This window comes from Pseudooceanicola marinus (assembly GCF_020177265.1).
GTDB classification, from domain to species: domain Bacteria; phylum Pseudomonadota; class Alphaproteobacteria; order Rhodobacterales; family Rhodobacteraceae; genus Pseudooceanicola; species Pseudooceanicola marinus_A.
In genome coordinates this window covers 1-57,671 of sequence record NZ_JAIVMC010000016.1, presented here as the reverse complement: position 1 = coordinate 57,671, position 57,671 = coordinate 1, and the positions used below count along the sequence as shown (strand labels likewise).

Genomic DNA, 57,671 nt, shown 5'->3' with positions numbered 1-57,671 from the left:
GATCCACACCCTGCGCGGCCATGCGGGCCAGGTGGAGGTGGCGGCCTCCCTGCGCGCCCTGCTGGCGGGATCGAAGATCCGCGAGAGCCACCGTGATGACGACGAGCGGGTGCAGGACCCCTATTGCCTGCGCTGCCATCCCCAGGTCGGCGGCGCTTGCCTGGACCTGCTGCGCCAGGCCGCCCGCACGCTGGAGGTGGAGGCCAACGCCGCCACCGACAACCCGCTGGTGCTGTCGGATGGATCGGTCGTCTCTGGCGGCAACTTCCACGCCGAGCCGGTGGCCTTTGCCGCCGACCAGATCGCCCTGGCCGTCTCCGAGATCGGCGCCATCGCGCAGCGCCGCATCGCCCTGCTGGTGGACCCGGCGCTGAGCTTCGGCCTGCCGGCCTTCCTGTCGCCGAAGCCGGGGCTGAATTCGGGGCTGATGATCGCCGAGGTGACCTCTGCCGCCTTGATGAGCGAGAACAAGCAGCTGGCGCATCCGGCGTCCATCGACTCGACGCCCACCTCGGCCAACCAGGAGGACCACGTGTCCATGGCTTGTCACGGCGCGCGGCGGTTGGGTCTGATGACCCGCAACCTTTTCAACATCCTGGGCATCGAGGCGGTGACGGCGGCGCAGGGGGTGGCCCTGCGCGGGCCGCTGGAAACCTCCGTGCCGCTGACGGCCGCCATCGCCGCGCTGCGGAGCCGCGTGGCGGAACTGGGCGATGACCGCTACATGGCGCCCGACCTGGCCGCCGCCCATGACCTGGTGGCGGAAGGCGCGCTGATCTTCGATCTGGGCGTGGCCCTGCCGGAGGTGGCGTGATGGATCCGGTTCAGATCGTTCAGGGCGACAGCCCGCTGGTGCTCGGCCTGCCGCATACCGGCACCTGGGTGCCCGAGGACATCAAGGCGTGCCTCAACGACGAGGGCCAGCTGCTGCGCGACACCGACTGGCATATTCACCAGCTCTATGGGGGGCTGATCGACGGCGCCACGATGGTGCGCGCCAGCTTCCACCGCTACGTGATCGACGCCAACCGCGACCCCTCGGGGCAGTCGCTGTATCCCGGGCAGACGACCACCGGGCTGGTGCCCGAGACGACATTCGACAACGTGCCGATCTGGGACGAGGCGCCCGACGCCGCAGAGGTGGCCCGCCGCGTCACGGCCTTCCACGCGCCCTACCATGCGGCGCTGGAGGCCGAGCTGGCGCGGGTGAAGGCGATCCACGGCTATGCGGTGCTCTACGACTGCCACTCGATCCGCTCGGTCATCCCCTGGCTGTTCGAGGGCACCCTGCCTGATTTCAACATCGGCACCGACGGCGGTACGACCTGCGCGGCCGAGATCGAGGCCGCCTGCCGTGAGGCCTGCGCCGCCACCGGGCAGAGCCATGTGGTGAACGGGCGCTTCCGCGGCGGCTGGACCACCCGGCACTACGGCCGCCCGGGCCGTGGCATTCACGCCATCCAGATGGAGCTGGCCCAGTCCGCCTACCTGGAGACCGAGGATCTGCCCTTCGAGGTGGACGCCGAGAAGATCGCCACGCTGCGCCCGCAGCTGAAGACCATCCTGACCGATATCCTGCAGGCCGCCGAGGCCGCCGCCCGGCCCGCCCCGCAGCTGCCGCGCCTTTGAGAGAGGACCCCAGACATGACCAACCCCCGCCACAACACCCGCGACATCTTCCCCCCCACGGGGACCGAGCTGACCGCGAAAAGCTGGGTCACCGAGGCGCCGCTGCGGATGCTGATGAACAACCTGCACCCCGATGTGGCCGAGAACCCGCATGAGCTGGTCGTTTACGGCGGCATTGGCCGCGCGGCGCGCACCTGGGAGGATTTCGACGCTATCTGCGACAGCCTGAAAAAGCTGGAGGCGGACGAGACGCTGATCGTCCAGTCGGGCAAGCCGATTGCCGTGATCCGCACCCATGCGGATGCGCCGCGCGTGCTGATCGCCAACTCGAACCTCGTGCCCAACTGGGCCAATTGGGAGCATTTCAACGAGCTCGATAAGAAGGGCCTGATGATGTACGGCCAGATGACCGCCGGGTCCTGGATCTACATCGGGGCGCAGGGCATCGTGCAGGGCACCTATGAGACCTTCGCCGAGGCGGGGCGTCAGCATTACGACGGCGACCTGACGGGCAAGTGGATCCTGACCGGCGGTCTGGGCGGCATGGGCGGCGCGCAGCCGCTGGCGGCGGTGATGGCCGGCGCCTGCTGCCTGGCCGTGGAATGCGACGAGACCCGCGCCGATTTCCGCATCCGCACCCGGTATTGTGACGAGAAGACCCACGACCTCGACGAGGCGCTGGCGATGATCGACCGCTGGACCAAGGCGGGCGAGGCGAAATCCGTGGCCCTGATCGGCAATGCCGCCGAGATCTTCCCCGAGATCCTGCGCCGCGTGCAGGCGGGCGAGGCGATGCCCAACGGGCGGCCCGACATCGTCACCGACCAGACCTCGGCCCATGATCCCTACCACGGCTATCTGCCGAAAGGCTGGACCGTGGCCGAATGGCGCGCCAAGCAGGAAAGCGAGCCGGAGGCGGTGAACCGTGCCGCGCGCGCCTCGATGAAGGATCACGTGGCGGCCATGGTCGGCTTCTGGAACGCCGGGATCCCGACGCTGGATTACGGCAACAACATCCGCCAGATGGCCCAGGAAGAGGGGCTGGAAAACGCCTTTGCCTTCCCCGGCTTCGTGCCCGCCTACATCCGCCCGCTGTTCTGCCGCGGCATCGGCCCCTTCCGCTGGGCCGCGCTGTCGGGTGATCCCGAGGACATCTACAAGACCGACCAGGCCATGAAGGAGCTGTTCCCCGAGAACGAGGGCCTGCACCGCTGGCTGGACATGGCGCGCGACCGGATCGAGTTCCAGGGCCTGCCCGCCCGCATCTGCTGGATCGGGCTGGGGGATCGTCACCGCGCGGGGCTGAAGTTCAACGAGATGGTGGCCAATGGCGAGCTGAAGGCGCCGGTGGTGATCGGGCGCGATCACCTCGACAGCGGCTCGGTCGCCTCGCCCAACAGGGAGACGGAGGCGATGCGCGACGGGTCGGACGCCGTGTCGGACTGGCCGCTGCTGAACGCGCTGGTGAATACCGCCTCGGGGGCCACCTGGGTGTCGCTGCACCACGGCGGCGGGGTCGGCATGGGCTTTTCCCAGCACGCCGGGGTCGTTATCTGTGCCGACGGCACGCCCGAGGCCGCCAAGCGGCTGGAGCGGGTGCTGTGGAATGATCCCGCGTCGGGCGTCTGGCGCCATGCGGATGCGGGTTACCCGGAGGCGATCGAATGCGCGAAGGAACACGGGCTGAACCTGCCCAGGATCCTCGGATGAACGGTAAAATTCACAGGGCGGCAGAGCGGCGCTTTGCCCCCTGGAAGAACGGCGGCGGCGAGACGGCAGAGGTGATCTGCCATCCCGCCGGCGCGGGGTTCGAGGATTTTCAGTGGCGGATCAGCACGGCGAAGGTCGGCGGATCCGGCCCCTTCTCGGTCTTTCCCGGGATCGACCGGGTGCTGACCGTGCTGGAAGGCGGCGCCATGGTGCTGCGGTTCGAGGACGGATCGGTGATCGAGACGGACCCCGAAAGCGGGCCGCATCCCTTCGACGGCGGTCTGGCCTGCGACGCGGAACTGCCGGGGGAGGGCCTGCTGGACCTGAACCTGATGGTGCGCGCGCCGCTGCGCGGGGTCGTGCTGCAACCGGGAGAGCCGGTGCCGGGTGCGGCTGTGCTGGGCGCTTACCTGTTTGCCCGCGAGGACCGGGCGGAGCTGGGTCTGGGGCGGTATGATCTGGTGGAGCTGGACGGCGCGCCGGAGGCGGTGCCGGACGGGTGCCTGTTGATCCTCATTCTTGAGAAATGACGGTTTTCCCTTTGGTCTGCCCTAAAGGTCGGAGGGCAGCGCCCGGCCCGAGCGTGGGCGTGTAGCGCCCGCCCGTCGAACTAGAGGTTCGCCTTCGGCGAAACGGGGCGGGTCGGGCGCTGCCCGCCGGGCGGGACATCGCGGATGCCTTCCTCACACCCCCAGGTGGCGCAGCAGCAGCGAGAACAGCTCGGCTTGGCTGCGCACCTTCAGCTTCTTGTAGGCATGTTTCAGATGCGCCCGGACCGTATGGTCGGTGATGTCGAAATCATGGGCGATCTGCTTGGCCGAATGGCCCTGCAACAGCATGTGCACGATCTCGTACTCGCGGTCCGACAGCACGGACCGCCCGAAGCTGGCCAGCAGCGCTCGGTTGCGCCCCTGGCCCGCGTCCACCAGCCGGTCCTGGCGGATCTGCCAGTGCTTCAGCGTCGACTGGATCGAGATTTCCGCGATGTTCATCAGCTGCCGCCGCTCGGCCAGGCTGAACCGAGGATTGCCGGCCATGCGCGAGAGATAGACGATGACGTGCCGCTCTTCGCCCGTGCGGATCAGGTAGCCGGCCATGTCGGACTGGCCGATCTGGCGATAGTAGACGCGAAAATACTCGGAGGCGCGGAAGTTGTCGGGGGCGATCTCGCGCAGCATGTAGAGGCCGTCGGGCCGGTCCTGCCGGTGCATGTTGTAGTAGGGGCCGAGCTGGAACACGCCGCTCATCCAGGTCTCGTAAAGTCGCGACCGCTGGCTTGGCAGCAGCTGATCACAGCGCACCGCCGGGGCCTTGTCGTGATCGCAGACGACGACAAGGGCGCTGTCGTTGGGAACCACGGCGCCGATATAGGCCAGCAGGGCCTCGTAGAACCAGGGCTCGCCGATGGCGGCGATCATGTTGCCCAGGGCCTGGGTCACCGCATCACGCGGCCGGGACTGCGGGGCGGTCGGGGGCTGGGTCATGCAAAGGGCCTGCGGCAAAGCCGGGAAGGTGTCAACGCCCCTGAGGGCCCGATGGCCCGGGACGGCCGGGCGGCCTACCCATTTTGGTAATCCCACATGCGGGCGCCACCGCGTACCCCTTGGGCTAAGGTGGGGGCCTGGTCCCCCGTGCGAACCACCCGGCCGCGCCTTCTCCCCTGCGCGGCCCCCAAGGCAGGACGATCATGAGAAATACCGACAAGGCCACCGAGTTTACCCGCGCCGCGCAGCAGGCGGCCAAGGACAGCCCGGTCTTCGACTGGGCCACCCGCGCCGATTTCGACGCCGCCGAGCGTGGCCTGATGCTGCGCCCCGCCGATCCGGCGATCCTGGATGACGAGGGCCACATCGTCTGGCACCACGAGGCGTTCGAGACCACGCTGGCCGAAGACGCCCCCGACACCGCCCACCCCAGCCTGTGGCGGCATGCGCAGCTGAACAACGTGCGCGGCCTCTTCAAGGTGACCGAGGGCGTCTACCAGGTGCGCGGCGAAAGCCAGGCCAACATCACCTTCGTCGAGACCGAGAACGGCTACATCGCCGTCGACGCCCTGACCACGGTGGAAACCGCCCGCTACGCGCTGGCGCTGATGCACAAGCATGTGGCGGAAAAGCCGGTGCTGGGCGTGGTCATCACCCACACCCATTCGGACCACTTCGGCGGCATCCGCGGGCTGGTCAGCGAAGAGGACGTGAAGGCCGGCAAGGTCCGCATCATCGCCACCGATGATTTCGTCCACTGGGTCATCAAGGAACAGGGCCTCGCGGCCGAGGGCATGCCCGCGCGCGGCGATTACATGTTTGGGGAAAACCTGCCCGTCGGCGCCACCGGCCTGATCGACAACGGCCTGGGCCAGGCGATCGAGGGCGGCACCGTCACCTTCATCCTGCCCACCGACGTGGTGCCCAAGGGCGGCGCCAGCTTCGAGGTGGATGGCGAGGTGATCGAGTGCATGTATGCCCCCGGCGAGGCGCCGACGGGCCTGCACGCCTACTTCCCCAAGCGCAAGACGGTGCATGTGGCCGACAACGCCTACATGTGCATGGTCAACATCTACACCATCCGCGGCGCCTTCCCCCGCGATGCCTCGGCCTGGGCCGACACGCTGGACCGCTCGCTGCGTTTCGATGACGCCGAGATCATGGTGGGCGGCCACAACTGGCCCGTCTTCGGCCGCGAGAACATGCTGAAATACCTCAGCCAGCAGCGTGACGCGATCAAGTACCTGCATGACCAGACCCTGCGCCTGATGTCGCACGGCTATGTCGGCGCGGAAATCGCCAATGCGATCACCCTGCCGCCCGAGCTGGAAAGCAACTGGGCGCTGCGGCCCTACTACGGTTCGATCAAGCACAACGTGCGCGGCATCTACGCCTATTACCTGGGCTGGTACGACGGCAACCCCGCCACCCTGGACCCGCTGCCGCCGCGCCCGCAGGCGAAAAAGACGCTGGAATACATGGGCGGTGTCGATGCCGTGATGGAGAAGGCGCAGGCCGATTTCGACAAGGGCGAATACCGCTGGGTCGCCTCGATCCTCGATCAGGTGATCTGGGCCGAGCCCGACCATGCGGAGGCGAAGGAACTGCTGGCCAAGACCCACAGCCAGCTGGGGTATCAGACCGAGAACGCCACCTGGCGCAACGCCTACCTCTCGGCCGCGCAGGAACTGCGCCACGGGTTGCCCGAGGGCGCCAAGAACCACCGCAACATGCGCGACGTGATGAAGGGGATGGACGCCCAGGACCTGATCGGCGCCATGTCGATCCGCCTGAACGGCCCCGCCGCCGTCGGTCATGACTGCGTGATCAACTGGGAAGTCTCGGACAGCGGCGATGCCTGCGCGATCGAGATCTCGAACTCCGTCCTCTACACCCGTGCCGAGCCGAACCCGGCGGCGGATGCCACCGTCACCCTCTCGCGCGAGCTGCTGAGCCAGCTGGCCCTGGGCGAGGCGGGCCACGACGCCCTGCTGGCAGGTGGCGCGCAGATCAGCGGAAAGTCCGAGGTGGTCAGCCAACTCTTTGCCATGCTCGACACCTTCCCGCTGTGGTTCCCGATCTCGACCCACCCGAAGAAGGCGCATGAGGATGAGTACCTCGGCTGAGCGGCCTTGAGCGAAACGCGGGCGGGCCCTTCGGGGCCCGTTCCTGTTTTCGGGGTGGGGCGCGCCGGCACCGCGGCTCAGCCGCCCAGGCGACCCTCGAACTCCGCCACCAGCTGATGCGCCTCGCCGGGGTAGAGCAGGCGGACATAGGTCACCCAGTCACCCTCGATCTGGGTCTTGCGCAGGATCTCCAGGCAGGCGGCGCCGACGGGCAGGTTCAGCGCGGTCGCATCGCGGCCCGAGACGTTGACGGCGCGCACGTGGTGGCGCGCGTTGGTCCAGGGCATGGTCTGCAACAGCCAGCTGCCCGGCACCTCAGTCGCGAAATCCATCGTTGCCGCATCGGGCACCACGGCCAGGTTGATGGCGCGGGTTTCCAGGCAGAAGGGGTCGTCGTTGGAATAGTGCAGCCCCTGCAGGAACAGGGTGTCCGCCGTGGCCTCGCCTGCATCCAGGTCCAGCAGGCGCTGGTCCTGGGCGGTGCCGGGGCGGGTGTCGGCGGACAGCAGGTGCCAGCGATAGCTTCGGCCCAGGGCCGCGACCTCATCCTGGATGTTGTTGATCGCCAGCACCGCCGCCTGCGCCCGGGGCTGGGCGACCACGGTGCCGGTGCGCTTGCGCCGGATCACGTAGCCTTCCTGCGCCAGCTGGGTCAGCACCTTGTTCATTGTCATCCGCGAGACGCCGTACTGCGCCGCCAGCTCGGTCTCCTTCGGAAGCTGATGGCCCGGGGGCCAACTGCCGTCGATGATCTTGCGGCTGATCTCGTCCAGGATGCGGGAATGAAGGGTCTCGGTCTGTGCTGCCGCCATGGTCGGGCCGGGTCCTGTCGGTCTGGGATCTGAAATGCCTGGCCGGCGAGGCCGGGGCAGCAGGGTTGAAATGTACAGACATGAGTCGGGGGAGACAATCGCCGGGACCCCGGACGGGGCGGGATGCCGTCACGACTGTTGCCCCCGCGACCGTTCGATTTGCTGAAATGCTGGGCAATTGGCGCGGCACCGGCCTGTTGCGGGCGGCCAAATCCCACGCGGCCCCATTGCACCCCGCCGTGTAATCCTGCAAACGTTTGCCAAAATTTGCCGGGGCTGCCCCGGGATCAACGTCTGGAACTTGCATGTCTGAACAGAAATACGACGCGCTGATCGTCGGAGCTGGCGCCGCCGGTGCCGTTGCCGCCCAGGAACTGACCGCACAGGGCCTGTCCGTCCTGATGCTGGAATCCGGTGAGCAGAAGAAACCTTCGGACTTCGTGAAGTCCGAGCGGAAGCCGAAGAACACGGTGAACCTGATGGACCGGGCCCTGGCCACGATGACCGGCCAGGGGGTGCAGGCGCGGGCGATGTTCTTTGCCCGGCAGTTCGCCAAGTTCTACGTCAACGACCGCAAGAGCCCCTATACCACGCCCAAGGATGCGCCCTTCCTGTGGGTGCGCGGCAACCAGGAAGGCGGCCGCACCCATGTCTTCGGCCGGGTGCTGTTCCGCTGGTCCGATGACGATTTCAAGCCCGCCAGCCGCGCCGGGCTGGGGCTGGACTGGCCGATCTCCTACGCCGACATGGCACCCTATTACGACGAGGTCGAGGAGGTCCTGGGCCTGCACGGCAACGCCGATGGCCTGACCGCGACCCCGGACAGCAAGGTGATCGCGCCGGTGCCGCTGACCGAGGCCGAGAAGACCTTCAAGGCCGATGTCGAGGCGGCCCACCTGAAAAAGCCGGTGATCCCCTGGCGCATCCTGCCGCCGCGCAGCGACCGGATGCTGGCGCCGCTGGCCGCCGCCAAGGCCACGGGCAAACTGACCGTGCGCTACAACGCCATCGCGCGCCGCGTGCTGACCGAGGGCGACCGCGCCACCGGGGTAGAGATCATCGACCGCGAGACCCGCGCGGTGCTGAGCTACCACGCCGACACGGTGGTCCTCGCGGCCTCGCCGATCGAGACGGTGCGCCTGATGCTGAACTCGAAAAGCGACACGCAGCCCCAGGGGCTGGGCAACAACGCGGGCCAGCTGGGCCGCTATTTCATGGACCAGGTGCCGGTGATCGGGCAGGGGGATTACCCACGGGCCAAGGGGCAGCAGACCTTCCCCGATTTCGACGATTACTACGGCTCCATCGGTGGCTTCTTCATCATGCGCGACGAGGTCCCGATGACCGAGCGGCTGGAGTTCGCCTCGCAGGGGTCCGTCGGCCGGGCCGACACCGCGACGCCCGATGCGCCGGCGCGGATCTCCTTCTTCTGCTTCGGCTCGATGCTGCCCCATGCGGACAACCGGATCACCCTGGATCCGAAGAAGAAGGACGCCTGGGGCATCCCCGCGCCGCATATCCGCTGCAAGATGCACGAGTACGAGGAGCTGTTGGCGCGGCGCACCGAGGACAGCATGATCGCGCTGATGGAAGAGCAGGGCGCGCAGCTGGAGTTCGTCGGCTCGCCCCTGGGTCTGCGCGAACTGGGTCGGGGTCCCTTCCCCGATGCCGACTGGCTGAGCCGCACGATGTTCCGGAAATTCTTCCATAAATCCATGACCATCGGGGCCGCCATCCACGAGGCCGGCGGGGCCGTCATGGGCAACGACCCGGCGCGGTCGGTGCTGAACGAATGGGGCCAGGTCTGGGACGTGCCTAACGTCGTTGTCAGCGATGCCAGCGCCTTCGCCAGCTGCGGCGTGACCGGCACCACGCTGACGGTGATGGCGCACAGCCTGCGCGTGGCGCGTCACGCGGCGGAAGAGCTGAAGGCCACGACCGACCAGGCGGCCTGAGCGGACTCACTACTGGGTCGGGCGGTCCGCCGCCCGGCCCCTGCGGGTCAGTCCCGCTTCGCCGGGGCCCCGACCGAGCGGCCGGCGAACATCTTCGCGGGGTATTCGATCAGCTGGGCTTCCTGCGGGCTGCCGTTGTCGATCAGGTCGACCAGCAGCCGCGCCGCATGGGCGCCCAATTCGCGCACGTTCTGATCGAAGGTGGTGATCGGCGGCTGCGTGTAGCGCAGCGCGCAAAGCCCGTCGAAGGACACCAGCGACACGTCGTCGGGGATCTTCAGCCCGGCCTCCTGCACAACGCTCTGGAACCCCATGGCGACCTCGTCCGCCCAGGAGATGACGGCGGTCGGGCGATGGTCCAGCGACAGGAACTCCCGCGCGGCGGCGCAGCCCGATTCGACATCGAAATCGGCGCGGTACTTCACCAGGTTCTCGTCCGATCCGAACAGCCGGATCATGGCAGAGCGCACCCCGGCCTCGCGCTGGCGGCTGTGATAGCTGCCCTGCGGCCCGGAGATGAAGAAGATGCGCTCGTGGCCCAGCCCGGCCAGCATCTCCACCGCTTCCATCATCGACTGACGGTCGCTGGACACGACGGAGGAAATGCCCAGATGCGTCAGGTCCTCGGTCAGGCTGACCACGGGAAGGCCCGCGTCGATCAGGCCGCGGCCGTTCAGCTCCATCGGGTTTTCCGCCAGGATGATCGTGCCCGACACCTGCCGGCCATAGACCAGGTCGAGGACATGGCCCGCCACCCGTTCGCTGTCGCGCATGTTGACCACCGACAGGGTATAGCCCAGTTCACGCACCGCCTGTTCGATGCCCAGCTGGGCGTCGTTGGCGACCGTGGTGATCTGCGTGCCCTTGTGGTGGGGCATGACCGCCAGGATCGTCTTCTGCTGGCCCAGGCGCAGGTTTCGCGCGGCGATATTGGGGTGATAGCCCAGCTCCTGCACGGTTTCGAGGATGCGGGCGCGGGTCTTGGCGTTGATCCGGTCGGAGAAGGCCAGGGCGCGGCTGACGGTGGACACCGACACCCCCGCCGCCTCTGCCACGTCATGCAGCGAGACGCTCTTCTGTTTCGTGTCTGACATCGAATCGCCCTTGTCCTTCATGACCTGCAAGATCCCTCGCGCCGAGCGGATTGGCAAACGACGAGGGGTGCAAACCGCATACGTGTGGCAAACGTTTGCAACATTGCGCTAAAATTTTGCGCATCTGGCAAGAAAAATCTCGTTCGGCTCCGGAAAGCTCTGCCGCTGACTCAGAAAAGCGCTTGAACGCTGCGGCAGTTTGGCAAACGTTACCACAAACAGCGCAAACAGGGTCCGTCGATGCCCGGCAAGAGGCAGGCACGGATCGGACAGGCCGCAAGGCACCGAATTCAAGGAACGGACTTTGACCGACCGAAACTATGCCGTCGATCTGATCACCTTCTACCACCCGGATTTCTGGGGGGTCGCGGATGTCGACGGGATCAATGCCCTGGCCGAGGCCGATCCGCGCGCCTTCTGGGACAAGATGCTGGAGGCCGTGGCCGAGGCGGGCGTGCGCGGGGTGGAAACCTCGATCGGGCCGCTCGGCTACAAGATGGCCCTGCGCGCCTACGGATCCGTCGAGGGCGTGAAGGCCCGGCTGGATGAGCTGGGCCTGGCGATCATCTCTGGCTTCTACCATGACTTCGAACGGTTCGGCGATCTGTCGGACCCGGCCGTGCGGGCCGAGATCTGTGCCGACGCCCATGCGCTGGCCGCCTTCCTGGCCCCGCTTGGCGGCCAGGCGCTGGTGATCGGCCTGCCGATGCGCCGCACCAAGGGCGAGGCCCCGGTGCAGTTCGTCGACATCGACTATGCTCGCCCGCTTGCGCAGCTGTGCAACGAGATCGGCGCCACCGTGGCCCCCCTGGGCCTGACCGCCGCGCTGCACACCGAAGGCCATTCGGTGATGTGCACCGCCCGCGACGTCGATCTGTTCATGCTGCTGACCGATCCGCTGTACGTCGGGCTCTGCCCCGACAGCGCGCATCTGCTACTGTGCGGGTCCGACCCTGTGGCCGTGCTGAACCGCCATGCCGACCGGCTGGTCATCACCCACTGGAAGGACGCCACCGCGCCCATGCCGCTGGACATCGTGATCGACGCGGACGTGCACGGCAAACACCGCGACTATTTCTGCACCCTGGGCCAGGGCCGGGTGCATTGGCAGGCATGGGCCGCAGGCCATGCCGCCGCCGGCTTCGAAGGCTGGATGGTGCTGGAAGTGGACGGATCGGCCGATCCCGTCACCACGATCCGCGACAGCCTGTCCTTCGTGGAAACCTCGGTCGCGCATCTGATGCGCTGATCGGGACAACAACAAAAGCTCTCCTCTCCTCCAACACAGGGAATGCCAATGAATCTCGTCTCCTCCACCGCCCTGGCGACCGTCCTGATGGGCTCGGTTGCCGTCGCGCAAGACGTCGAAGTGCAGAACAGCTGGGTCTCCGGGTCCGAGGCCCAGGGCAAGCAGGTCGTCATGGATGCACTGGCCGAGCGCGGCTTCAACTGGGTCGACGCCTCCGTCGCCGGTTATGAAAACGACGACGCGGCCTTCATGTCTCGCATCCAGGCCGGTGATCCGCCCGCCGCGAAGTTCTACATCGCCGGCCGCAACGCCGCCGACCTGATCGCCGGCGACCTGATGCAGCCGATCACCGAAGTGGTGAGCGAAGAGGCCGAAGCCGCGCTGCCCGAGCTGATCAAGACCGCCATGGGCGGATTCCAGGGCGATGACGAGTACTACTACTCGCCCATCTCCGTGCACGGCGAGAGCTGGTTCTTCTACTCCATCCCGCTGGCCGAACAGCTGGGCTATGATGAGATGCCCACCACCTGGGACGGCTTCTTTGAGATGCTGGATGCCGCGAAAGAGGCCGGTATCATGCCGCTCGCCTTCTCCGGCCAGTCCTGGCAGACCAACAAGGTCTTCAACCAGATCGCCGTCTCGATCCTGGGCGCGGACACCTACAACGACATGCTGCAGAACGCCAACGAGGACATCGTGATGTCCGACGAGTTCCGCCAGGCCATCGAGATCTTCGACCGTCTGCACGACTACGTGGGCGAGGGCATTTCCACCCTGAACTGGAACGACGCCACCGCCCAGGTCATCCGGGACGAGGCGCTGCTGCAGTTCCAGGGCGACTGGGCCAAGGGCGAATTCATCGCCGCCGGTGAGGAAGTGGGCGTTGACTATGGCTGCGCCATCACCCCCGGCCACCAGGACATGATGATTGTCGTCGATGCCTTCACCTTCCCCAAGGTCGAAGAGGGCACCGAAGGCCAGATGGCCCTGGCCGAAACCCTGCTGGACCCCGAAGTACAGAAGGGTTTCACCACCCTGAAGGGCTCCTTCCCGGCGCGGACCGACGTCGACATGTCGTCCTATGACATGTGCGCACAGCTGGCGAACGAGAAGATGAAGGCGAACGAGATCGCCGCGGACATGGCCATCGTCAGCCCGCGCTTCGTCCAGGGTGCCCTGGCCGATCTGATCAACGAATTCTGGGCGGCCCCCTATGATTACGCCGACTTCCAGGACGAGTTCATCTACGCGCTGAGCTACTGAGCCAGGCCGACCAAGATCGGGGTGGTGGCGCGCCGCAGGTTGCGCCATCTCCCATTCGCTCCGGTCCCCGCGCCCTCCCGCAGGGGCCGGAGCTTATTGACAAGTACCGCCGATGTATCGGCCCGAGACCCCAGGTAGATGAACAGACGAGCCCCATGACACCCAGAAGCGACACGCGGCCTCCGAGGTTCCGGAACTGGCCCGCCTTTATCTCCCTCACCCCGGTTTGGTTGACGGCCCTCGGCCTGTTCGTCGGCACGGCGATCTATACCTTCTATCTGTCCTTCACCAACTCGCGCACCATGCCGTCCACCGACCTGGTGGGGTTCGAACATTACGTGCGCCTGTTCGATGCGCGTCGCTGGAACACGGCGATGGTCAACATGGGCATCCTCTGCGTGACCTACGTGGTGGGCTGCCTTCTGCTGGGCTTCCTGCTGGCCGCCGCGCTGGATCGCAAGATCCGGTTCGAGAACACGCTGCGCACGCTGTTCCTCTATCCGCAGGCGGTGTCCTTCGTCGTCACCGGCCTGGTCTGGCAGTGGCTGATGAACCCCAACCTCGGCATCCAGAACACCCTGCAGGGCTGGGGCTGGGACAGCTTCCGCTTCGACTGGATCGAACACCCCGAGACCGCGATCTACGGCGTGGCCCTGGCTGGTCTGTGGCAGGGCGCGGGGCTGGCGATGATCATCCTGCTGGCCGGTCTGCGCGGCATCGACGGATCGCTGTGGCAGGCCGCGCGGGTGGAAGGCATCCCGCTGTGGCGGACCTACGTTTCGATCATCATTCCCGAGATGCGCGCCGCCGTGGCGACCGCCGCGACGCTGCTGTTCATGGGCATCATCCGCACCTACGACCTGGTCGTGGCGATGACCAACGGCGGGCCCGGCTCGTCCACGGAACTGCCGGCGAAGTTCATCATGGACAACCTCTTCAACCGTCAGAACATCGGCCTGGCCACCGCCGGCGCCTCGGTGCTGCTGATCACCGTCCTCGCCGTCGTGGTGCCGATCTTCTTCGTGCGCGCCGCGCAGCAGAAAAAAGCACGGAAGGGGCACTGACATGGCCACCGCGACCTTCAACCCCGAGGCGACGGGCCGCAAACCCGGCGGCATCGAACTGGGCCGTGTCGGCCTCTACCTCTTCCTGATCCTGACGGCCGCCTTCTTCGTGCTGCCGCTCTACGTGATGGTCGTGACCTCGTTCAAGGAAATGGACGAGATCCGCGACGGTCAGATCTTCCTGCTGCCGCAGACCCTGCACATCGACGCCTGGCGCGCCGCCTGGTCCACCGATTGCGGGCTGGAGACCTGTTCGGGCATCTCCCAGGGCTTCTGGAATTCGGTGAAGATCACCGTCCCGGCCACCGTGATCTCGGTGCTGATCGGGGCCTTCGTGGGCTACATCCTGTCCTTCTGGAAACCGAAAGGCGCCAACGTGCTGTTCGGGATCATCGTGCTGGCCGGGTTCATCCCGCTGCAGGTCTTCGTCTATCCGACGGTGCGCATCATCGCCTTCTTCGACCTCTACGGCACGCTGTCCGCGGTGATCCTGGTGCACGTGCTGTTCTCGCTGCCGCTGACGGTGCTGCTGTTCCGCAACTACTACGCGGCGGTGCCCCATGACCTGTTCCAGGCGGCGCGGATCGATGGCGCGGGCTTCATCCGCATCTTCTTCTCGCTGATGCTGCCCATGGCGATCCCGATGCTGGTCGTCGCCGGTCTGCTGCAATTCAACGCCATCTGGAACGACTTCCTGCTGGGCATGGTCTTTGCCGGGCGGGACAACCAGCCGATGATGGTGCAGCTCAACAACATCGTCAACGTGACCTTCGGTGAGGTCCAGTACAACGTCAACATGGCCGCCACGCTGCTGACCGCAGCCGTGCCCCTGCTGGCCTACTTCGTCTCCGGCCGCTGGTTCGTGCGCGGCATTACCGCCGGCGCCGTGAAAGGATGATCATGTCTTCTTCCCCCATTCTCGACATCAAGAACGCCTCGATCGCCTATGGCCAGAACGTCGTGGTGCCCGAGCTGAACCTTTCGGTGGAGCCGGGCGAGTTCATCGTGCTGCTTGGCCCCTCGGGCTGCGGCAAGTCCACGCTGCTGTCGGCGATCGCCGGGCTGACCGACCTGCATGACGGCCAGATCTGGATCCGCGACAACAACGTCACCTGGGCCGAACCCAAGGACCGCGGCATCGGCATGGTGTTCCAAAGCTACGCTCTTTACCCCCGGATGACCGTGGAACAGAACCTCAGCTTCGGGCTGAAGGTCGCCGGCACCCCCAAGGCGGAGATCGCCCGCAAGGTCGCCGACGCCGCCCGCATCCTGCAGCTGGAACCGCTGATGAAACGGCGCCCGTCGGACCTGTCGGGCGGTCAGCGCCAGCGGGTCGCCATCGGCCGCGCTCTGGTGCGTGACGTCGATATCTTCCTGTTCGATGAACCGCTGTCGAACCTCGACGCCAAGCTGCGGATGGAGCTGCGGATCGAGATCAAGCGCCTGCATGAGGATCTGCAGCGCACCATGGTCTACGTGACCCACGACCAGATCGAGGCGATGACCCTGGCCGACCGCATCGTGGTGATGAAGGCCGGTCACATTCAGCAGGTCGGCACCCCGTCCGAGGTCTACAACACTCCCGCCAACCTCTTCGTGGCGAACTTCGTTGGCTCGCCCTCGATGAACCTTCTGGACGGCACCCTGTCGGGCGAGGCGCTGACCCTGTCGGACGGCTCGGCGCATGCCATGGCCGGCTATCCCCTGAGCGACGGCGCGGGCGGCAAGGTCCTGCTGGGCCTGCGTCCGGAACAGCTGTTCGTGCTGGAGGGCGATCTGCCGGCGGGCGCCAACCGCCTGGAGGCGAAAATCGACATGTGCGAGGAGCTGGGCCCCAACTCGATCATCTGGTGCGAGATCGCCGGCAAGCGCTGTTCCTTCAGCGTGCCGGGCGCGGTGCACTACCCCTCCGGCTCGACCGTGCCGCTCTACTACTACCCCGGCACCGCTTCGCTGTTCTCGCAGGAGACCGAACAGCGGCTCTGAGCCAAAGAGATCCCGTTCGCGCCCCGGATTCCATCTCCCCCCAGGTCGCGAACCGGCGCGGCAGGCCGACATCCATCCCAGCCTGCCGCGAGAATACCTCCCCTGACTGCCTCCCTTCGGGGAGGCATTTTTTTGTCCGCAGGACGGGCGCCGGGCAGGGGGCACGCAAAACCCCCGGCGCCGCAGGGCCGCCGGGGGTTTGGTGTTTTCGGAGGTGGGGCGATCAGGCGCGCAGGCTGTCCAGCACCCGGTCCAGCATGGCGTCGCAGGCGCGCAGCTGGTCCAGTTCGATATATTCATCGGGCTTGTGGCCCTGGCCGTCCATCGACCCCGGCCCGCAGACCACGGTGGGAATGCCAAGCGCCTCGAAGAACCCGGCCTCGGTGCCAAACGCCACCTTGGTCACGCTGTTGGTCTGCGCCATGGCCTTGGCAAAGGTGGTCACCTCCGCCTCCTCGGCCTGGTCGAGACCGGGGTAGGCGTTGACCTCTTCCACCTCGATCCGGGCCTCGCCCTCGTAGGCGGCGCTGACCCGCTCGGCGGCGCCGTGGATCTGGGCGCGGATCGTGTCGGGGTCGTCGGCGGCCAGGTGGCGGAACTCGAACGCCAGCTCGGCCCGGTCCGGCACGATGTTCAGCGCGGTGCCCCCCGACAGGGTGCCCACGTGGATCGTGGAATAGGGCACGCCATAGGCCTCATCCCGGGCGCCGTCGCGCGCGTAGTGATCCTGAAGGGCCTTCAGCTCGCCGACGAAATCCATGGCCAGGTGCAGGGCGTTGGTGAACTGCGGCGCCAGCGCGGAATGGCCCGACTGGCCGTGCGCGATGGCGCGGAACGCCGCCTTGCCCTTGTGGCCCACGGTCACCTGCATCTCGCTGGGTTCGCCCACGAAACAGAGGCGCGGCAGGCCGATGGCGGGCTCCAGCTGGTCAATCATCGCCTGGATGCCGACACAGCCGATCTCCTCGTCATAGGAGATCGCCAGCTTCAGCGGTTCGGCCAGATCGGCGCCCGCCGCCTTGTCGGCGACGGCCAGCATAGCGGCGAGATAGCCCTTCATGTCCGTGGTGCCCCGCCCGTAAAGCCGGTCGCCCTCGCGGGTCAGCTGGAAGGGCGGGCGGGTCCACTCCTGCCCCGCGACCGGCACCACATCCGTATGCGCCGACAGCATCACGCCCCCTGCACCTTCCGGGCCAATGGCGGCATACAGCCCCGCGCGGTCGCCTTCGGGTGCCATCACCCGCGTCACGCGGAAGCCGCGCTCGGTCAGGTAGGTCTCGACGAAATCAATCAGGTCGAGGTTCGATGTCCGAGCGGTCGTGTCGAAGGCGATGAGCGTGTCCAGAAGGCTGAGGCTGTCCATGATCTTGTCGTGGGTCTTTCTGTGGTGCGGCGGCCGGGGTCAGAGACCCGCGGCAACCTCGGTTATGGCATCGCGCAGGATACCGGCAATCTCGTCGATCATGGGTTCGTCCATGATCAGCGTGGGCGAGAGGATCAGCACGTTGCCAAGCGGCCGGGCGATCAGCCCCCGTTTCTGGCAGGCGCGGGCGACCTTGGTGCCGACCTGGGCCGCATCCGGGTGGCTTTCCTTGCTGGCGCGGTCCTTCACGAACTCGATCCCCATCATGAAATGGCTCCCGCGCACCTCCCCGACAAGCGCGATGTCCGCAAGCTCGCGCAGGCGTTTCTCGAAATAGGCGCCGGTGGTGCGGACGCGCTCGGGGATCTGCTCGCGCTCCATGATCTCGATATTGGTCAGGGCGGCGGCGGCGGCGGCCGGGTGGCCGGAATAGGTCAGCCCGTGAAGGAAATAGCCGTCGGGGGCGGAAATCACGTCGTGGATCTCGTCCGAGACGATGGTGGCCGCCAGCGGCTGGTAGCCCGAGGTCAGGCCCTTGGCCGTGGTGATGATGTCGGGCGTCATGCCGAAGACGTCCCTTGACGCGAACATATGGCCCAGGCGGCCGAAGGCGGTGACCACCTCGTCGGCGACATACTTGATGGCATTGGCCTGGCAGACCTCCCAGGCGCGGCGGTGATAGCCCTGCGGCGCGGTGATGACGCCGCCGGCGCCCTGGATGGGTTCGGCAATGAAGGCACAGATGTTGTCCGCGCCGATCCGGTCGATCGAGGTTTCCAGGTCGAGGATCAGCGCGTCGAGGAACTCGGCCTCGCTCATCTCGCCGGCCTCGCGCCAGAAGTGGGGGCTGCGCAGGTGGTGCACCAACCCGTCGGCGGCGGAGGTCCAGCCGACCGAGTTGCTGGGCTGGGTCATCGCCATCGCCAGGTAGGTGGACCCGTGGTAGGCGCCGATCCGCGACAGCACCTGGCGTTTCTCGGGGCGGCCCTTGCGGATGTTGTAGTGGTGCAGCATCCGGATCGCGCTGTCATTGGCGACCGAGCCCGAGTTCGAGAAGAACACCTTGTTCAGATGCCCCGGCGCCAGCTGCGCGATCTTCTCGGCCAGGGCGGCGGCCTTGGGGTGGGTGAAGTTGTAGAAGGTGGAATAATAGTCCAGCTCACGCAGCTGTCCGGCGATCGCCTCGATCATCTCGTCCCGGCCGTGGCCGATGTTGACGCACCACAGACCGCCGATGCCGTCGATCAGCTTGTTGCCGTCGCTGTCCCAGACATGGGCGCCCTTCGCCCTGGAAATCACCGTGCGCGCGCCCTGCGCCTTCAGCGCGTCGAGGTCGGCGAAGGATTGGATCAGGTGGGCATCCTGGTCGAGGATCTGGCGGGTGTCGGGCATCAGGGTCATGTCGGTCTCTCCGGTCGGCGGGACATCTGGCGCGGAGGGACATACCCCCGCAATTCAGTTTCCACTTCTACGTTTCGCCGTTTAGGGGGTATATACCCCCAAGGAGGGATCCATGACCGAAGATAGCCCGCAACACCGCCTGGCGGCGGCCATCGACCGGCTGGGCACACCCGGATTCGAACCCGCGCTGGCCGCCTGGCTGCGCGCCGCCGTGCCCTTCGACAACATCACCATGCTGGCCTACCCGGGCCGCGACCGGCCCCGGGTGCTGCACCTCGATGCCGCCGATGCCCGGGTGCATGCCCGCCTTGGCTCGGCCTACCTGAAGGGGGCCTACCTGCTGGACCCGTTCCACCAGCTGCATGTCGACGGCGCGGCGGACGGGCTGTACCGGCTGGGCGACGTGGCGCCGGACCATTTCAGCCGAGGCGAGTATTTCCTGACCTACTACCAGGGCACGACCCTGACGGACGAACTGGCCTTCGTGGCACGGCCCGCGGCCGCGGTGACGGTGACGATCTGCCTGGGCCGCGATGCCTCCTCCGGGCGCCGGTTCAGCGCACGGGACATCGCCCAGGCGGAGGCGCTGGCGCCGGTCTGCCTGTCGCTGATCCGCCGACACTGGGCCGGGCTGGCTCCCACGGGTGCGGAAAACCAGACGTCGGCCAGTGTCGCTGACAGCCTGCGCGCCAATGTCGCGGCGCACCTGGGCATCGCCCTGACCCCGCGCCAGGCGCAGGTCGCCTTCCTCGTGCTCAAGGGCCATTCCACGGCCTCCATCGCGCTGCACCTCGACCTCAGCCCGGAAACGGTGAAGGTCTTCCGCAAGCAGCTTTACGCGCGTCTCGAGATCAGCTCCCAGGCGCAGCTTTTCTCTCTTCTTCTGCCGATGCTGGGCTCGCCATCGGGCCACTGACCTCCCGCGCCAGCTGGCCCGGCATGAACCCGTCGTGGAACCATTTCTGGGCAAATTCGACAAAGCTGCGCACCACGTTGGTGGTCTCGGCCTGGTGGGTCATCATCAGGCCCATCTTCATCGGCCGCAGGTCCCCCGCCAGCGGGATGAACCGCAGCGGCTTGCCGTCCGGCGACACGCCGTTCAGGGGCCGCATATTGGCAATGGAATAGCCGAAACCGTTGGCCACCAGGCTGCGCACCACGGCAATGTCGCGCGACCGTTCGGTGATTACCGGCTTGATGCCCTTCTCATGGAAGAAGGACAGGAAGTAGTCGGAGCTTTGCGGCAGATCCAGCAGCACCATGGGTTCGGTGCGCAGCTCCTCCACCGCGATCTCCTCGCGGTCCGCCAGCGGGTGACCGGCGGGGATCAGGACGAAGGGCGGCAGGTCGATCAGCGGCACGAACTTCATGTCCGGTGGCAGCACAAGGTCATAGCCCAGGGCCACGTCGATCTCCGCCCGGCGCAGGGCGCTGACCAGCTCGTTGGCGTCCAGCTCCACCTGGGTGAAGCGCGCCTCGGGGAAGGCCTCGACGAAGTCCTTGCGCAGGGGCGGCAGCACCACCTGGGCAAAGGTCAGCATGCCGCCGACGGAGATCGGGCCGCGCACGGTGCCCGAGATGTCGCCGGCCAGGTCCACCAGCCGGTCGGCCTCGCGCAGCACCACCTTGGCCTGTTCCATCAGCGTCCGGCCCGCCTGTGTCAGCGACAGCCCCTGCGCATGCTGGCGCACGAACAGGGGCATGCCGAATTCCGTTTCCAGCTGCGAGATCGCGGCGGAAATGGAGGGAGAAGAGACGTTCACCTTGCCGGCGGCCAGCATGATGCTGCCCGCGTCCCCCACGGCGACGAAATATTCGAGCTGCCGCAGGGTGTACCGGATCATGTTGGGCCTCTTCTCCACGGGATCAGGCCTGCAGCTTGTACTTGATCCAGGTGGTTTTCAACGCCGTGTATTTCTCCAGCGAATGCAGCGACAGGTCCCGGCCGAAGCCCGACTGCTTCATTCCGCCGAAGGGCGTCTGCGCCGACAGGGCATCGACGGTGTTCACCGACACGGTGCCGACCATCAGCTTGTCCGAGACGCGGATGGCGCGGGAAAGGTTGTCGGTCCAGACCGAGGCCGCCAGGCCATAGATGCTGTCGTTGGCCATGGCGATGGCCTCTGCCTCGGTGTCGAAGGGGATCACGGTCAGCACGGGGCCGAAGATTTCCTCCTGCACCAGCGCATCGTCCTGGGCCACGTCGGCAAAGATCGTCGGCGGCACGAAGCAGCCCTTGCCGTCCACGGTGACGCGTGCGCCCCCGGTGACGAGGCGCGCATTGGCCTTGCCGGCCTCGACACGGGCCATGATGCCCTGGGTCTGCTTTTCGTCCACGATGGCACCGATCATCGTGGCGGGGTCCAGCGGGTCGCCCGGCACGCGGGCCTCGGCGCGGGCCTTCAGCAGCTCGACGAACTGGTCATGGATCGACCGTTCGACATAGAGGCGCGAGTTGGCGGAACAGACCTCGCCCTGGTTGAAGAAGATGCCGAAGGCGGCCATGTCGGCGGCGGCTTCCAGATCCTCGCAGTCAGCGAAGACGATGTTGGGGGATTTGCCGCCCGTCTCGGGCCAGACCTGTTTCAGGTTCGACTGGCCCGAGTATTCCATGAACATCTTGCCCGTGGCGGTCGAGCCGGTGAAGGCCAGGCAATCCACGTCCATGTGCAGGCCCAGGGCCTTGCCGGCGGTGGCGCCGAAGCCCGGCACGACGTTGAAGACACCCGCCGGGATGCCGGCCTCTGTGGCCAGTTCCGCCAGGAACAGCGCCGACAGCGGCGATTGTTCGGCCGGTTTCAGCACGACGGAGTTGCCCGCGGCCAGGGCGGCGGCGGATTTCCACGTTGCCATGTCGAGGGGGAAGTTCCACGGCACCACGGCACCCACGACGCCCAAGGGCACGCGGCGCACCAGCGCCAAGTCACCCGGCGCGGTCGGGGCGACCTCGTCATAAAGCTTGTCGATCGCCTCGGCGTACCACTGGAAGAAATGGGCGCTGCCCGGCACGTCCACGGTCGAGGTCTCGGTGATCGGCTTGCCCATGTCGAGCGTGTCGAGCAGGGCGAATTCCTCCAGGTTTTCGCGGATCAGATCGGCCAGTTTCAGCAGCACGCCCTTGCGCGCGGTCGGGTCCATCTGCGACCAGGCGCCGCCTTCGAAGGCGCGGCGCGCAGCCGTAACGGCGGCATCCACATCGGCGGCGTCACAGGCGGCGACCTGCGTCAGCACCTCGCCCGTGGCGGGGTTGATCGTGTCGAAGCTCGCGCCCGAGATCGCATCGACGAATTTGCCGTCGATATAGGCCTGGTTGCGGAAGGTCAGGGCCTTGGCCTTCGCGGTCCATTCGGCATGGGTCAGGGTCATGGGATCGGCTTTCTGTCTGCTGTGGGTCCCGGCCCTGCGGCGGGCCGGGACGTCATGGGGTGGGGCGCCTTTGGCGCACCCGGGGGCGCATCACTCGTCGCCGGGGACGCCGTAGGAAGGCGCCTCGCGCGGGTCGATGGCGCGCTGCACGTAGGCGTCGAGCTGGGGCTTGTAGACCTCCCAGGCGGTGGCGATGTTTTCCACCGGGCAGTCCTCGGTCCAGTCGCAGCGCAGGTCGGCCACGGGCCAGGCCACCTTGTCCACCAGCTTCATGCCGGCCGAATGCACCGGACCCATTTCGCCGCCCGCGGCGAGACCCGCGCGCATGGCGGCGATCAGGCGGTCGCCCAGGTGGCCCTCCGCCTGTTCAAAGGCGGTGACGATGGCCTGGGGCACGCCTTCGTTCTGCAGCATGTTGCCGGCGGCCACGACGTCGGTGCCATGCGCCTCGGTGAAAATGCCAAGGGAGTTCGGGCCCGAATGGATCGCGGTGCGGCCCTGGGCGTCGACGACCAGCACCTGACGGTACTCGATGAACTTGCCCTGCGCCTGCACCTGCGCCACGGTCTCGGCGGCGGACATGCCGCCTTCCATCAGGTCGAGGGCCAGGGGACCCAGCGTCGGGTCGGTGACGTTCTGCGAGCTGACCGCGCCGACACCCGCCCGCGCATAGGCGCAACGCGCCGCCACGGCGGGGGAGGAGGAGGACACGGCAACCCCGAACATGCCGGTCTCGGCACAGCGGGCGACGAGGGAAAAGGTCATGCGATTACTCCGGGATGACGGCGGTGGCTTCGATCTCGACCAGCCAGTCGGGGCGGGCCAGGGCGGTGACGACCAGACCGGTGGACACGGGGTGCACGCCCTTGATGTATTCGCCCATCACCCGATAGACGGCCTCGCGGTTGCGCACGTCGGTCAGGAAGACCTGAACGCGGCAGACGTGTTCCATGCCGCCGCCGCATTCTTCCATCAGCTGCTTGATGTTCTGCATGACCTTGTGGGTCTGTTCGACCGGGTCATGGCTTTCGATGTTCTTGGCGTCGTCCAGGTTCTGCGGGCACTGGCCGCGCAGGAAGACCATCTTGCCCTGCGCCACGACGGCCTGGCACAGGTCGTTGTCGAGGTTCTGCTCGGGGTAGGTTTCCTTGGTGTTGAACTTGCGGATGCGGGTATGAGCCATCTTGGCCTCCGGTACGGGTAAAGGGCAGGGCGCGGGGCGCGCATCGCTGCCGGGGAAAACGCGTCGCGGCTTCAGCCGGACAGGGTGTCGTGCACCGCGCGCCCGGCGCAAAGCGTCAGGGCCACGGAACAGGCGTCGGGGCGGGACATCAGGGCGCGCGGGTCCCCGTCCAGCAGGATCAGGTCGGCGGCCAGCCCCGGTTCCAGGCGGCCAAGCTGCGCCTCCCGGTGGTCGGCGCGGGCGCCGCCGGCGGTATAGGCCGAAAAGACATCCGTAAGCGACAGGCGCTGATCCGGCACGTCCTCGGCCCAGGTGCGGCGGGTCAGGGCGGCATGGATCGCCACCATGGGCGACAGTGGCGAAACGGGCCAGTCGGTGCCGAAGGCCAGCCCCACGCCGGCCGATTTCAGCCGCGCCCAGGGGAAGGTGTCGCGCCAGCGGTTGCGTCCCATGATCGAGATCGTGGGTTCCAGAGGCAGCCCCGCCGATCCCGGCGGATGCACCGGCTGCATCGAGGCGATGATGCCCAGATCGGCGATCCGGGCGACCTCTGCGGGGTGCACCATGTCCAGGTGTTCAATCCGGTGGCGCGCGTCCAGCCGGCCGTTGGCCTTCGCCGCCGCCTCGTAGCCATCGACCACAGCGCGCACCGCGCCGTCGCCGACGCAATGGGTGGCGATCTGCAGACCGGCCGCATCGGCGCGGATGCAGATCTCGGCAAAGCGCTCCGGGGCGAACAGCGGTTCGCCGCGGAAGCCCGGGCGGTCGGGGTAATCATCGGTGCGCAGCGCGGTCCAGGTGTCGAAGACGCCATCCATGAACATCTTCACCCGCCCGAAGGACAGCTTGCCCACGGGCGCGCGCCCGGCCGCCTCCAGCAGGGCGGCGACGCGGGCGTCATCCTGGCCCGGCGCGATGGTCATCGGCAGCGACACGCGGATCGGCAGCAGGTCCGCCTGCGCCAGTTCGGTGAAAAGCTCCGCCTGATAGAGGTTGCCGTCCATGTTGACGGCCAGGGTGATGCCATGGGCCGCGCAGGTCTTCAGCGCATCGAGGATCGCGGCCTTGTCGGCGGCACGCGCGGCCTCGGTCACAGCCCCGGGTTCATGCCCGCCGATACCGAGGTTCTCGCGCCCGCCGTTCAGGTCCAGCGCATAGACCGGATCCATCGCGCCGTTCTCGCGCAGCTCGCCATTCGGCAGGCCATCCGCGCCCAGCACCACCTCGGCGCCCGGCAGATCGGGGACCGCATCCATGAAACCGCAGGCGCGCAGGGCGGCGGTGTTGGCCCAACCCGCGTGCAGGTCAGTGGAGACGATGAACAGCGGCTGATCGGGCAGGATCGCGTCGAGGATATGGCGGTCGGGCCGGCGGCCCTCGCCTACAAGGTCATAGTTGGCCGCATAGCCGCAGATCAGCGGCAGGTCGGCGCGGGGTGCGGCCCAGGCCGTGACCTCGGCGGCCAGGGTCGCCTCGTCATGGACATGGGCCAGGTTCAGCCGGTTCAGGGCAACCCCGCCGGAAAAGATATGCAGGTGGCTTTCCACGAAAGCGGCCCCCAGCCAACGGCCCCCGGCGTCGATGACCCGGGCGGCCTCGGCCATGCCGCCGTTGACGCGGGCGATCTTGCCATCGCGCAGGGCGACGGAAACCGGCGCGCCATCGGCAATGCGGCGGGCGTTGGTGATCAGCAGGTCATCCAAGGGGAGGGGACTTTCGGAAAGAGCGGCTTTCGGGGAAAGCCCGCCCGGGGAGACCCCCGGGCGGACAGTGGTGCGATTACTGCAGCAGGTCAGTCCAGACGCGGGTCACCAGATCCTGCGCGGCGGGCGAGCAGGCCTGGGCGAAGACCACGGGCACCGTCGGGAACAGCTCGGGCGCGTTCTCGGGGGTGTAGAGGCTTTCCTCTTCGTTGATCTCGACCGGCACGGAGTGCGCGTAGTAGTTGGCCTGGGCGGTGGCGTTGTCGACTTCGGACATGAAGTTGATGAAGGCCTTGGCCTCATCCACGTTCTCGGCACCGGCGGGCACGACGTAGCTGTCCAGCCAGCCGACGAGGCCTTCCTTGGGCATGGCGAACTCGATGTTGGCGCCGTCCAGACGGTTGCGCAGCACCTGACCGTCCCACCAGAAGTGCGCGGCAACTTCGCCGGACCCCAGACGGTTGGCGATGTTGTCGGAGGTGTAGGCCACGACGCCCGACTTCTGCGCGTCCAGCAGTTCGTAGACCTTGCGCATTTCCGAGGTCTCTTCGGTGCAGTACTCGACGCCAAGGTACAGCTGCGCGGCGGAGACAACCTCGTCCGGGTAGGACAGCATGGCGATCTTGCCGGCCAGTTCGGTCGGCTCGAACAGCACGGACCAGCTGTCGACGGGGCCGTCGTAGATGTCACGGTTCACGGCGAAACCGGCGGTGCCGTAGGCCATGGGGATGGAGTAGTCGTTCTCCGGGTCCCACCACTGGCCCTTCCACTCTTCGTCCAGCTGGTCGTAGGCGGACATCTCGTTGGCGTCGATGTCCATCAGCAGGCCTTCGTCGATCATGATCTTCACGAAGTGCTGCGAGGGGGTGATGACGTCGTAGCCCGAGGAGCCGGCCTGCAGGCGGGTCAGGGCGTCCTCGTTGGAGGAGTAGCTGTCGACGGTAACTTCGATGCCGGTCTCTTCGGTGAACTTCTCGATCAGTTCGGGCGAGATCGATTCCGACCAGGCGTAGATGTTGACCTGGCCTTCGGCCATCGCGGTGCCGGCCATGGGCAGCATCATCGCCGTTGCCAGCAGGGATTTCTTCAGAGTGGTCATGGGAGTTTCTCCTTGTTGAACGCCCCCGCGCGTCTTGTGGTTGTTGGAAGGTCCGGGGGCGGGACCGGTGGTAAAGGGGTCAGCCGTCGCGCCGCATGGCCCGGGCGTTGAGGATCAGCACGATGGTGGCCAGGATCAGCGACACCAGGATCAGCAGGGTCGAGATCGCGTTCAGTTCGGGCGTGGTGCCCTGGCGGATCAGGCTGAAGATGTAGATCGGCAGCGTGGTGCCCCCGCCCGAGTTCAGCATGTTCGAGGTGATGAAATCGTCCATCGAGATCACGAAGGCGGTCATCGCCCCGGCGAAGACGCCGGGCATGATCATCGGCAGGGTCACCCGGCGGAACACGGTCAGCGGCGGCGCGTAGAGGTCGCGCGCGGCCTCCTCGACGTCCAGCGACATGCCCTGCAGGCGGGCCCGGATCGGCATGAAGGCGAAGGGCGTGCAGAAGGCCACGTGGGCCAGCACCAGGCGGAACATGCCGCTGTTCAGACCGACCTGGCTGAACAGGATCAGCACGGCCACGGCCAGCACGATTTCGGGCAGCAGCAGCGGCAGGTTCACCACGGTTTCCGACACGCGGCGCATCTTCAGCCCCGGTGCGCGGGTAATCACCAGCGCGGCCAGCAGCGCGATCGTCGTGGCGAAGATCATAGAGAACAGCGCCACGATCAGCGACACCCGGACCGAGGACATCAGGGCGTCGTTCTGCAAGGCGCTGACGTACCACTTGGTCGAGAAGCCCTCCCAGACCGACACCAGCCGGTTGGAGTTGAAGGAGTAGAAGATGACGACGCCGATCGGCAGGTAGAGCCAGGCGAAGAAGACCAGCGAGAGGGTGCGCAGCCCGGGATAGCTGCGGATGTCGCGTTGCTTTCTCATGCGCTTGCCTCCATCTGGCGGGCGGCCCGGCGGGCGTTCACGATCAGCACCAGCACCACGATGGTCAGCAGGACCATGGCGATGGCCGCCCCGAAGGGCCAGTCGCGCGAGCCGCCGAACTGGTTCTGGATCAGGGTGCCCATCATCAGCTGGCGCCCGCCGCCCAGAAGCATCGGTTCCAGCACCGCGCCCAGGCTGGGCACGAAGACCAGGATAGACCCGCCGATCAGCCCCGGCGCCGACAGCGGGATGATGACCCGGCGCAGCGCGGTCCAGCGGCTGCCGTAAAGGTCGTGGCTGGCCTCGATCAGCGCCGGGTCCAGTTTCTCGACCGCGGCGTAGACGGGCAGGATCATCAGCGGGATATGGCTGTAGACCATGCCGACCAGCATCGCGCCCCAAGTGAACAGGAAACCCTGGCCATCGGCACCGCCGAAGAAGACGTAGATGCGTTCGGCCAGGCCGTCATTGCCCAGGATGATCAGCCAGGAATAGACCCGCACGATCATCGACACCCAGAAGGGCAGGGTGACCAGGTAGACCAGGATCAGCTTCATCCGCGCCGATTGCAGCGAGATCCAGTAGGCCAGCGGCAGCGACAGGATCAGCGAAATCAGCGTCACCCCCGTGGCATAGGCCAGGGTCCGCCCGATGATGATCAGGTACTTGGGATCGAACTCCAGCTCGTCGGTCCAGCCCAGGGTGAACAGGATCTGGCGATAGGCGGTCAGGTCGAAGCCCCAGTCGAAGCCCCCATAGGCGCCCCGTTCGGATACGGAGACGGCGGCGACGATGAAGACGGGGATGATCAGCGTGAGCACCATCAGCGCCCAGGCCGGGAACAGCCCCCAGAAACGGAACGCCTTGCTCATTGCCCCAGGATCCTCGCGTTGGCCGGCTGGAAGCCGAGGGTGACGGTATCGCCCACCTCGATCCGGTCGGCGCGGGCCTGGGCGTTGCGGCGCGACACGCGCAGGGAAACGCCGCCGGCCTCGACGGTGTAATGGGTGAAGCCGCCCATGTAGTTGCGCGACACGACCGTGCCTTCGCGCGTCTCGCCCTCGGCCTGGGCCTCCAGCCCGATCTTCTCGGGGCGGATCGACAGCACGGCCGGGCCCGGCGCCGTCACGCCGCTTTGGGTGGTGGTCACGTCGATGCCAAGGGCGGTGTGGATCGTGGCGGTATCGCCGTCCAGCGCCGTGACCTCACCGTCGAGGAAGTTGGTCTCGCCGATGAAATCGGCCACGAAACGGTTTTCCGGCGCCTCGTAAATCTCGTCCGGGGCGCCGATCTGCTGCACCCGGCCGTTGCCCATGACCGCGATGCGGTCGGACATATCCAGCGCCTCTTCCTGGTCGTGGGTGACGAAGACGAAGGTGATGCCGGTCTCGCGCTGCAGGCGGCGCAGCTCGTCGCGCATCGACTGGCGCAGTTTCAGGTCCAGCGCCGACAGCGGTTCGTCCAGCAACAGCACCTCGGGTTTCGGCGCCAGCGCCCGGGCCAGGGCGATCCGCTGCTTCTGCCCACCCGACAGCTGGTCGGGCTTGCGGCGCGCGAACTGCGCCATGTGGACCATCTCCAGCATCTCGTCGACGCGGCTCTTGATGTCACCCTTGGCCCAGCCCAGGTTTTCCAGCCCGAAGGCCACGTTCTGCGCCAGGGTCATATGCGGGAACAGGGCGTAGTTCTGGAACACCGTGTTGATCTTGCGCCGGTGCGCCGGGCTGTCGCTGATCGTCTTGCCGTTCAGCAGGATGTCGCCCTGGGTCGGCGTCTCGAAGCCCGCGATCATGCGCAGAAGGGTCGTCTTGCCACAGCCCGAGGGCCCCAGAAGGGTGAAGAACTCGTTCTGCTGGATCTTGAAATCGACGTGGTCCAGCGCGGTGAAATCACCGAACTGCTTGGACACCCCGGCGATCTCGATCGCGGATTGGCGGCTCATTGTGTCGTCCCTTCCCTTCACGCCCCGGGGGGCAAAGTCGCGCGTCTTGGCCGCTGCCCGGGGCGGGCAGGGCCGGGGTCCGGCTGCTCTCAGGCGGCTTCGGACAGGATCATGCGGGCGCAGCGTTCGCCGATGACCATGGTGGGGGCGTTGGTGTTGCCCCCGATGAGTTTCGGCATCACCGAGGCATCGGCCACGCGCAGCCCCGCGACGCCGTTGACCTTCAGCGAGGCCGGATCGCAGACCGCCATGGCATCGGTGCCCATCTTGCAGGTGCCGACGGGGTGGAAGACGGTCAGGGCCTGCTCGCGCATGGCCTGGGCGATGTCCTCGTCGCTCTGCACGTCCTCGCCGGGCAGCATCTCGGTGCCGCGAATGCCGTCGAAGGTGCTGTCGGCCAGGATGGTGCGGGCGGTCTTGATGCCCTCGACCAGCACCGCCAGGTCCTCCGGCTCGGTCAGGAAGCGGGGGTCGATTTCCAGCTGGCCATCCTTGCCCAGGCGGATCTCGCCCACCGACTTGGGCCGCAGCACGCAGGTGTGGATGGCGTAGCCGTGGCCGTATTCGACCACGCGCCCACGGTGGCTGCGGTAGCCGGGAACGAAGTGGAACTGGATGTCGGGGTTTTCATTGGCGAACTTGGTGCGGGCAAAGCCGCCGGCCTCGACGTAGTTCGTGGCGAACATGCCCTTGCGGTTTGCCAGGAACTTGAACGGGGCGGCGATCATCGACGGCAGGTTCAGCACCGACAGACCAAGCGTCTTGGTCGATTTCGACCGCACGGTGATCATCCCGTCCACGTGGTCCTGCAGGTTCTGGCCGACGCCGGGCAGGTCGCATTTCACCTCGACGCCCGCGGCCTTCAGCATCTCCGCCGGGCCCACGCCGGAGCGCATCAGCAGCTCGGGCGAGTTGATGGCGCCGGCCGACAGGACGACCTCTTTCGCCACCTTCAGGGTCTTCGGCCCCTCGGGGGTGACCACCTCGACCCCGGTGACCTTGCCGTCCTCGATGACCAGTTTGCGGGTCTCGGTGCCGGACAGCACGGTCAGGTTGGGGCGGTCCATCACCGGCTTCAGGAAGGCGCGGAAGGAGGACCAGCGCATGCCGTCGTGCTGGGTCACGTTGTAGATGCCCAGGCCCTCTTGGCGGGCGTTCATATCCGTGGTCTCTTCCAGGTTATGGGCGCGACCGGCCTTGATGAACATGCGGCTGACGGGGTTCGGATCGCGGTGGCGATCGACGTAAAGCTCCCCGCCCGTGCCGTGCAGCTCGGGGTCCTGGCCCAGCTGGTTGTTCTCCAGGTCCTTGAAGACCGGCAGCATGTCCTTCCAGCCCCAGTTCGGGCAGCCCAGCTCGGCCCATTCGTCGTAGTCACGCGGCAGGCCGCGGATATAGAGCATCGAGTTGATCGCCGAGGAGCCACCGAGCGCCTTGCCGCGGTTCATCGGGATGCGGCGGCCGTTCATCGCCGGCTGCGGCACGGACATGAAGCTGTAGTCGTATTGCGGATCGTTGTAGAGCGACAGGATCCCTGCCGGCACGCGCACGCGGGGCGAGCTGTCCTTGCCGCCGGCCTCGACGATGCAGACGCGGTTCGCCGGGTCCTTCGACAGGCGGTTGGCCAGGACGCAGCCGGCGGATCCGGCGCCAATGACGATGTAGTCGAAAGTGTCGTTTTCCATGCGATCCCCGCGTTCAAGTGCCCCGTCTTGGTGGCACCGGCGCCCGCCAAGAACCCATTCAAAAAATTCAAGCCACTGCTTAGGCAAGCCCTAAGCCTATACATTTCAGAAGGTTAGGCGCAGATACCGATTTCACCCCTAGGGCATTGCCCATAAAACAGGCAGGAAGCCTGCTGTCTGCGCGGTAGAAAGAGTGTTTTCTCAGCGAAACCCGGGGGCAAGCTGACGCCAGTGCGCAGCATCCTTCCGTTTTTCCGAAGCCGGGCAAACCCCTGTCCATGCGGGCGAATCCCCCGTCAGGGCGGACAAAAAACCCCCGGACGCGGGGACGTCCGGGGGTGGGGTCGTTCCGCGCCTCGGGGCGGGGCGCGGAGCGGGGATTTGGGCCCGTGACCAGACCTGACGTCAGGCCGGGCTTACTCGGCCGCGGCGGCCGGGGCCGCCGTGTCTTCGGGGCCCTGGTACTCGGCGTACTTGTGCTGGGTGGCGATATGGTCGGCGATGTATTTCGCATCGTGCCAGACGCCCCAGATGAAGGTCGAGCCACGGCGCGACAGCCAGGGCAGACCGACGAAGTAGACACCCTGTTCCGGCGACACGCCGCGCTGCTGCACGGGGCGGCCGGCCTCGTCGAAGGCGTCGACCTTCAGCCAGGGGTAATCCTGCTTGAACCCGGTGGCCCAGAGCACGGTGGTGATGCCGGCCTCGGCCAGGTCGACCTCGCGCAGCGGGTTGGTCATGCAGTCGGGGTCGGGCAGCAGCTCGCGCGCTTCCGGCTCCTCGGGCAGGTCCAGACCGTTGCGTTCGATATAGGCATCGGCCGCGTCCAGGATCGAGAAATAGTCGGCGTCACCGGCGCGGATGTTGTCGGCCAGATCAGCGGCGAAGGACAGCTTGCCGTCCTCGTAGGCGCCGGTCATGCCGACCAGCTTCATGCCCTTGGCCGCCAGTTCGCGGAAGTCGATGGTCTTGCCGCCATGGGCGCCCGACACGGAAATGGTGACGTGTTCCTTGCCCGGCTCCATCGCCGCGGCATCCCAAAGGCCCAGCACGCCCAGCCACCAGACGAAATCGCGGCCGCGATAGCTGCGCGGGGGGCGGTCATGCGGGCCGACCGACAGGTAGACCTCGCGCCCCGAATCCAGCAGCTCCTCGGCGATCTGCACACCGGACGAGCCCGCGCCCACGACCAGCACCGCGCCCTCGGGCAGCTGGCCCGGGTTGCGATAGGCGCTGGAATGCATCTGCGTCACGGGCGCATCCTCGGGGACGATCTTCGGGTAGACGGGCACCTGGAAGGGGCCGGTGGCGGCCACGACGCTGTTGGCCTCATAGGTGCCTTCCGAGGTCTCCACGATGAAGCCCGGCGCACCGTCCTTCTTGGTGACCGAGGTGACCTCGACCCCTTCGTGGATCGGCGCGTTCAGCATCTTCGCGTAATCGACGAAGTAATCCGCGACCTCTTCCTTCGGCACGAAGGCGTCGGGGTCGGATTTGAATTCCATGTTGGGGAAACGGTCGTGCCAGGCGGGGCCGTTGGCCACCAGCGAATCCCAGCGTTCCGAGCGCCAGCGTTCCGCGATGCGGGCCCGTTCCAGCACGACGTGCGAAATGCCCAGCTTGCCCAGATGTTCGCTCATGGCGACGCCGGCCTGTCCTCCGCCCACGACCAACGTTTCGATCTTCGTCGCCATTTCCTGTTACCTCATGTCCTGTAAATGCGTTTTCCCGCTGCGGGGATGAGGCCGAAGGTAGGGGATGGCGCGCAGGGCCAAAAACATGAATTTCAAAACCCTTGCTTGGGAAACGGCTAATCAACCGGCGTACGCTGCGTTCAGATTCACATAATCTTTCTTAGCGGATAGTTATCAGCGCAAGAGGCGCGCCATCAATTTCAATGGCTTAACCTGAAACCCGGATGCAAAACGGGACGGCGCAGTCACCTGCCCGTCCCGTTCATTACGTCCTGCCTAACCGGCCCGGCGCGGCCCACGGGCACGATCCGGCCCGTGGGCGCCTGCCATTTGCTCAGTCCTTGAGCGCGGTCCAGCGGCCGTCGTCCGCATCCGAGGCCAGGCAGGCCTCGATGAAGCGCAGGCCCTGCACCCCTTCCTCGACGCCGGGCAGCCCCTCGGGCAGCGCGCCGGCCTCAATGGCGTCGGCCGCATCGGCGTAGATCGAGGCGAAGGCCTCCAGATAGCCCTCGGGGTGGCCGCCGGGCACGCGCGCCTGGCCCTCGAATCCGGGGCCGCCGCGGGTCAGGATCTGCGGCGCCTCGCCGAGACGGGTGAAGCGCAGCTCCTCCGCGCGGTCGTGGCACCAGTCGACGGTGGCCTTTTCCCCGATCACCCGCAGGCGCAGGTCGTTGTCGTGGCCCGGCGCCACCTGGCTGGCCCAGAGCATCCCGCGCACCCCCGCGCCGAGGCGCATCATCACATGGATATTGTCATCCACGACGCGGCCTTCGACGAAGGTGTGCATTTCGGCGGCCACCTGTTCGATCGGCAGGCCCGAGACGAAGCGCGCCAGATGCGCCGCATGGGTGCCGATGTCACCGATGGCCCCGGTGCCTGCCTGTTTCGGATCGGCGCGCCAGTCGGCCTGCTTGCCGCTGACCGGCTCCGCCAGCCAGTCCTGCACATATTCCACCTGCGCCATGCGCAGCTTGCCCAGGGCGCCCTCGGCCACCAGCCGCCGCGCCTCGCGCAGCATCGGGTAGCCCGCATAGGTATGGGTCAGGATGAACAGCGCATCGGATTTCGCCGCGATCTCGCGCAGCTCCAGCGCCTCCTCCAGGGTGGCGGTCATCGGCTTGTCGCAGATGACGTGAATGCCCGCCTCCAGGAAGGCCTTGGCGGGGCCGAAATGCACGTGGTTCGGGGTGACGATGGCCACCGCCTTGATGCCATCGGGGCGCGCGGCCTCGGCCCGGGCCATCTCGGCCCAATCGGTATAGCTGCGCTCGATCCCCAGTTCGGCGGCGCTGGCCGCCGCGCGCTCAGGATCCGACGACAGCGCGCCGGCGACCAGGTTGAAGCGGCCATCCAGCCGCGCGGCGATACGGTGCACGCCGCCGATGAAGGCGCCCTGCCCGCCGCCGACCATGCCCAGTGCGATCTGTTTCATGCGTCCAGCCCCAGAAGTTTGTTCAGTGTTGCCGTGTCCGTCGCCCCGCCCGCGAAATCGTCGAAGGCCACCGGCGTCGGTTCGATGATGTGGCGCGCGACGAAGGGCGCGCCCTCTGCCGCGCCCTGCGCCGGCGATTTCAGGCAGCATTCCCATTCCAGCACCGCCCAGCCCTGATACCCGTACTGGGTCAGCTTGCCGAAGATGCCGGCGAAATCGACCTGCCCGTCGCCCAGGCTGCGGAAGCGCCCGGCGCGGTCCGTCCAGCCGTTGAACCCGGAATAGACGCCCTGGCGGCCATCGCAGTTCAGCTCGGCATCCTTGACGTGAAAGGCGCTGATCCGGTCGTGGTAAAGGTCGATGAACTGGAGGTAATCCAGTCCCTGCAGAACGAAATGCGACGGGTCGTAGGCGATCGTCGCCCGTTTGTGCCCGTCCAGCGCCGCGACGAAGCGTTCAAAGCTGGCGCCGTCCATCAGGTCCTCGCCGGGGTGCAGTTCAAAGGCGTAATCGACGCCCAGATCCTCGTGCGCGTCCAGGATCGGCCGCCAGCGGCGCACCAGCTCGGCGAAGCCTTCCTCGATCAACCCCTGGGGCCGTTGCGGCCAGGGGTAAAGGAAGGGCCAGCACAGGGCGCCGGAAAACCCGACCTGCACGTCGAGGCCCAGGTTGCGCGACGCCTTGGCGCCCTTGATGACCTCGCCCGCGGCCCAGTCGGCCTGCTCGCGGGGCTTGCCGCGCAGCGCCTCGGGGGCGAAGGCATCGAACTGCGGGGCGTAGGTGGGATGCACCGCCACCAGCTGCCCCTGCATGTGGGTCGACAGCTCGGTGATCTCCACGCCCTTGTCGGCGCAGACACCGCGAAGATCGTCGCAGTAATCCTTCGAGGTGGCGGCCAGGTCCAGGTCGATCAGCTTCGGGTCGCAGGGGACCTGTACCCCCTTGTAGCCCAGATCCGCGGCCCATCCGGCCAGCCCCTCCAGCGTGTCGAAGGGGGCCTCGTCGCCCAGGAACTGCGCCAGGAAGATCGCCGGGCCCTTGATCGGTTTCTGTGTCATCAACTCACCTCTGGCCCCTGCGGGCGCTGCTGGATCGGTCGCGCGGACCGGCCCCGGGGGGCCGTCACGCCATCGCGCGAGGTATAGACATATGCCTGCGCGCCCGAAAGGCACGCGCCCTTAGGTTTTATCGAACCGGCGGTCAGGCGCACTCTATCTGCGCGGCGTCGCGGGGTCGTCTTCCACCAGGTAGAACCGGGTCGACCGGCCGCCCCCCTCGCCCCGGCGCAGCACGCCGCGCCGTTCCAGGTCGGCCAGGTCGCGGGTGGCCGTGGCGGGCGAGACGCGGGCGATCTTGCCCCAGGGGCCGGCGCTGATGCCCTGGGCCAGCCGTGCCTCGCCTTCCGCGAAAAGCCGCCGCAGGACCTGATCCGCCCGGGGAGGAAGATCGCCGTGCCGGGTAAAGAACCTATTGCGCCGCAGCAGGAAACGCGCCTCCGCCTCCGCCGCATCGACCCCCGCCAGCAGCCGGTCCAGCAGCCAGCAGACAAAGGGCGTGGCGTCGATCGCCGCGCCCGTCACCCGCCGCCCGGCCTGCAGCGCGGCGTAATAGCCGCGCTTGTCGGCCTCGATCTGCCGCGACAGCGAAAAGGGCAGCGCCCCGCCGGGATCGCTGGCGAAGACATGCTCGATGATCGCCCGCCCGATGCGCCCGTTGCCATCGGCGAAGGGGTGGATGGATTCGAACCACAGATGCGCCAGGGCGGCGCGGATCGGCACCGGGTGGGGCGCCTCGGCCAGCCAGCCCAGGAACCGCGCCATCTCTGCCGCCAGCCGGTCAGGTGGGGGTGCGGTGTAAAGGACATCCTCGCGCCGCCCCGTGGGGCCGCGCACGATCTCCATCGGGAAGCTGCGCCATTGGCCGCGCTCCTCCGCCTCGGTGCCGTGAAACAGCAGGGCGTGCCAATGGTGCAGCCGGTCGGCGGTCAGCGGCCCCTCGCCCGCGCGCGCCTCCAGCATCAGGTCTGCAATGGCATCGGTGCGTTTCACCGGCCCCGCCGCCCGGTCGCGATGCGCCAGCGAGGCGACGACGGAGGCCTCGATCTCCTCCGCCTGCAGCGGCACGCCCTCGATCGCGAAGGAGGCCAGCGCCTCGCCGGTCACCGCGCGCAGGAAGGCCGCCTGCCGATCCTCCGCCGACAGCCCTGCCTGCATTCCCTGCATCGCGCCAAGGCGCGCCGCGACCTGCGCCAGCCGGGCCTCTGTGGCGGCCGGATCGTGCCGGAAGTGCGGCCAGGCGGGGGTGTTCCAGATCTCCATGAGGGGAATATGGGGGTTATTCCACTCATAAGCAAACAGTTACTGATGGGAATAATACGTCACAATCCCCTCACCGCGGGCAGACGACAAACGGGGCGGACCCTCTGGCCCGCCCCGTAAAGGCTCTGAAGGGGGGAGCAATCGCGTCAGAACTTGTGCATCTTCAGCCCGATCACCTTCTCCACGATCACCACCACGGTGATCGTCGCCACGATGGACAGGGTGGACACGGCCGCGGCCTCGGGGGTGTAGTTGGTCTTCAGGTAGTCGAACAGCTGGATCGGCAGGGTCGCCGTGCCGATGGATTTCAGCAGCAGCGAGATGGTGAAGATGTCGAAGCTGATGACGAAGCTGAACAGCGCCCCCCCGATCATCCCCGGCTTGATCAGCGGCAGCATGATGCGGCGGAACCGGGTGAAGGGCCGCGCGCCCAGGGACCGGGCCGCCATGGACCAGTCGGTGTCATAGGCCTCCAGCGAGGCCGAGACATTCATGAAGACAAAGGGCAGCGTCATCAGCACGTGGCCGACCAGCAGGCCGAACATCGTCGTGGTGCCGATGCCGATGTCGTAGAGGAAGAACAGCAGGGCGATGGCCGTCAGGATTTCCGGCAGCAGCAGCGGCGACAGGGCGGCGACGCGCACGGCCTCCTTGTAGCGCCCGGCGAAGTTCACGTAGTGGATCGCCGCCATGGTGCCGATGATCACCGAAAAGAAGGTGGCGACGGCGGCAATCCAAAGCGAGGTGCCGATGGCGCGCAGGAAGACCTCGTTCTCGAAGAAGGTGAAGTACCAGCGCAGCGACAGGCCCTGCGGCGGGAAGGTCAGGAATTCGCCGGCGTTGAAGGACGCGCCCACGACCACGAAGATCGGTGCCAGCAGGAAGGCGTAGACCGCCAGGCAGTAGATGTTGAGGACATTGCGGCCCATGGTCATTTCCACTTCATGCGTGTCAGGCGGGCGAAGATCAGAACCGAGCCGCCGCCCAGCACCGACAGGGTCAGCGCCAGCGCGGCACCGAAGGGCCACTGGAAGGTGTCGATCATCGCATCGACGACCGTCACGGCGGTGGTTTTCACCCGCAGGCCGCCGATCAGGGCAGGCGTCACGTAGGACGACAGCGCCAGCACGAAGACCAGGATACAGCCCGACTGGATCCCCGGCATGGCCAGCGGCAGCAGCACGCGGCGGATCACCGTCGGGCGTTTCGCGCCGAGGGACCGCGCGGCGGAACCGACCGAGGGGTCGATGCCCTGCACCGCCGACATGATCGGCAGGATCATGAAGGGCAGGAACACGTGGGTCAGCGCGATGACGATGCCCAGGGTGTTGTACATCAGCGGCAGCGGCCCATCGATCCAGCCCCACTCCCGCAGGGTCCGGTTGATGACGCCGTTGTTGCCCAGAAGGATCGTCCAGCCGTAGGACCGGATGACGATCCCCACCAGAAGCGGCGACAGCACGATGCCGTAGAACAGCCCGCGCAGCTTCAGGTCCGGGCGCGCCAGCTGAAACGCCACCGGCAGGCCGATCACCAGCGTCGCCAGTGTCGTGACCGCGCCGATCAGCATCGTGTTCAGCGCCTGTTTCACATAGAACCAGTCGCCCAGGATGCGGGTGAAGTTGGCGATGGTGTAGCCCTCGCCATAGGGTGTGCCCTGCCCCGGTTCGCGGAAGGCCGAGATGAAGACGCTGACGTAGGGGATCGCCAGGAAGACGACCAGCAGGACCCCGGCGGGCAGCAGCAGCAGGAAGGTCTTGCGCTGCGACATCTCAATACTCCCGTTCCAGCTGACGGAAGCGCGCCAGGTCCACCGACAGGCTGACCGCATCGCCCGTGGCGAAGGGATGGCGCGGGATCGTCTTCACCTCCATCGCCGTGCCGTCGGCAAAGCGCAGGGTATAGTCCACGATGGCGCCGGAATATTGCACCCGCTCGATGGTCGCGGGGGTGCCGGGGGCGCCTGCGGGGGCGATGTCGATGGCCTCGGGGCGCAGGGCCAGGGTCACGGTTTCGCCCACGCCCGGCGCGGTGACCGGCACGGGACCGAAGGGGGTGGCGGCATGGCCGGGCGTCGCGGGATCCATGGGCGCCTCGATCAGGTTCACCTGGCCGACGAAGCCCGCGACCTTGGCGGTCTTCGGGGTCTCGTAGATCTCGCGGGGCGCGCCGGCCTGGGCAATATGGCCGTCGAACATCACCACCACCAGATCCGACATGGTCATGGCCTCGGCCTGGTCATGGGTGACGTAGACGGTGGTGATGCCGACCCGTTTCTGCAAATCGCGGATGAAGACGCGCATTTCCTCGCGCAGCTTGGCGTCGAGGTTGGCCAGCGGCTCGTCCAGCAGAAGGATGCGCGGCTCGATCGTCAGGGCGCGGCCGATGGCGACCCGCTGCTGCTGCCCGCCGGACAGCTGCGCAGGGTACCGATCCGCCAGGTGATCCAGCTGCACCATCTCCAGCGTGGCCTGCACGCGGCGCTTGATCTCCGCCTTCGAGACCTTCCGCATCTCCAGCCCGAAGGCCAGGTTCTGCTGCACCGTCATATGGGGAAACAGCGCGTAGTTCTGGAACACCATGCCGATGTCGCGATCCTCGGCAGGCACCCGGCCCACGTCCTCGCCGTCAAAGGCGATCTCGCCGCTGGTCACGTCCTCGAACCCGGCCAGCATCTTCAGGGTCGTGGTCTTGCCACAGCCCGAGGGGCCAAGCAGCGAAACGAACTGCCCCGAGGGAATGTCGAGCGTGATGGAATCCACCGCCGGTTTGCCGCCCGAGTAGATCTTGGTGAGCCGGTTCAACCTGACTTCGGTCATGATATGCGCGTTCCTGTCGTGCCTAAGTGCCGAGGCAGGGCCGCTCGGGCCCTGCCTCCTGTCATGCGAAAGGGGGCGGGTCAGCCGACCTCGCGGGCCCAGCGTTCGGACAGGTCGTTCTGGTTCTCGTTCACGAATTCCCAGTCCCACTGCAGGATCGCCGCCATGTCCTCGCCGGAGATCGGCACCTGTTCCTTCAGCTCGTCGGGCACGATGACCTTCGAGTTGGTGGGCGAGGTGAAGAACTGGCGCATCAGCATCTCCTGGATCTCGGGGGAGATCAGGAAGTTGGCATAGGCATAGGCCAGGTCCTTGTTCGGCGCATTGGCCAGGATGTTCAGGGTCTGGTCAAAGGCGATCACGCCTTCTTCGGGCACCACGTAATCGACGGGCAGGCCCTGGCCCTTCAGGCGGACGATTTCGGCGAAATCGAAGGGCGCGATGGCGATCTCGCCCGAGGCCATGGCGGTGGACAGGTTGAAATCGACCTGGATCACCTGGCCCAGATCGGCCAGCGCGGCAAAGCCCGCGTCGACGTCATACTGGTCTTCGCCGAAGATCTTCGAGGCCAGCAGCAGCTCCATCTTGCCGGCGGAGTTGGCGAAGTTGTAGAGGCCGATCAGCCCCTTGTAATCGTCCTTCCACAGGTCCTTCCAGGCGCTCGGCGCGGGCACCATGTCGGTGCGGAAACCGATGCCGATCGGGGAATAGGTGCCAACCGCACCATAGCCGCCGGCGGTCTGCGCGATCGGATACAGATCGGCGTAGTTCGGCATCTTCTCCAGGTCCAGCTCTTCGAAGAAGCCTTCCTTGCGCAGGGACTGGGCGAAGACCTCGTTGGTCATCACGATGGAATAGGGCGGCTCCTCGGCGCCGGCGGCACGCAGGTTGGCGCCGAAGACGCGGCCGTTGCCCACGTCCAGCGTCACGTTGGCGCCGGTCATCTCGGTGAAGGCGGGGGCGATGTTCTCGCGCCAGAACTGTTCCCAGACGCCGCCGAGGGTCGGCACCACCAGGGTTTCGCTGTTCTGGGCATAGGCGTAGCGGGGCATGAAGGCGCTGAGGCCAAGGGCGCCCATGCCGCCAAGGGTTTGACGTCGTGTCAGGGTCATGTGTGTCTTCCTCTGTTGAACTGTCGCTGTGGACGGAAACGGCCCGGATCTTGCTGCCCGGTGCCGGAAATGGAGCGCCCCCGGAAGGGGAGAGGGGACACCCCGAAGCGACCCCCGGGGAGGGGCCGCGAAACGGGCTCAGCCGCCGAAGGCCTGGCTGGTCTTCAGCGCGATGTAATCGGCAAAGCTGATCGGTTCGTACTTGGCGCCATCCTTGGCGAAGGGCGGCAGGCATTCGATCATCGTCTCGGCCGCGGGGTTCAGGAAGAACGGGATCGACTGGCGCCGCGCCGTGCCGTGGAAGCCCGACGGCGGGTTGGCCACGCGGTGCGGGGTGCTGACCCATTCGTCGTTCGACCAGCGCATGAAGGCGTCACCGATGTTGACCACATAGGCGCCCTCGATGTTGGGCGCGTCCAGCCAGACGCCATCGCGGCGCTGCACCTGCAGACCGCCCGCGCTGGCCTCGGACCGCAGGATGGTCATGAAGCCGTAATCGGTATGTTCGCCCGCGCGCAGCTGGCCGTCCTCGGGCGGCTCGCTCTGTTCGGGGTAGTTGATGACGCGCAGGGCCGAGAGGTGGTTCTCGAAATCCTTCTCGAAGAAATCGGGCGCCAGGCCGATGGCGGTGCAGAAGATGCCGCGCAGGTGACGCGCCAGCGTCTCCATCTCGACGAAATAGTCGCGGAACGCCGCCTCCAGCCCTGCGGGGCGGTCGGGCCAGGTGTCGCCGGCCAGGCGCGGGCCGAAGTTCAGGCTTTCCTTCAGGTCGCCCGGGGTCTTCATCCCCAGGGTGCCCGCCAGGGCCTCTTCCTTCATCGGGGCGAAGGCCACGCCGCCTTCGACGTCCTTGCCGCGCCCCACGCCGACCTTCCAGTCCTGCGGTTCATCGAAGAACGCATAGGCCAGGTCGTACAGGCGCTTGGTCGCCGCCGGGTCGACCCCGTGGCCGGTGACCAGGAAAAAGCCGCTTTCGGTGGCGGCGGTGCGGATCTTCTCGACCACCGCGCCCGCGCCGGGGCCGCCGCTGATGAACTCGGAAATATCGACAACCGGGATCAGGTCGATCGTGTCGGTAGCCATGGCAAACCTCCTTGTCGTGCCGGGCGCCTCCGCCATGCGGGACGCCTCTGTCGCGCCGCGGAGCCCTTGTGAAATCAGGCTTCCGCTGCGTCATAAAACAACTGTTGACGACCAAAACACTTGTTGTCTACAGAAATAACAACGTCCCCGAGGAAAAATCGCCATGGATGACCTTTCGCCTCTCGAAGCGGCGATCCTGACGCACATCACCCAGAACCCCTTCGCCGGCCAGCAGGAGCTGGCGGACCAGATGTCGATCGCCCGGTCGACGGTGGCCGCCCATATCGTCTCGCTGACCCGCAAGGGCTACATCCTGGGGCGCGGCTACGTCCTGCCGGCGGCCAAGCGGGTGGTCTGTCTCGGCGGCGCCGTCTTCGACCGGAAGTTCCAGGCCAGCCAGCCCCTTGTGCGCGGCACCTCGAACCCGGCCACGGGGTTTCATTCCTACGGCGGGGTGGCGCGTAACGTGCTGGAAAACCTCGCCCTTCTGGGGCATGACACCAGCTTCGTCTCGGTGGTCGGCGACGATCAGACCGGGCGCACCCTGCTGGGCCACCTGCGCGACCGGGGCGTCGATGTCTCCCAGGTGGCCCTGTCGCGCCACCGCTCCACCGCCGAATACTGCGCGATCCTGTCGCCCGACGGGGACCTCGACCTGGGCATCGCCGACATGGACATCTTCGAGGAGCTGACCCCCGACCGGCTGGAGCGCGCCCGCGCCCATCTGACCAGCGCCACCCTGCTGTTTTCCGACTGCAACCCGCCGATGGAGACGATCCGCACCCTGATCGAACGCTCTCGCGGGGCGCGCTACACCCTGGCGATCGACCCGGTCTCGACCCACAAGGCACAGCGCCTGCCCGCCGATCTGACCGGCGTCGGGCTGCTGTTCATGAACCTGGACGAGGCCAGCGCCTATCTTTCGGGCAGTTTCCCGGCCGATTCCACCGGCGCGGCCGAGGCCGCTCAGGCCCTGCGCGCACGCGGCGTCAGCGGCGTGGTGGTCAGCACCGGCACCCAGGGGCTGGTGGTGGCCGACGACAGCGGCGTCACCCATGTGCCCGCCATCCCCTCCCACCCGGTCGAGGTGACGGGGGCGGGCGATGCGATGATCGCCGGCACCCTGCATGCCACCCTCGCCGGGCAGCCCCTGGCCGAGGCCGCCCGCACCGGCGCCCTTCTGGCCGCGCTGACCGTGGAAACCGCCACCACCGTGCGCGCCGACCTCAGCGCCGCCTTCCTCGACCAGCAGCACCACCGTTTGCCGCAGGGCACCGCCCTGTCCTCCTCCTCCTCCCTAGATCCCGGAGTATCCGCCTAGATGACCCCCGACATGCTGACCCTCACCCCCGAGGTCGCCGACGCGCTCGCCAAGGGCGCCCCCGTCGTTGCCCTGGAATCCACCATCATCACCCACGGCATGCCCTACCCCGCCAATCTCGAAACCGCCCTGGCGGTCGAGGGCGAGATCCGCGCCCGTGGCGCCATCCCGGCGACGATTGCCGTGGTGAAGGGCGAGATCAAGATCGGCCTGACCGAGGCAGAGCTGGACGCGCTCGCCCAGGACACCGACTGCGTGAAGGCCTCGGGCCGCGATCTGGCCGTGGCCATGGTGCGCAAGGCCTCCGCCGGCACCACGGTGTCCGCCACCATGCGCCTGGCCGCGCTCGCCGGCATCCGCGTCTTCGCCACCGGCGGCGTCGGCGGCGTGCACCGTGGCGCCGAGCACAGCTGGGACGTCTCCGCCGACCTGACCGAATTGGGCGCCACCCCCGTCACCGTGGTCTGCGCGGGGGTGAAGTCGATCCTCGACATCCCCAAGACGCTGGAAGTGCTGGAAACCAACCGCGTGCCGGTGATCGCCTACGGCACCGACGCCTTCCCCGCCTTCTTCGCCCGCGAAAGCGGCTACCCCGCCGATCACCGTCTGGACAGCGCCACCGACCTGGCCGCCGCCATCGACGCCCATGACAGCCTGGGCACCGGCACCGGCGTCCTGGTCGCCAACCCGGTCCCCGAGGCAGACGCGCTGGCGCCTGCCGAGATCGACGGCATCATCGACGAGGCCATCGCCGCCGCCGACGCCCAGGGCGTGACCCGCAAGGAACTGACCCCCTTCCTGCTGGCCCGCATCGTCGAGAAAAGCGAAGGCCGTAGCCTGAAGGCCAATATCTCGCTGGTGCGCAACAACGCGCGCCTGGCCGCCGACATCGCGGTGGCCATGTCCGCCAAGTGATCCGGACCGGGCGGCGGGGCACCCTGCCGCCCGTTTCGTTCAGGGCCCTCCCCGGCCCCAATAGAACCAGGCCCCCGGGCCACCCGACAGGAGCTTTCCCATGAGTTACGAAACGATCCTCTACACCAAGGATCCCGACGACAAGTTCGCCACCATCACGCTGAACCGGCCCGACAAGCTGAACGCGATGAACAAGGACTGCATCCGCGAGATCGACGCCGCCCTGGCCGAGGCCGTCGAGGATCCTGACGTGAACGCCCTGATCATCACCGGCGCGGGCCGGGCGTTCAGCTCGGGCTATGACCTTCAGGGCGGTGATTTCGTCGTCGATTTCGACTTCTGGGTCGAGGACATGACCGAGAACGCCACCGCGCTTCTGAACATCTGGAAGGCCCCGATCCCCGTGATCGCCGCCGTCAACGGCTACTGCCTCGCCGGCGCGCTGGAGCTGATGATGTCCTGCGACCTGGCCATCGCCGCCGACAACGCCAAGTTCGGCGAACCCGAAGTGCGCCACAACTCCGGCCCGCCCGCGCTGATGATGCCCTGGCTGCTGCACACCCGCGACGTGCGTTACCTCATGTTCACCGGCGACATCATCGACGCCGAGGAGGCCGACAAGATGCGCCTCGTGAACAAGGTGGTGCCGGCGGACGAACTGACCCTGCGCGCCGAAAATCTGGCCCGCAAGATGGCCCGGATGCCCACGCCCGCGCTGAAATACACCAAGAAGTCGATCAACAACCAGCAGATGGTGGCCGGTCTTCAGGCGTCGTTTGATTACAACATCACCTCCATCGCCGGTCTGCACGTCACCGACGAGGGCGAGGAATGGATGCGCAAGCTCGCCAAGATGACGCTGAAGGAATACCTCGAATATCGCGACGGGCCCTTCCGTGGCCTCGACTGAGCCCCGAGCCGGGGCGCTTAACGCCCTCTTCGCCCCCGCCACCATCGCGGTGGTGGGCGCGTCAGAGCGGGAGGGCAATTCCGCCGGCTACGTGATGAAGAACCTCGCCCGCTTCGGCTTTGCGGGCCGGGTGATCCCGGTGCACCCCAAGGCGGAGTCGGTCTTCGGTCTGACGGCCTTTCCATCGCTCTCCGCGCTCGACACCCGCCCCGACTGCGTGGTGATCGGGCTGCGCGCCGAACTGGTCCCCGACACGCTCGACGAAGCAGGCCGCATGGGCGCCCGCGCTGCCGTCATCCTGGCCTCGGGCTTCGGTGAAACCGGCCCCGAGGGGGCCGCGCTTGAGGCGCAGGTGGCCGAGATCGCACGCCGACATGGCATGGCCGTCTGCGGCCCGAACTGCCTCGGCCTCGTGGCCTGCGACAGCGGCGCCGCGCTCTACTCCTCGACCATCTCGCCCGACCTGCCACGCGGGCGCACCGCGCTGATCTCCGCCTCCGGCGCCTCGGCCATTGCCCTGGCGCATTCGGGGCAGATCGGACTGGCCGCGCTGGTCTCGGCCGGCAACTCTGCCGTCACCGGGCTGGCCGATTACGTCGCCCATTTCGCCACTGACCCCGGCGTCGACACCATCGCGATGGTGATCGAGGACATGGGCGACCCCGACGCCCTCGCTGCCGCGATGGAGCAGGTGCACGCCGGCGGCAAGACCGCCGTCGCCCTGCGCGTCGGCCGGTCCGCCGCCGGTCAACGGGCCACCGCCGCCCATACCGGCGCCCTGGCCGGGACCGAGGACGCGGCGCGGGCCTTCTGCGCCCGGGTGGGCCTGCTGGACATGCCCGACATGGACAGTTTCCTGGCCGCCCTGCAACTGGCGCAGGCCTATCCTGCGCCCCCTGCCCTGCCCCGCGCCGCCGTGCTGGGCGTCTCCGGCGGCGGCGTCGCCCATGTGGCCGACATCGCCGCCGAGGCGGGCCTGCCCCTGGCCGACCTGTCAGAGGCCTCCGTCACCGCCCTGCGCGACCTGCTGCCCGGCTTCGCCACGCCGCAGAACCCGCTGGACGTGACCGGCGCACCCTTTGGCGATCCGTCGCTTTATACGAAGGTGCTGGACATCCTCGACGCCGACCCGGGCGTCGGCGTGGTGCTGGCTGCCCAGGATGCACCGCCCGCCATGGCCCCCGACATGGCCGCCGAATACCACGGCATCGCCGGGGCCGTCGCCGCCTATTCCGGGCAAACGCCCGTCATGGCGCTCGCCAACCTCTCGGCGGGTCTGCATGACACCGTGGCCACGGCCTACGGCGCCGCCGCCCGCCTGCAAGGCACCCGGCCCGCGCTCACGGCGACGGCCCAATGGGCCACCACGCCGCGCGCGGTCACCTGGCGCGCGCCGAACGGCACCGCCCCCCTGCCCGCCTCGCTCAGCGAATCCGAGGCCCGCGCCCTGATGGCCCCCCTCGGCCTGCCCGGCCCCTCGGAACAGCTGGTCACCAGCGCCGAAGCGGCGGCAGAGGCCGTCTCCGCCCTGCCCGGCCTCGCGGTGCTGAAAATCGCCTCCCCCGATATCTCCCACAAGACCGAAGCCGGGGGCGTGGCGCTCTCGGTCGCCACCGAACAGGCGGCGGACGTCTTCGACCGCATCATGACCTCCGCCCGCGCCTATGCGCCCGAGGCGCGGCTCGACGGGGTATTGGTGCAGGAAATGGTGGGCGAAGGCGTCGACGCCATGCTGGGCCTCGTCGACAGCCCGCCCTTTGGGCCGGGCCTTGTGGTGGGCCTGGGCGGAACCCTGGTGGAACTGCTGGACGATGCGGCGTTTGAGCTCCTTCCGCTGACGCGCGACAGCGCCGCGGCACTCCTGAAGCGCACCCGTCTGGACGCGCTTCTGGACGGCTATCGCGGGGCGCCGCCCTGCGATCGTGCGGCGCTGATCCGTGCCATGGTGGCGCTGTCCGACTGGGGCTGCGCCCATGCCGACGCTTTGGAGGCCGTGGACCTGAACCCGGTCCGCGCCCTGCCGCTGAACCAGGGCGGGGGCCTGCGCCTGCTCGATGCGCTGATCCTGACGAAAAAGAGCGCGCCGGACTGACGGCGCGCCCCTCGGAACTCTCCCCGACTGCCGGGGCGCCCTGCGGCGTCCCGGCCTTTTTCTGTTCAGCCCAACTCGGCCCGTTTCGCCCGATAGGCGGCCACATTCGCCTCCTTCACCGGACCGAAACCACGCACCATCTGCGGCAACTCGGCCAGTTCCACGGCGCGGGCGTGGGTCTCGGCGGTGAGCGTATCGGCCAGCGCCGCCACCTCCGCCTCGAACTCCGCCACCAGCGCACGTTCCATGCGCCGTTCCTCGGTCCGCCCGAAGGGATCCAGCGCCGTCCCGCGCAGCCCTTTCATCGCCGCCAGCACGCGGAACCCGGATTCGATCCAAGGGCCAAACTCGCGCTTCGCCGTGCGTCCGGTGCGCGGATCGGTCTTCGACAGCACCGGCGGCGCCAGATGATAGCGGATCTTGTAATCCCCTTCGAAGGTCTCCGACAGCCGCGCCTTCTGCGCCGCGTCCAGATGCAACCGCGCGACCTCGTATTCATCCTTGTAAGCCATCAGGCGGAAGGCGGTCTGGGCCACGGCGCGGGTGAACGCCTCCCGGCCCAGGGGCGCCTCGGCGGCCTTGGCTTGATCCACCAGCCGCAGATAGCGTTTCGCATAGCGCCCCGACTGATAGCCGGTCAGGAACTCCGCCCGCCGCGCAATCAGCTGCTCGAGAGTTTCTTCCTCCACCGCGGCCTCCGGTTCCGGCGCGCCGCCCAGACGGTCCAGCAGATCCGGCTCCACCGCCGCGCGGCGGCCCCAGTCGAAGGTGGTCAGGTTGGCCTCACCGCCGCGCGCGCCCAGCAGGGCCTCGCGCAGGGCCTCGGCGCCGACCGGCACCAGCCCCTTCTGCCAGGCATAGCCCAGGATCAGCAGGTTGGTAGCAATCGCATCCCCCATGGTGGTCAGCGCCAGATCGGTGCCGGGCACCACCAGGCAATGCCCCTGCCCGACCATCCCCTTCAGCGCCTCCAGCCCAGAGGATTTGCGGAATTCCATCGCCGTGTTCTGCACGAAGCTGGCGTTCGGCGCCAAACGGTCATCCACCACCACCCGCGTCCGTCCCTGCCCCAGCATCGGCCGCACCTTGGCCGACCGCGCCACCAGCATGTCGAAGGCCAGCACCAGATCGGCCTCGCCTTCGCCAACCCGGGCCGCCGTCAGGTCATGGGCATCCGGCGCCAGCCGTAGGTGCCCGACGACCGAGCCGTTCTTCTGCGCCAGCCCGGTCTGATCCAGCGACTGCACCGCCAGCCCGTCCAGATGCGCGGCCCGCGCCAGCACCTGGCTGACCGTCAGCACCCCGGTCCCGCCGATCCCGGCCAGCATCAGGTTGTAAACCCCGTCGATGCGCGGCACCTCCGGGTCGGGCAAGGGCGCGCTATCGGTCTTCGCCTCGGCCTTGCCGGGTTTCTTCAGGCGGCCCCCCTCGACGCTGATGAAGCTGGGGCAGAACCCCTTCAGGCAAGACGTATCGCCGTTGCAGGACGACTGGTTGATCCGCCTCTTGCGGCCGAACTCGGTCTCTTCCGGCTCGATGGAGATACAGCCCGACTGCGCCGAGCAATCACCGCAGCCCTCGCAGACCAGATCGTTGATGAAGACCCGCTTGGCGATCTTCGGGAACTCGCCCGACTTGCGGCGGCGGCGTTTCTCGGCGGCGCAGACCTGGTCGTAGATCAGGACGGTGACGCCCTCGACCTCGCGCAGGTGACGCTGCACCTCGTCCATGTGGTCGCGGTGCCAGATGCGCACGCCATCGGGCAGCTGGCCTTTCAGCCGCTCGGGCTGTTCGGCCACCACGACGACCTCGCGCACGCCCTCGGCCAGCACCTGTTTCACGATCTTGGGCACCGACAGCTCACCATCATGGGGCTGGCCGCCGGTCATGGCGACAGCATCGTTGAAGAGCACCTTGTAGGTCATGTTGACCTGCGCCGCGACGGCGGCCCGGATCGCCAGCGCGCCCGAATGGAACCACGTCCCGTCGCCCATGTTGGCGAAGATGTGCTTCTCATCCGTGAAGGGCGACAGGCCCAGCCAGCTGATCCCCTCGGCCCCCATCTGGGTAAAGGTCGAGGTGTTGCGCCCCTCCACCCCGATCACCATCATATGGCAGCCAATGCCGGTGGTGGCGCGGCTGCCGTCGGGCAGACGGGTGGACAGGCTGTGCGGGCAGCCGGAGCAGAAATAGGGGTCGCGATCCAGCGCCGGTGCTGCTGCGGGGGCCTCGCCGGTCAGGATCGGCGCGGGCGTGGGCAGCGCGGCACGCATCGCATCGGGCAGGCGCGACAGCACCGCTTCCATGATCTCATGCGGGTGCAATTCGCCCAAGGCCGACATCAGCGGCGCGCCCTCGGGCGTCGTCTTGCCCGAAACGCGCGGACGGGTGGCCATGTTGAAGAGGATCGCCTTCACCTGATCCTCGATCACCGGGCGCTTTTCCTCGACCACGATCAGCTCGTCCAAACCTGCGGCGAACTGCGTCAGCCCCACGGGATCAATCGGCCAGGTCAGGCCCAGTTTCAGCAGGCGGATCCCATGGGCCGCCACGTCGTCCTCGGTCAGGCCCAGACGGGCCAGCGCGGCGCGCAGATCGAGCCAGCTTTTGCCCGCCGAGACGATGCCGATCTTCGCATCCCCTGCGCCAAACCGTTCGTCCAACCCGTTCAGGCGCGCGAATTCCTGCACCAGCGCCAGCTTCTTCTCGATCCGCGCTTCCTTGGGGAAGGGCCCGTCAGGCCAGCGCAGGGCGTGGGTGCCGGCCCCCTCGGGCAGCACGGCGGGGGTGTTCAGCCCCTCCATCGACACGGTGGCACTGCTTTCCACCACCTCGGTCTGGCATTTGAACCCCACCCAGGCGCCGGACGCGCGCGACATTTCCCAGCCCAGAAGGCCGAAGCGCAGGTAATCCTGCACCCCCGCAGGGGCCAGCACCGGCACCTGCACCGCGATCATGTCATGCTCAGTCTGATGCGGCAGGGTGGAACTGACGGCGCCGTGGTCGTCGCCCATCATCACCAGAACGCCGCCCCGGGGATCGGTGCCATCGGCATTGGCGTGGCGGATGGCGTCCAACGACCGGTCCACCCCCGGCCCCTTGCCGTACCAAAGCGCGAAAATCCCGTCGTAACGCACGCCGTCGAAGAGCGACGATTGCTGCGTCCCCCAGGCAGCCGTCACCGCCAGGTCCTCGTTCAGCGCGGGGTGGAAATGGATATGGTTCTCGGCCAACCCCTTGGCCGCCTTGGTCATTTCCCGGTCCAGCTGCGCCAGGGGCGAGCCGCGGTAGCCGGTGACATAGCCGGCGGTATTCAGCCCCGCCGCTTCGTCCCGTTGGCGCATCAGCTGCGGCAGTTTCGCCAGCGCCTGGGTGCCGGACAGGAAGGCGGTCTGCGCCATGTCGGGGGAGAGTTTGTCGGCTCGGCTCATCTGCTTGGCTTCACTTGGTCAGGGGAGAGGGTGGGGAGAGAGGGTCGTTTCATCGGGCAGCACGCGCCCCGGGTTCAGCAGCCCCGCCGGATCCAGCAGGGTCTTCAGGCCGCGCATCACGGCCAGTTCCCCGGGGCTGCGTACCAACGGCAGGTAGCCGGGTTTTTCCCGGCCCAGCCCATGTTCGGCACTGATCGCCCCGCCCGCACGCGCCACGGCGCCCAGCACGATCTCGGCCGCGCGGGCATGATCGGGGGTGTCGACGATGTAATGCAGGTTCCCGTCGCCCAGGTGGCCGAAGACCGCCGGGTGGGTCTCGGGCATCTCCGCCAGGGCGGCGCGGGTGTCCTCCAGGAAGGCGGGCATCGCGGCCACCGGCAGGCCGATGTCGAAACCCACGGGCGCGCGCATCGCCGCCACCGCCTCGCCACAACCCTCCCGCAGGGCCCAGAGCGCGGCGGCCTGCTGGCCGGAGGCGGCCAGGGTCACGTCGCTGATCTCGCCCGCGTCCATCGCCTGCATCAGCACGGTTTGCAGCGGCTCGGGGTCGGCGGTTTCCACCTCGGCCAGCACCTGGATCCCCTCGGGCGCAAACGGCGGGCGGTGGCCCTGCTCCAGGATGCGGGCAAAGATCGCCTCGTCCAGCACCTCGAAGGCGGTGACCGGCCCCGGCGCCTGACGCCGCAGCCGCGCCAGCAGGGCGGCGGCGGCGGGCATGTCGGGGGCGGCGGCAAACAGCGTCTGCTGCGGCCCCGGCGCGGGGCGCAGCGCCAGGCACAGCCGGGTGATGACGCCCAGCACCCCTTCGGAGCCGATGAACAGCTGCTTCAGGTCAAAGCCCGAGTTGTCCTTGGCCAGGGGGCGCACATGGCCCAGCACCCGGCCATCGGCCAGCACCACCTCCAGGCTGACCACCTGGGCGCGCATCATGCCGCTCTGGATCACGTTCAGCCCGCCGGCATTGGTCGCCGCCAGCCCGCCCAGGGTAGCGGACCCGCGCGCGCCGATGTCGACGCCGAAGGACAGCCCCTCGGCCGCCGCCGCGTCCTGCACCCGCTGCAGGGTCACGCCGGCGCCCGCGCAGACGGTGGCCGACACCGGATCGACGGCGCCCAGCACGTTCATCCGCTCCAGGCTGATCGCCACCTCCCCCGCGCGCGGGGTGGCGCCGTTCGACAGGCCGGTCAGCCCGCCCTGCACCACCATCGGCACACCATGGGCGCTGCAGGTGGCCATGATCCGCGACAGCTCGGCCGTGGTGGCGGGGCGAAACACCGCCTCGGGGGCCTGGCTGATGTTGCCGGTGGCATCCGCGGCATGGCGGTCGCAATCGACCCCGCGCAGCACCGCCAGCGGCGGCAGATCCTCCAGCGCCGCCCAGAACGCCCGGGGCAAATCACTCGTCATGTCAGCAGATCCCGTCATCGCATCCTGCCCATCCCGGCGCCATTTCCGGGCCGACGCCACGGCATGGGGACATTTCCGGTAGACATGGCCCCATGTCATGCGGTCTTATCCATATTTGTCAAACCTATTATTCTTTCAACGATCCTTTCACCGGAGCCGGGCTAGCAGATGAGCGTGAAATTCGGGCAAGTGGTGACCGCCGGTCTGGCGCGTCAGGTGGCGGATGAAATTCACGCCGCGATCCTCGATGGCCGGCTGAAGGCCGATGACCGCCTGCCCGGCGAGGAGGAGCTCGCCACGCGCTTCGGCGTCTCCCGCCCCACGGTGCGCGAGGCGCTGAAACGGCTCGCCGCCCTCAACCTCATCCATTCGCGCCGCGGCCCCACGGGCGGCAATTTCGTCAAGCGCCCGGAGCTGGAGGAGCTGGTGGAAACCCAGGCGACCTCGGCCATGCTGATGGTCGGCATGGGCGCCTTCGACATCGACGAGCTGATCGAGGCGCGGCTGGAAACCGAGGCGCTGTGCCTCGAACGCGCCTGCGACCTGCGCACCGAGGACGACCTGGCCGCCATGCGCGCGGCGCTGGCCCGCCAGGCCGACCCCACCCTGCCGGACACGGAATTCTGCGCCGCCGACGTGGGCTTTCACCGCGCCATCGTCGAGGCGGCGCACAACGCCCCCCTGCGGCTAATGATGACCACCGTCATCGAAAGCTTCATCCCGCTGCTGAACATGATCGTGGTCGGCCAGCGCAATCGTGCCGACACCCTGGCGCATCAGCAGAACCTGCTGGAAGCGGTCGAAGCCCGGGATGCACAACGGGCCCGCCTGGCCCTGGAACGGCTGCTCAGCCACCTCACCGACACCTACGCCGCGGCCCAGAGGGCCCGCGACGCCAAGCGGCCCGTCTAGACCCACTGGGGGCCGCCCCAACCCCGGAGGAATACCATGTCCGACACCTTCACCGCCCTGCGCATCACCGACGCCGGCGACCGCAAGACCCGCGCCGAGATGACCGAGATGACCCTGGCCGACCTGCCGGACCTGCCGGTCCTGGTCGAGGTCAGCCATTCCACCGTGAACTACAAGGACGGGCTGGCCGTCACCGGCAAGGGCCGCATCGCCCGCCGGCTGCCGATGACCGCGGGCATCGACATGGCCGCCACCGTGGTCGAAAGCGCCACCGAGGAATTCGCCCCCGGCGACAAGGTGATCCTCAACGGCTGGGGCCTGTCGGAAACCGAACAGGGCGCCTATTCCAAATTCCAGCGGGTGAAACCGGAATGGCTGCTGCCCCTGCCCGAGGGCTTCAGCCCGGAACAGGCCATGGCCATCGGCACCGCCGGCTATACCGCCGGGCTCTGCGTGCAAGCGCTGCTGGACTGGGGCCTGGACCCGCAGGGCGCCCCGATCCTGGTCACCGGAGCCGCAGGCGGCGTCGGATCTGTCGCCACGGCGCTGCTGGCCCGCCTGGGCTATTCCGTCACCGCCGTGACGGGCCGCCCGGAGACCCATGACTACCTGTCGAAGCTGGGCGCCACCGATTTCGTCGACCGGGCCGAGCTGTCGGAGCAGGGCAAGCCGCTGCAACCCGAACGCTGGGGCGGCGCGGTGGATGTCGCGGGTGGCCATACCCTGGCCAACGTGCTGGCGCAGACCTGCTACGGCGGCGCCGTCGCCGCCTGCGGCCTGGCCGAAGGCCCCTCCCTGCCCGGCACCGTGATGCCGCACATCCTGCGCTCCGTCGCCCTGCTGGGCGTCGATTCCGTCATGGCGCCGAAGCCGAAGCGGAAGGCCGCCTGGGACCTGCTGAACGAAAAGCTGGACCGCGATCTGCTGTCCACCATGTACACGGTCCACGGTTTTGACGAGCTGCCGGATCTGGCGGAGAAGCTGATGGCGAACCAGATCCAGGGCCGCGTCGTCGTCACCGTCTGATCCGCGCGCCCCCGGCCCTTTACAGGGCTCTGAAACGACAGATCCCCGGACCCGCCCCGCGCAGGTCCGGGGATTTTCTTTTGGCCCAATGGGTTACGTCACCCCCCTGCCCCATCACATGAAGAAGACCCCCGGTCCGCCCCCTGCCCCGGGCGCTCCGGCCACCGCCGGACCGCCCGGCCCGCCTGCGGCGGCTCACTCCTCGCCGTCCGCCTCGGGGGGCCCGCCCTCGCGGGCATCGCGATAGCCGCGCCGGGTCTTGGTCGCGGCCAGCTTCATCAGGGCGGTGACGGCCTCACCCTCATCGGCGTGGCGCATGGTCATGGACTGTCCGCGAAATCCGATCCGCCCCCATTCCCGCACCAGGGTCACGCCCCCGAACAGGTCCGGCTGCAGGCAGATCCGGTAGAACCGGCGCATGTTCATCTCCTCGTCGATCCGGGTCAGATCGACGCTAGTCGGGAAGACATCCAGTTGGTCAGGCTGATCGCTCATCTCGCGGCATCCTCGGGCAGTTCCCCCTCCTAGCAGCGGGCGTCAGGGGCCGCCAGTCATGGGCCCTAGAGATCAGAGTACAGCGTTTCTCGGGTCGCGTGACGAAAGCTGCCTAACCTTAACTAGCTACGCATCATCAGGCAGAAAATCGCGCAGCTTGGAAATCGGAAAGTTGTAACACCGCTCGTTTTCGGACTCGCTCTGAAGACCTTGCTTCTCGTAACTGTGGAAAGCCTTTCGGATAATCGCCTTGTCCTTCGTATTGAAGGGTATTCCTTCAATATCCTTAACCCAGTGCACGACGTGGAAATCGCCATCAGTTGGAAGATCAGGAAATCGCTCTATATCGCGGCGATAGATATGACCATTCACGATCCCACCCCTGGCAGGCCATTCATAATCGACAAAATAGGCGTCGGCCTGCTCCTTTATCGTCTCCCACCCCATGTAAGTAGAAAATTCGTCTGAGTATTTGCTTTGCGCTTTGCCGTCGGCCTCTTCAAATTGGCGCAGCATCGCCTCGTCGGTAACCCTGTCATAGACGACCATCCGAACATTAAGCCTATCGAGCACATCCGGTGTCTCGCGCAGGACCTGAACCAGGCCGCGACCTCGCTTGGCTTGAACCACCGCATTCCCCTTCCGCCGGGCAGACCAAAGCCTGTCAGCCATTGCCAGGTCAGCCTCTTTGATCTCGGACGCCCGAGCCCAGTAGTCCTCGAACATTCCAAGGATTTCAGGCACAACTTCGTCGTAAACCACGTTCGCTTCGCGCCATCCCCAAGGTTGCTCCTCACCACCCAACCCGTTGGACGACATGTTCGAAGACCCAAGGAAGGACAGATCGCCAACCACGCCGATCTTGGCGTGCAAGTCGTTCAACTGTCGAACCTCCGCGCCCTGCTCAAGAAGCCCGCGAATCTCGTCCGGGTTGGTCCCCCCGCTCATCAGATTGCAGACGGCTTTCATCTTGGTGCTGGCACCGATACCCAAAGCCTCAGCCGCCCCATTCCCCCAAAAGGCCACGGCAAACTTCGCGTTCTCGCGCGCGCCTATTTCTTTGCGAATGCGTTCAGCAAGTTGAGGGCCATCCAGGACATTCATATCATATCGCTCCTTTGAAGGCATAAATGTTCGAAATGCACCTTACAGAAACGACCCTAGTAAATCTCCCGTTTTCTACACCGCCGCATAATAGCTGACGTAGAAATCCGACATTATTATCCTTCAAGATAGACCCGATACATTCTTCTTTCTTTCGGTCAGGCCGGTAGAAACGCGTCCCCTGCCCTACAGCTCTTCGCGGGACAGAAGCCGTTCCAGTTCGGCCACGGCCAGTTCGACCACCTCGCGGTCCAGCTGGCGGCCCTTCAGGCGGATGGTCCAGCCGGTGCTTTCCTCGCCGAAGTCCAGCATCACGCCGCTGTTCAGCACCTTCTGCTGACGCGGCGCCTGTTTCTTCGGGCGGCCGCCCCGGCGGCGGTCGGGCTCCGGCGGCTCGACCTGTTCCAGGGCGGTGGCGATCATCTCCGCCTCCTCCTGGGGGGTCTGGGCCACCTTCTCGGCCAGGGCCGCGCGCAGGGTCGATTCCGCCCCCGCCCGCAGCGCCTGCGCCAGCTTCAGCCCGTCCTTCTCCTTGATCAGGTCGGGATAGGTCAGCATGTCGCCCAGCTCCTCGAAGATCAGGGCAAAGCTGCGGATCTTCGACCGCTTGGCCTTGGACGCCATCGGGAACAGCCCATCGACCGCCGCCTCAACGTTTGCGAAAGCTCCCTGCTGGCTGGCGATCACGGCGATTCGCCCGCGCTCGAAATGGCTCAGGCTGGCGCGGATCTCGTTCTCCTCGATCATCGCCGCAAAGGTGCCGCCCATGGCCTCCGGATCGCGGATCACGGCCTTGATCGCGTCGTACTGGCCCGCCTTCGGGTTCAGGTTGCGCAGCGCCTGCACGGCCCGCAGACGGCGGTAGCCCGACAGCAGCCCATAGCGGTAGCCGCGGGGGTCGTCGGGGGTGGCGAAGACCTCGATCGGCAGGCGCAACCCGTTGGCGGCGATGGACATCTGCAGCTCGGTCATCTCGGCGGCGTCCAGCACCACCCGGTCGCGCACCAGCGCCTCGGGGTCGATCTCGTCCAGCGGGATCTCCGCCATGACAAGGCCCCGCCCCTCGGCGTCGCGCAGCCGTTCGGCATCGGCATGGTCCTGGGCCAGCTTGGCGCGTTCCTCCGCCGGGCGGGCCTGATGGGCGCTGGCCTGTTCGGCGGCGACCTGCGCAATCGGCGCCGTTAACGGAGCGCGCGCGGCCCCGGTTTCGCGGCGAAACTCCTCTTCGAGCTGGGTGATCTCCTCGGTCGAGGGCGCCTGAAGCTTGCGTCTCTTGGCCATCTGTTACCCCTCCGCTTCGCTGCTGTCCTGGGTGGTGTCCGTCTCGGCCTCGGCCATCTGCTGATCCCGCCACCAGGTGCCGAGGATGACCTGCTTCACCTCCGCCCAGGTGCGGTCGAAGGTCTCCCGCCCGCGGACGTAGGTGTCGCGATTGAAGTCACGATAATCGGTCTCGTAGATGCCCGACACCTGCTCCCCGGCCTGGCCGACCATGGCGGTCAGTTCCTGCCGGTAGGTGGTCATGAAGTCGCCGAAATAGGCCTGGATCACATTCGCCAGATCGGTCTGCTGGGCGGCGTCGAAGCGGGTGATCAGGGCCCGCACGGCATCCCATTCGAACTGCATCTCCGGCAGCCCGTCCTGGCGGCGGATGCGGTTCTCCCCCTCCTCGATCGAGGCAAAGGTGGAATAGATCATGTCGAAGAAACGGCCCGTGGAATCGAACTCCAGGAACGACGCCCCGAGGGGCACCAGAAGGATGTCGGCGGCCGAGAGCGCGTTGATCGTCAGGTAGCCGAGGGCCGGCGGAGTATCGAGGAAGACCACGTCGTAGTCGTCCAGCAGGCCGGTGTCCTCGAAGGCATTCTGCAGGGCATCCCAGAGCGGCCAGGAGCGCAGCTGCATCCGCCAGACGGGCACCTGGAACTCGGACCAGTAGAGGTTCAGCTGGGCGCCGATCAGGTCGATATTGGGCCAGTGGGTCTTCTGGATCAGGTTTCGCGGCGAAACCGTTAACGCCTCGTTAAGGGTCTCATCAAAGGGAATCGGGTCCAGGCCCTGGGCGGCGCGGACGCGGTTTTCCTCCTGCAGATGGCGGGCGTAGTCGGCGGCCAGCAGGGGGAAGGCGGTCTGCCATTCATCCTCGACCTTGCCGCCCATGATCGAGGTCATGGACCCTTGGCTATCGAGATCCACGACCAGCACCTTGTAGCCGTCCAGCGCCGCCGACATGGCCAGATGCGCGGCAGTAGAGGTCTTGCCCACGCCGCCCTTGAAGTTGGCCACGGCCACGACCTTCGCCGGCAGGCCCTCGGGGCGCCAGGCGGAATATTCGCGGTTCGGATCCCCTTCCTCGGCGAAGTGATCGCGCAGGCGCAGCACCTCATCCAGGGTGAACCACTTTGAATTGCCGTCGCCGGTGCCCTGGGGCAGCTCGGGGTGGGCCTTCAGCACCCGGCGCAGATGACCGGCGCCGACGGGGATCAGGTAGCGGCACACCTCCCAGGTGGAGAACTTGCGCAGCCGCTTGGCGCCATCGGGGGCATAGCCGCGCTTGGCGAGGTCATCGCGGCCCCGGGCGGCGAAGGTCGCGGCCTTGGCGA

The 57,671-nt window shown here is 67.3% G+C and carries 48 protein-coding genes (1 of these 48 running past the window's edge); 18 read left to right on the top strand and 30 right to left on the bottom strand.

Annotation, left to right across the window (positions count from 1 at the left end; genetic code table 11):
- The 4 genes in view from hutH to LC066_RS20190 are tightly spaced (at most 15 nt apart) and all read left to right on the top strand, a layout consistent with a single transcriptional unit that may run on beyond the window.
- Nucleotides 1–814, top strand: the 3' portion of a protein-coding gene (hutH, locus tag LC066_RS20205; protein WP_224903025.1) for a histidine ammonia-lyase. The gene continues 728 nt to the left of window position 1, outside the view; only the last 814 of its 1,542 coding nucleotides appear in the window; its start codon lies beyond the left edge, outside the window; the stop codon is at nt 812–814.
- Entirely contained in the window at nt 814–1,629 is an 816-nt protein-coding gene (gene hutG / locus LC066_RS20200) for an N-formylglutamate deformylase (RefSeq protein ID WP_224903022.1), read from the top strand. Before hutH ends, hutG begins: the two co-directional genes overlap by 1 nt.
- Before the next feature lie 15 nt (nt 1,630–1,644).
- Nucleotides 1,645–3,339: a urocanate hydratase gene (gene hutU / locus LC066_RS20195; protein ID WP_224903019.1), complete on the top strand. Its 1,695-nt coding sequence runs from the start codon at nt 1,645–1,647 to the stop codon at nt 3,337–3,339.
- Nucleotides 3,336–3,869: a HutD family protein gene (locus tag LC066_RS20190; RefSeq protein ID WP_224903016.1), complete on the top strand. Its 534-nt coding sequence runs from the start codon at nt 3,336–3,338 to the stop codon at nt 3,867–3,869. Before hutU ends, LC066_RS20190 begins: the two co-directional genes overlap by 4 nt.
- A gap of 153 nt (nt 3,870–4,022) precedes the next feature.
- Here LC066_RS20190 and LC066_RS20185 read toward each other — a convergent pair whose 3' ends face one another.
- Nucleotides 4,023–4,823 carry a helix-turn-helix transcriptional regulator gene (locus tag LC066_RS20185; protein ID WP_224903014.1) on the bottom strand — a complete coding sequence of 267 codons (801 nt, stop codon included), beginning with the start codon at nt 4,821–4,823 and terminating at the stop codon, nt 4,023–4,025.
- Nucleotides 4,824–5,026: 203 nt separating this feature from the next.
- Between LC066_RS20185 and LC066_RS20180 the strand changes: the two genes are divergently transcribed.
- Nucleotides 5,027–6,949 carry an alkyl/aryl-sulfatase gene (locus tag LC066_RS20180; protein ID WP_224903011.1) on the top strand — a complete coding sequence of 641 codons (1,923 nt, stop codon included), beginning with the start codon at nt 5,027–5,029 and terminating at the stop codon, nt 6,947–6,949.
- 77 nt (nt 6,950–7,026) lie between these two features.
- Here LC066_RS20180 and LC066_RS20175 read toward each other — a convergent pair whose 3' ends face one another.
- A complete protein-coding gene (locus LC066_RS20175; protein ID WP_224903008.1) occupies nt 7,027–7,761 on the bottom strand; it encodes a UTRA domain-containing protein in 735 nt (244 codons plus the stop codon).
- Nucleotides 7,762–8,066: 305 nt separating this feature from the next.
- Between LC066_RS20175 and LC066_RS20170 the strand changes: the two genes are divergently transcribed.
- Nucleotides 8,067–9,716 carry a GMC oxidoreductase gene (locus tag LC066_RS20170; protein WP_224903005.1) on the top strand — a complete coding sequence of 550 codons (1,650 nt, stop codon included), beginning with the start codon at nt 8,067–8,069 and terminating at the stop codon, nt 9,714–9,716.
- A 47-nt stretch (nt 9,717–9,763) separates the two neighbouring features.
- Here the strand turns inward: LC066_RS20170 and LC066_RS20165 are convergent, their stop codons facing one another.
- Nucleotides 9,764–10,810 (bottom strand): LacI family DNA-binding transcriptional regulator, encoded by a 1,047-nt coding sequence (locus tag LC066_RS20165; RefSeq protein ID WP_222481245.1) that lies wholly within the window; start codon nt 10,808–10,810, stop codon nt 9,764–9,766.
- A gap of 304 nt (nt 10,811–11,114) precedes the next feature.
- Between LC066_RS20165 and LC066_RS20160 the strand changes: the two genes are divergently transcribed.
- The 5 genes from LC066_RS20160 to LC066_RS20140 all read left to right on the top strand — a co-directional run bounded on the left by LC066_RS20160 (nt 11,115) and on the right by LC066_RS20140 (nt 16,372).
- Nucleotides 11,115–12,059 carry a sugar phosphate isomerase/epimerase family protein gene (locus LC066_RS20160; RefSeq protein WP_224903002.1) on the top strand — a complete coding sequence of 315 codons (945 nt, stop codon included), beginning with the start codon at nt 11,115–11,117 and terminating at the stop codon, nt 12,057–12,059.
- Nucleotides 12,060–12,101: 42 nt separating this feature from the next.
- Entirely contained in the window at nt 12,102–13,322 is a 1,221-nt protein-coding gene (locus tag LC066_RS20155; RefSeq protein WP_224902999.1) for an ABC transporter substrate-binding protein, read from the top strand.
- Nucleotides 13,323–13,552: 230 nt separating this feature from the next.
- Complete coding sequence (locus LC066_RS20150; protein ID WP_224902996.1) at nt 13,553–14,386, top strand: carbohydrate ABC transporter permease; 834 nt, start codon at nt 13,553–13,555, stop codon at nt 14,384–14,386.
- Between the two features lies 1 nt (nt 14,387).
- Nucleotides 14,388–15,284 carry a carbohydrate ABC transporter permease gene (locus tag LC066_RS20145; protein WP_224902994.1) on the top strand — a complete coding sequence of 299 codons (897 nt, stop codon included), beginning with the start codon at nt 14,388–14,390 and terminating at the stop codon, nt 15,282–15,284.
- 2 nt (nt 15,285–15,286) lie between these two features.
- Nucleotides 15,287–16,372 carry an ABC transporter ATP-binding protein gene (locus LC066_RS20140; protein WP_224902991.1) on the top strand — a complete coding sequence of 362 codons (1,086 nt, stop codon included), beginning with the start codon at nt 15,287–15,289 and terminating at the stop codon, nt 16,370–16,372.
- A 223-nt stretch (nt 16,373–16,595) separates the two neighbouring features.
- Here the strand turns inward: LC066_RS20140 and argE are convergent, their stop codons facing one another.
- Both argE and LC066_RS20130 read right to left on the bottom strand, forming a co-directional pair.
- The gene (argE, locus tag LC066_RS20135) at nt 16,596–17,735 is read right to left on the bottom strand and encodes an acetylornithine deacetylase (RefSeq protein WP_224902988.1); all 1,140 of its coding nucleotides are present in this window, start codon (nt 17,733–17,735) and stop codon (nt 16,596–16,598) included.
- 39 nt (nt 17,736–17,774) lie between these two features.
- On the bottom strand, nt 17,775–19,136 hold the full coding sequence (locus LC066_RS20130; protein ID WP_224902985.1) for an aminotransferase class III-fold pyridoxal phosphate-dependent enzyme: 1,362 nt from the start codon (nt 19,134–19,136) through the stop codon (nt 17,775–17,777).
- Between the two features lie 112 nt (nt 19,137–19,248).
- Between LC066_RS20130 and LC066_RS20125 the strand changes: the two genes are divergently transcribed.
- The gene (locus LC066_RS20125) at nt 19,249–20,052 is read left to right on the top strand and encodes a helix-turn-helix transcriptional regulator (RefSeq protein WP_224902982.1); all 804 of its coding nucleotides are present in this window, start codon (nt 19,249–19,251) and stop codon (nt 20,050–20,052) included.
- Here LC066_RS20125 and LC066_RS20120 read toward each other — a convergent pair.
- From LC066_RS20120 to LC066_RS20030, 19 genes are all read right to left on the bottom strand, one after another.
- Nucleotides 19,988–20,980, bottom strand: a complete 993-nt coding sequence (locus tag LC066_RS20120) for a LysR substrate-binding domain-containing protein (RefSeq protein ID WP_222481339.1) — start codon at nt 20,978–20,980, stop codon at nt 19,988–19,990. The genes LC066_RS20125 and LC066_RS20120 overlap by 65 nt on opposite strands.
- Nucleotides 20,981–21,002: 22 nt before the next feature.
- The gene (locus LC066_RS20115) at nt 21,003–22,502 is read right to left on the bottom strand and encodes an aldehyde dehydrogenase (protein WP_224902979.1); all 1,500 of its coding nucleotides are present in this window, start codon (nt 22,500–22,502) and stop codon (nt 21,003–21,005) included.
- A 90-nt stretch (nt 22,503–22,592) separates the two neighbouring features.
- Complete coding sequence (locus LC066_RS20110; RefSeq protein ID WP_224902976.1) at nt 22,593–23,267, bottom strand: DUF1028 domain-containing protein; 675 nt, start codon at nt 23,265–23,267, stop codon at nt 22,593–22,595.
- A gap of 4 nt (nt 23,268–23,271) precedes the next feature.
- Nucleotides 23,272–23,685: a RidA family protein gene (locus LC066_RS20105; RefSeq protein ID WP_222481334.1), complete on the bottom strand. Its 414-nt coding sequence runs from the start codon at nt 23,683–23,685 to the stop codon at nt 23,272–23,274.
- A gap of 71 nt (nt 23,686–23,756) precedes the next feature.
- A complete protein-coding gene (locus LC066_RS20100) occupies nt 23,757–25,388 on the bottom strand; it encodes an amidohydrolase (RefSeq protein WP_224902973.1) in 1,632 nt (543 codons plus the stop codon).
- Between the two features lie 76 nt (nt 25,389–25,464).
- Nucleotides 25,465–26,487 carry an extracellular solute-binding protein gene (locus LC066_RS20095; RefSeq protein ID WP_222481329.1) on the bottom strand — a complete coding sequence of 341 codons (1,023 nt, stop codon included), beginning with the start codon at nt 26,485–26,487 and terminating at the stop codon, nt 25,465–25,467.
- A gap of 79 nt (nt 26,488–26,566) precedes the next feature.
- Nucleotides 26,567–27,370: an ABC transporter permease gene (locus LC066_RS20090; protein ID WP_222481327.1), complete on the bottom strand. Its 804-nt coding sequence runs from the start codon at nt 27,368–27,370 to the stop codon at nt 26,567–26,569.
- The gene (locus LC066_RS20085) at nt 27,367–28,242 is read right to left on the bottom strand and encodes an ABC transporter permease (RefSeq protein WP_224902971.1); all 876 of its coding nucleotides are present in this window, start codon (nt 28,240–28,242) and stop codon (nt 27,367–27,369) included. The genes LC066_RS20090 and LC066_RS20085 overlap by 4 nt, the downstream gene beginning before the upstream one ends.
- Complete coding sequence (locus tag LC066_RS20080; protein ID WP_224902968.1) at nt 28,239–29,312, bottom strand: ABC transporter ATP-binding protein; 1,074 nt, start codon at nt 29,310–29,312, stop codon at nt 28,239–28,241. Before LC066_RS20080 ends, LC066_RS20085 begins: the two co-directional genes overlap by 4 nt.
- A gap of 89 nt (nt 29,313–29,401) precedes the next feature.
- Complete coding sequence (locus LC066_RS20075; RefSeq protein ID WP_224902965.1) at nt 29,402–30,997, bottom strand: GMC family oxidoreductase; 1,596 nt, start codon at nt 30,995–30,997, stop codon at nt 29,402–29,404.
- Nucleotides 30,998–31,413: 416 nt separating this feature from the next.
- Complete coding sequence (locus tag LC066_RS20070; protein ID WP_224902962.1) at nt 31,414–32,691, bottom strand: flavin-containing monooxygenase; 1,278 nt, start codon at nt 32,689–32,691, stop codon at nt 31,414–31,416.
- A 334-nt stretch (nt 32,692–33,025) separates the two neighbouring features.
- Nucleotides 33,026–34,123: a Gfo/Idh/MocA family protein gene (locus tag LC066_RS20065; protein ID WP_224902959.1), complete on the bottom strand. Its 1,098-nt coding sequence runs from the start codon at nt 34,121–34,123 to the stop codon at nt 33,026–33,028.
- Complete coding sequence (locus tag LC066_RS20060; protein ID WP_224902954.1) at nt 34,120–35,181, bottom strand: sugar phosphate isomerase/epimerase family protein; 1,062 nt, start codon at nt 35,179–35,181, stop codon at nt 34,120–34,122. Before LC066_RS20060 ends, LC066_RS20065 begins: the two co-directional genes overlap by 4 nt.
- Nucleotides 35,182–35,334: 153 nt before the next feature.
- Nucleotides 35,335–36,441 carry a Fic family protein gene (locus LC066_RS20055; protein ID WP_224902951.1) on the bottom strand — a complete coding sequence of 369 codons (1,107 nt, stop codon included), beginning with the start codon at nt 36,439–36,441 and terminating at the stop codon, nt 35,335–35,337.
- 146 nt (nt 36,442–36,587) lie between these two features.
- Nucleotides 36,588–37,376: an ABC transporter permease gene (locus tag LC066_RS20050; protein WP_222481311.1), complete on the bottom strand. Its 789-nt coding sequence runs from the start codon at nt 37,374–37,376 to the stop codon at nt 36,588–36,590.
- Nucleotides 37,373–38,212, bottom strand: coding sequence for an ABC transporter permease (locus tag LC066_RS20045; RefSeq protein ID WP_222481309.1), 840 nt, complete (start codon nt 38,210–38,212; stop codon nt 37,373–37,375). The genes LC066_RS20050 and LC066_RS20045 overlap by 4 nt, the downstream gene beginning before the upstream one ends.
- A gap of 1 nt (nt 38,213) precedes the next feature.
- The gene (locus LC066_RS20040) at nt 38,214–39,260 is read right to left on the bottom strand and encodes an ABC transporter ATP-binding protein (protein WP_224902948.1); all 1,047 of its coding nucleotides are present in this window, start codon (nt 39,258–39,260) and stop codon (nt 38,214–38,216) included.
- Between the two features lie 80 nt (nt 39,261–39,340).
- Entirely contained in the window at nt 39,341–40,372 is a 1,032-nt protein-coding gene (locus LC066_RS20035) for an ABC transporter substrate-binding protein (RefSeq protein WP_224902945.1), read from the bottom strand.
- 138 nt (nt 40,373–40,510) lie between these two features.
- Nucleotides 40,511–41,455 (bottom strand): isopenicillin N synthase family dioxygenase, encoded by a 945-nt coding sequence (locus LC066_RS20030; RefSeq protein WP_224902942.1) that lies wholly within the window; start codon nt 41,453–41,455, stop codon nt 40,511–40,513.
- 163 nt (nt 41,456–41,618) lie between these two features.
- Between LC066_RS20030 and LC066_RS20025 the strand changes: the two genes are divergently transcribed.
- The 4 genes from LC066_RS20025 to LC066_RS20010 all read left to right on the top strand — a co-directional run bounded on the left by LC066_RS20025 (nt 41,619) and on the right by LC066_RS20010 (nt 46,693).
- Complete coding sequence (locus tag LC066_RS20025; RefSeq protein ID WP_224902939.1) at nt 41,619–42,776, top strand: carbohydrate kinase; 1,158 nt, start codon at nt 41,619–41,621, stop codon at nt 42,774–42,776.
- A gap of 12 nt (nt 42,777–42,788) precedes the next feature.
- Nucleotides 42,789–43,691, top strand: a complete 903-nt coding sequence (locus LC066_RS20020; protein WP_224902936.1) for a pseudouridine-5'-phosphate glycosidase — start codon at nt 42,789–42,791, stop codon at nt 43,689–43,691.
- A 100-nt stretch (nt 43,692–43,791) separates the two neighbouring features.
- On the top strand, nt 43,792–44,601 hold the full coding sequence (locus tag LC066_RS20015) for an enoyl-CoA hydratase/isomerase family protein (protein ID WP_222481298.1): 810 nt from the start codon (nt 43,792–43,794) through the stop codon (nt 44,599–44,601).
- Nucleotides 44,588–46,693, top strand: a complete 2,106-nt coding sequence (locus LC066_RS20010; RefSeq protein ID WP_224902933.1) for an acetate--CoA ligase family protein — start codon at nt 44,588–44,590, stop codon at nt 46,691–46,693. The genes LC066_RS20015 and LC066_RS20010 overlap by 14 nt, the downstream gene beginning before the upstream one ends.
- Nucleotides 46,694–46,758: 65 nt before the next feature.
- On the opposite strand, the gene LC066_RS20005 is transcribed toward LC066_RS20010, so the two are convergent.
- Both LC066_RS20005 and LC066_RS20000 read right to left on the bottom strand, forming a co-directional pair.
- On the bottom strand, nt 46,759–50,124 hold the full coding sequence (locus LC066_RS20005; RefSeq protein ID WP_224902930.1) for an indolepyruvate ferredoxin oxidoreductase family protein: 3,366 nt from the start codon (nt 50,122–50,124) through the stop codon (nt 46,759–46,761).
- An 18-nt stretch (nt 50,125–50,142) separates the two neighbouring features.
- Nucleotides 50,143–51,531, bottom strand: coding sequence for an FAD-binding oxidoreductase (locus tag LC066_RS20000; RefSeq protein WP_224902928.1), 1,389 nt, complete (start codon nt 51,529–51,531; stop codon nt 50,143–50,145).
- A gap of 168 nt (nt 51,532–51,699) precedes the next feature.
- Here LC066_RS20000 and LC066_RS19995 point away from each other — a divergent pair, with 168 nt between their 5' ends.
- On the top strand, nt 51,700–52,443 hold the full coding sequence (locus LC066_RS19995) for a FadR/GntR family transcriptional regulator (RefSeq protein ID WP_222481290.1): 744 nt from the start codon (nt 51,700–51,702) through the stop codon (nt 52,441–52,443).
- Between the two features lie 36 nt (nt 52,444–52,479).
- Nucleotides 52,480–53,469: an MDR family oxidoreductase gene (locus LC066_RS19990; RefSeq protein ID WP_224902925.1), complete on the top strand. Its 990-nt coding sequence runs from the start codon at nt 52,480–52,482 to the stop codon at nt 53,467–53,469.
- A gap of 195 nt (nt 53,470–53,664) precedes the next feature.
- On the opposite strand, the gene LC066_RS19985 is transcribed toward LC066_RS19990, so the two are convergent.
- The 4 genes from LC066_RS19985 to LC066_RS19970 form a co-directional block, all read right to left on the bottom strand.
- On the bottom strand, nt 53,665–53,964 hold the full coding sequence (locus tag LC066_RS19985; RefSeq protein WP_224902923.1) for a WGR domain-containing protein: 300 nt from the start codon (nt 53,962–53,964) through the stop codon (nt 53,665–53,667).
- A gap of 126 nt (nt 53,965–54,090) precedes the next feature.
- Nucleotides 54,091–55,068, bottom strand: coding sequence for a phospholipase D family protein (locus LC066_RS19980; protein WP_224902920.1), 978 nt, complete (start codon nt 55,066–55,068; stop codon nt 54,091–54,093).
- Nucleotides 55,069–55,254: 186 nt separating this feature from the next.
- Nucleotides 55,255–56,349 carry a ParB/RepB/Spo0J family partition protein gene (locus LC066_RS19975; protein ID WP_224902917.1) on the bottom strand — a complete coding sequence of 365 codons (1,095 nt, stop codon included), beginning with the start codon at nt 56,347–56,349 and terminating at the stop codon, nt 55,255–55,257.
- 3 nt (nt 56,350–56,352) lie between these two features.
- A partial coding sequence (locus LC066_RS19970; RefSeq protein ID WP_224902914.1) for an AAA family ATPase occupies nt 56,353–57,671 on the bottom strand: 1,319 nt, incomplete at its 5' end.

Coding starts and splice junctions, on each gene's coding strand:
- hutG (WP_224903022.1), top strand. CDS start 814: ATGGATCCGGTTCAGATCGTTCAGGGCGACAGCCCGCTGGTGCTCGGC.
- hutU (WP_224903019.1), top strand. CDS start 1,645: ATGACCAACCCCCGCCACAACACCCGCGACATCTTCCCCCCCACGGGG.
- LC066_RS20190 (WP_224903016.1), top strand. CDS start 3,336: ATGAACGGTAAAATTCACAGGGCGGCAGAGCGGCGCTTTGCCCCCTGG.
- LC066_RS20185 (WP_224903014.1), bottom strand. CDS start 4,823: ATGACCCAGCCCCCGACCGCCCCGCAGTCCCGGCCGCGTGATGCGGTG.
- LC066_RS20180 (WP_224903011.1), top strand. CDS start 5,027: ATGAGAAATACCGACAAGGCCACCGAGTTTACCCGCGCCGCGCAGCAG.
- LC066_RS20175 (WP_224903008.1), bottom strand. CDS start 7,761: ATGGCGGCAGCACAGACCGAGACCCTTCATTCCCGCATCCTGGACGAG.
- LC066_RS20170 (WP_224903005.1), top strand. CDS start 8,067: ATGTCTGAACAGAAATACGACGCGCTGATCGTCGGAGCTGGCGCCGCC.
- LC066_RS20165 (WP_222481245.1), bottom strand. CDS start 10,810: ATGTCAGACACGAAACAGAAGAGCGTCTCGCTGCATGACGTGGCAGAG.
- LC066_RS20155 (WP_224902999.1), top strand. CDS start 12,102: ATGCCAATGAATCTCGTCTCCTCCACCGCCCTGGCGACCGTCCTGATG.
- LC066_RS20145 (WP_224902994.1), top strand. CDS start 14,388: ATGGCCACCGCGACCTTCAACCCCGAGGCGACGGGCCGCAAACCCGGC.
- LC066_RS20140 (WP_224902991.1), top strand. CDS start 15,287: ATGTCTTCTTCCCCCATTCTCGACATCAAGAACGCCTCGATCGCCTAT.
- argE (WP_224902988.1), bottom strand. CDS start 17,735: ATGGACAGCCTCAGCCTTCTGGACACGCTCATCGCCTTCGACACGACC.
- LC066_RS20130 (WP_224902985.1), bottom strand. CDS start 19,136: ATGACCCTGATGCCCGACACCCGCCAGATCCTCGACCAGGATGCCCAC.
- LC066_RS20125 (WP_224902982.1), top strand. CDS start 19,249: ATGACCGAAGATAGCCCGCAACACCGCCTGGCGGCGGCCATCGACCGG.
- LC066_RS20120 (WP_222481339.1), bottom strand. CDS start 20,980: ATGATCCGGTACACCCTGCGGCAGCTCGAATATTTCGTCGCCGTGGGG.
- LC066_RS20115 (WP_224902979.1), bottom strand. CDS start 22,502: ATGACCCTGACCCATGCCGAATGGACCGCGAAGGCCAAGGCCCTGACC.
- LC066_RS20110 (WP_224902976.1), bottom strand. CDS start 23,267: ATGACCTTTTCCCTCGTCGCCCGCTGTGCCGAGACCGGCATGTTCGGG.
- LC066_RS20105 (WP_222481334.1), bottom strand. CDS start 23,685: ATGGCTCATACCCGCATCCGCAAGTTCAACACCAAGGAAACCTACCCC.
- LC066_RS20095 (WP_222481329.1), bottom strand. CDS start 26,487: ATGACCACTCTGAAGAAATCCCTGCTGGCAACGGCGATGATGCTGCCC.
- LC066_RS20090 (WP_222481327.1), bottom strand. CDS start 27,370: ATGAGAAAGCAACGCGACATCCGCAGCTATCCCGGGCTGCGCACCCTC.
- LC066_RS20085 (WP_224902971.1), bottom strand. CDS start 28,242: ATGAGCAAGGCGTTCCGTTTCTGGGGGCTGTTCCCGGCCTGGGCGCTG.
- LC066_RS20080 (WP_224902968.1), bottom strand. CDS start 29,312: ATGAGCCGCCAATCCGCGATCGAGATCGCCGGGGTGTCCAAGCAGTTC.
- LC066_RS20075 (WP_224902965.1), bottom strand. CDS start 30,997: ATGGAAAACGACACTTTCGACTACATCGTCATTGGCGCCGGATCCGCC.
- LC066_RS20070 (WP_224902962.1), bottom strand. CDS start 32,691: ATGGCGACGAAGATCGAAACGTTGGTCGTGGGCGGAGGACAGGCCGGC.
- LC066_RS20065 (WP_224902959.1), bottom strand. CDS start 34,123: ATGAAACAGATCGCACTGGGCATGGTCGGCGGCGGGCAGGGCGCCTTC.
- LC066_RS20060 (WP_224902954.1), bottom strand. CDS start 35,181: ATGACACAGAAACCGATCAAGGGCCCGGCGATCTTCCTGGCGCAGTTC.
- LC066_RS20055 (WP_224902951.1), bottom strand. CDS start 36,441: ATGGAGATCTGGAACACCCCCGCCTGGCCGCACTTCCGGCACGATCCG.
- LC066_RS20050 (WP_222481311.1), bottom strand. CDS start 37,376: ATGACCATGGGCCGCAATGTCCTCAACATCTACTGCCTGGCGGTCTAC.
- LC066_RS20045 (WP_222481309.1), bottom strand. CDS start 38,212: ATGTCGCAGCGCAAGACCTTCCTGCTGCTGCTGCCCGCCGGGGTCCTG.
- LC066_RS20040 (WP_224902948.1), bottom strand. CDS start 39,260: ATGACCGAAGTCAGGTTGAACCGGCTCACCAAGATCTACTCGGGCGGC.
- LC066_RS20035 (WP_224902945.1), bottom strand. CDS start 40,372: ATGACCCTGACACGACGTCAAACCCTTGGCGGCATGGGCGCCCTTGGC.
- LC066_RS20030 (WP_224902942.1), bottom strand. CDS start 41,455: ATGGCTACCGACACGATCGACCTGATCCCGGTTGTCGATATTTCCGAG.
- LC066_RS20025 (WP_224902939.1), top strand. CDS start 41,619: ATGGATGACCTTTCGCCTCTCGAAGCGGCGATCCTGACGCACATCACC.
- LC066_RS20020 (WP_224902936.1), top strand. CDS start 42,789: ATGCTGACCCTCACCCCCGAGGTCGCCGACGCGCTCGCCAAGGGCGCC.
- LC066_RS20015 (WP_222481298.1), top strand. CDS start 43,792: ATGAGTTACGAAACGATCCTCTACACCAAGGATCCCGACGACAAGTTC.
- LC066_RS20005 (WP_224902930.1), bottom strand. CDS start 50,124: ATGAGCCGAGCCGACAAACTCTCCCCCGACATGGCGCAGACCGCCTTC.
- LC066_RS20000 (WP_224902928.1), bottom strand. CDS start 51,531: ATGACGAGTGATTTGCCCCGGGCGTTCTGGGCGGCGCTGGAGGATCTG.
- LC066_RS19995 (WP_222481290.1), top strand. CDS start 51,700: ATGAGCGTGAAATTCGGGCAAGTGGTGACCGCCGGTCTGGCGCGTCAG.
- LC066_RS19990 (WP_224902925.1), top strand. CDS start 52,480: ATGTCCGACACCTTCACCGCCCTGCGCATCACCGACGCCGGCGACCGC.
- LC066_RS19985 (WP_224902923.1), bottom strand. CDS start 53,964: ATGAGCGATCAGCCTGACCAACTGGATGTCTTCCCGACTAGCGTCGAT.
- LC066_RS19980 (WP_224902920.1), bottom strand. CDS start 55,068: ATGAATGTCCTGGATGGCCCTCAACTTGCTGAACGCATTCGCAAAGAA.
- LC066_RS19975 (WP_224902917.1), bottom strand. CDS start 56,349: ATGGCCAAGAGACGCAAGCTTCAGGCGCCCTCGACCGAGGAGATCACC.